At 43.6% G+C, this 57,671-nt stretch carries 50 protein-coding genes and 2 tRNA genes (1 of these 52 running past the window's edge); 22 read left to right on the top strand and 30 right to left on the bottom strand.

Annotated elements, in window-relative coordinates; translation table 11 throughout:
* The 3 genes from EQO05_RS06600 to EQO05_RS06590 form a co-directional block, all read right to left on the bottom strand.
* Positions 1-1,547, bottom strand: the 5' portion of a protein-coding gene (locus EQO05_RS06600) for a radical SAM protein (protein ID WP_128504962.1). 163 nt of this gene lie to the left of the window's left edge; 1,547 of the gene's 1,710 nt are visible here — the first part of the coding sequence; its start codon is at positions 1,545-1,547; its stop codon lies beyond the left edge, outside the window.
* A gap of 205 nt (positions 1,548-1,752) precedes the next feature.
* Positions 1,753-1,825, bottom strand: a tRNA-His gene (locus EQO05_RS06595).
* A gap of 187 nt (positions 1,826-2,012) precedes the next feature.
* On the bottom strand, positions 2,013-2,795 hold the full coding sequence (locus EQO05_RS06590) for a sulfide-dependent adenosine diphosphate thiazole synthase (RefSeq protein ID WP_128504893.1): 783 nt from the start codon (positions 2,793-2,795) through the stop codon (positions 2,013-2,015).
* Positions 2,796-3,381: 586 nt separating this feature from the next.
* On the opposite strand from EQO05_RS06590, the gene EQO05_RS06585 reads away from it, so the two are divergent.
* Positions 3,382-3,603, top strand: a complete 222-nt coding sequence (locus EQO05_RS06585) for a hypothetical protein (RefSeq protein ID WP_128504891.1) — start codon at positions 3,382-3,384, stop codon at positions 3,601-3,603.
* A gap of 14 nt (positions 3,604-3,617) precedes the next feature.
* On the opposite strand, the gene EQO05_RS06580 is transcribed toward EQO05_RS06585, so the two are convergent.
* A complete protein-coding gene (locus EQO05_RS06580; RefSeq protein WP_128504889.1) occupies positions 3,618-3,878 on the bottom strand; it encodes a hypothetical protein in 261 nt (86 codons plus the stop codon).
* A 163-nt stretch (positions 3,879-4,041) separates the two neighbouring features.
* Positions 4,042-4,581: an META domain-containing protein gene (locus EQO05_RS06575; protein ID WP_128504887.1), complete on the bottom strand. Its 540-nt coding sequence runs from the start codon at positions 4,579-4,581 to the stop codon at positions 4,042-4,044.
* Between the two features lie 253 nt (positions 4,582-4,834).
* Between EQO05_RS06575 and EQO05_RS06570 the strand changes: the two genes are divergently transcribed.
* The 4 genes from EQO05_RS06570 to EQO05_RS06560 all read left to right on the top strand — a co-directional run bounded on the left by EQO05_RS06570 (position 4,835) and on the right by EQO05_RS06560 (position 6,413).
* Positions 4,835-5,044 (top strand): molybdopterin-binding protein, encoded by a 210-nt coding sequence (locus EQO05_RS06570; RefSeq protein WP_128504885.1) that lies wholly within the window; start codon positions 4,835-4,837, stop codon positions 5,042-5,044.
* A gap of 260 nt (positions 5,045-5,304) precedes the next feature.
* Entirely contained in the window at positions 5,305-5,445 is a 141-nt protein-coding gene (locus EQO05_RS15465) for a hypothetical protein (protein ID WP_164888482.1), read from the top strand.
* A 21-nt stretch (positions 5,446-5,466) separates the two neighbouring features.
* The gene (locus tag EQO05_RS06565) at positions 5,467-6,027 is read left to right on the top strand and encodes a TIR domain-containing protein (RefSeq protein ID WP_128504883.1); all 561 of its coding nucleotides are present in this window, start codon (positions 5,467-5,469) and stop codon (positions 6,025-6,027) included.
* A gap of 32 nt (positions 6,028-6,059) precedes the next feature.
* Complete coding sequence (locus EQO05_RS06560; protein ID WP_128504881.1) at positions 6,060-6,413, top strand: hypothetical protein; 354 nt, start codon at positions 6,060-6,062, stop codon at positions 6,411-6,413.
* A gap of 350 nt (positions 6,414-6,763) precedes the next feature.
* On the opposite strand, the gene EQO05_RS06555 is transcribed toward EQO05_RS06560, so the two are convergent.
* The 5 genes from EQO05_RS06555 to EQO05_RS16210 all read right to left on the bottom strand — a co-directional run bounded on the left by EQO05_RS06555 (position 6,764) and on the right by EQO05_RS16210 (position 9,194).
* Positions 6,764-6,958: a CxxC-x17-CxxC domain-containing protein gene (locus EQO05_RS06555; RefSeq protein ID WP_128504880.1), complete on the bottom strand. Its 195-nt coding sequence runs from the start codon at positions 6,956-6,958 to the stop codon at positions 6,764-6,766.
* 764 nt (positions 6,959-7,722) lie between these two features.
* Entirely contained in the window at positions 7,723-8,166 is a 444-nt protein-coding gene (locus EQO05_RS15940) for a DUF2795 domain-containing protein (RefSeq protein WP_240664403.1), read from the bottom strand.
* Positions 8,167-8,197: 31 nt separating this feature from the next.
* Positions 8,198-8,386: a DUF2795 domain-containing protein gene (locus EQO05_RS06540; RefSeq protein WP_128504878.1), complete on the bottom strand. Its 189-nt coding sequence runs from the start codon at positions 8,384-8,386 to the stop codon at positions 8,198-8,200.
* A gap of 17 nt (positions 8,387-8,403) precedes the next feature.
* The gene (locus tag EQO05_RS06535) at positions 8,404-8,592 is read right to left on the bottom strand and encodes a DUF2795 domain-containing protein (RefSeq protein ID WP_128504876.1); all 189 of its coding nucleotides are present in this window, start codon (positions 8,590-8,592) and stop codon (positions 8,404-8,406) included.
* Between the two features lie 416 nt (positions 8,593-9,008).
* Positions 9,009-9,194: a DUF2795 domain-containing protein gene (locus tag EQO05_RS16210; RefSeq protein WP_370273604.1), complete on the bottom strand. Its 186-nt coding sequence runs from the start codon at positions 9,192-9,194 to the stop codon at positions 9,009-9,011.
* 710 nt (positions 9,195-9,904) lie between these two features.
* On the opposite strand from EQO05_RS16210, the gene EQO05_RS06525 reads away from it, so the two are divergent.
* Positions 9,905-10,936 carry a calcium/sodium antiporter gene (locus EQO05_RS06525; protein ID WP_128504874.1) on the top strand — a complete coding sequence of 344 codons (1,032 nt, stop codon included), beginning with the start codon at positions 9,905-9,907 and terminating at the stop codon, positions 10,934-10,936.
* A 377-nt stretch (positions 10,937-11,313) separates the two neighbouring features.
* Here the strand turns inward: EQO05_RS06525 and EQO05_RS06520 are convergent, their stop codons facing one another.
* Positions 11,314-11,991, bottom strand: coding sequence for a diacylglycerol/polyprenol kinase family protein (locus EQO05_RS06520; protein WP_128504872.1), 678 nt, complete (start codon positions 11,989-11,991; stop codon positions 11,314-11,316).
* A gap of 337 nt (positions 11,992-12,328) precedes the next feature.
* Here EQO05_RS06520 and EQO05_RS06515 point away from each other — a divergent pair, with 337 nt between their 5' ends.
* From EQO05_RS06515 to EQO05_RS06490, 6 genes are all read left to right on the top strand, one after another.
* Positions 12,329-12,700, top strand: coding sequence for a VOC family protein (locus EQO05_RS06515; protein ID WP_128504870.1), 372 nt, complete (start codon positions 12,329-12,331; stop codon positions 12,698-12,700).
* A gap of 1,056 nt (positions 12,701-13,756) precedes the next feature.
* Positions 13,757-16,132 (top strand): hypothetical protein, encoded by a 2,376-nt coding sequence (locus EQO05_RS06510; protein ID WP_128504868.1) that lies wholly within the window; start codon positions 13,757-13,759, stop codon positions 16,130-16,132.
* Complete coding sequence (locus tag EQO05_RS06505; RefSeq protein ID WP_128504866.1) at positions 16,125-17,387, top strand: hypothetical protein; 1,263 nt, start codon at positions 16,125-16,127, stop codon at positions 17,385-17,387. The genes EQO05_RS06510 and EQO05_RS06505 overlap by 8 nt, the downstream gene beginning before the upstream one ends.
* Positions 17,388-17,409: 22 nt before the next feature.
* Complete coding sequence (locus EQO05_RS06500) at positions 17,410-17,703, top strand: hypothetical protein (RefSeq protein ID WP_128504865.1); 294 nt, start codon at positions 17,410-17,412, stop codon at positions 17,701-17,703.
* 3 nt (positions 17,704-17,706) lie between these two features.
* Entirely contained in the window at positions 17,707-18,795 is a 1,089-nt protein-coding gene (locus EQO05_RS06495; RefSeq protein ID WP_128504863.1) for a hypothetical protein, read from the top strand.
* A 16-nt stretch (positions 18,796-18,811) separates the two neighbouring features.
* A complete protein-coding gene (locus EQO05_RS06490; RefSeq protein ID WP_128504861.1) occupies positions 18,812-22,162 on the top strand; it encodes a DUF2272 domain-containing protein in 3,351 nt (1,116 codons plus the stop codon).
* A 193-nt stretch (positions 22,163-22,355) separates the two neighbouring features.
* Here EQO05_RS06490 and EQO05_RS06485 read toward each other — a convergent pair whose 3' ends face one another.
* A complete protein-coding gene (locus EQO05_RS06485; RefSeq protein WP_128504860.1) occupies positions 22,356-23,354 on the bottom strand; it encodes a TIGR03557 family F420-dependent LLM class oxidoreductase in 999 nt (332 codons plus the stop codon).
* A gap of 214 nt (positions 23,355-23,568) precedes the next feature.
* On the opposite strand from EQO05_RS06485, the gene EQO05_RS06480 reads away from it, so the two are divergent.
* Positions 23,569-23,865 carry a hypothetical protein gene (locus tag EQO05_RS06480; RefSeq protein ID WP_128504858.1) on the top strand — a complete coding sequence of 99 codons (297 nt, stop codon included), beginning with the start codon at positions 23,569-23,571 and terminating at the stop codon, positions 23,863-23,865.
* Here EQO05_RS06480 and alaXM read toward each other — a convergent pair.
* On the bottom strand, positions 23,849-24,580 hold the full coding sequence (gene alaXM / locus EQO05_RS06475; RefSeq protein WP_128504856.1) for an alanyl-tRNA editing protein AlaXM: 732 nt from the start codon (positions 24,578-24,580) through the stop codon (positions 23,849-23,851). The genes EQO05_RS06480 and alaXM overlap by 17 nt on opposite strands.
* Before the next feature lie 682 nt (positions 24,581-25,262).
* The gene (locus EQO05_RS06470; RefSeq protein ID WP_128504854.1) at positions 25,263-26,537 is read right to left on the bottom strand and encodes a cell surface protein; all 1,275 of its coding nucleotides are present in this window, start codon (positions 26,535-26,537) and stop codon (positions 25,263-25,265) included.
* Between the two features lie 343 nt (positions 26,538-26,880).
* Here EQO05_RS06470 and EQO05_RS06465 point away from each other — a divergent pair, with 343 nt between their 5' ends.
* Positions 26,881-27,789, top strand: a complete 909-nt coding sequence (locus EQO05_RS06465) for a mechanosensitive ion channel family protein (RefSeq protein ID WP_128504853.1) — start codon at positions 26,881-26,883, stop codon at positions 27,787-27,789.
* A gap of 58 nt (positions 27,790-27,847) precedes the next feature.
* On the opposite strand, the gene EQO05_RS06460 is transcribed toward EQO05_RS06465, so the two are convergent.
* A complete protein-coding gene (locus EQO05_RS06460; RefSeq protein WP_128504851.1) occupies positions 27,848-28,210 on the bottom strand; it encodes an Mth938-like domain-containing protein in 363 nt (120 codons plus the stop codon).
* 539 nt (positions 28,211-28,749) lie between these two features.
* Complete coding sequence (locus EQO05_RS06455; RefSeq protein ID WP_128504849.1) at positions 28,750-29,724, bottom strand: alpha/beta hydrolase; 975 nt, start codon at positions 29,722-29,724, stop codon at positions 28,750-28,752.
* A 345-nt stretch (positions 29,725-30,069) separates the two neighbouring features.
* Between EQO05_RS06455 and EQO05_RS06450 the strand changes: the two genes are divergently transcribed.
* A complete protein-coding gene (locus tag EQO05_RS06450) occupies positions 30,070-30,762 on the top strand; it encodes an AIM24 family protein (RefSeq protein ID WP_128504847.1) in 693 nt (230 codons plus the stop codon).
* A gap of 46 nt (positions 30,763-30,808) precedes the next feature.
* Here EQO05_RS06450 and EQO05_RS06445 read toward each other — a convergent pair whose 3' ends face one another.
* Positions 30,809-31,615: a DUF166 domain-containing protein gene (locus EQO05_RS06445; protein ID WP_128504845.1), complete on the bottom strand. Its 807-nt coding sequence runs from the start codon at positions 31,613-31,615 to the stop codon at positions 30,809-30,811.
* Between the two features lie 898 nt (positions 31,616-32,513).
* Here EQO05_RS06445 and EQO05_RS06440 point away from each other — a divergent pair.
* Complete coding sequence (locus EQO05_RS06440; RefSeq protein ID WP_128504844.1) at positions 32,514-34,094, top strand: S-layer family protein; 1,581 nt, start codon at positions 32,514-32,516, stop codon at positions 34,092-34,094.
* Positions 34,095-34,432: 338 nt separating this feature from the next.
* Here EQO05_RS06440 and EQO05_RS06435 read toward each other — a convergent pair whose 3' ends face one another.
* Positions 34,433-34,819: a 4Fe-4S binding protein gene (locus EQO05_RS06435; RefSeq protein ID WP_128504842.1), complete on the bottom strand. Its 387-nt coding sequence runs from the start codon at positions 34,817-34,819 to the stop codon at positions 34,433-34,435.
* A 2-nt stretch (positions 34,820-34,821) separates the two neighbouring features.
* The gene (locus EQO05_RS06430; protein WP_128504840.1) at positions 34,822-36,324 is read right to left on the bottom strand and encodes an L-aspartate semialdehyde sulfurtransferase; all 1,503 of its coding nucleotides are present in this window, start codon (positions 36,322-36,324) and stop codon (positions 34,822-34,824) included.
* Between the two features lie 339 nt (positions 36,325-36,663).
* On the opposite strand from EQO05_RS06430, the gene EQO05_RS06425 reads away from it, so the two are divergent.
* A complete protein-coding gene (locus EQO05_RS06425; protein WP_128504956.1) occupies positions 36,664-37,107 on the top strand; it encodes an adenylyltransferase/cytidyltransferase family protein in 444 nt (147 codons plus the stop codon).
* An 86-nt stretch (positions 37,108-37,193) separates the two neighbouring features.
* Here EQO05_RS06425 and EQO05_RS06420 read toward each other — a convergent pair whose 3' ends face one another.
* The 10 genes from EQO05_RS06420 to EQO05_RS06375 all read right to left on the bottom strand — a co-directional run bounded on the left by EQO05_RS06420 (position 37,194) and on the right by EQO05_RS06375 (position 48,774).
* Positions 37,194-38,336, bottom strand: coding sequence for a pyridoxal phosphate-dependent aminotransferase (locus EQO05_RS06420; protein WP_128504838.1), 1,143 nt, complete (start codon positions 38,334-38,336; stop codon positions 37,194-37,196).
* Positions 38,337-38,391: 55 nt separating this feature from the next.
* Positions 38,392-38,796, bottom strand: coding sequence for a 6,7-dimethyl-8-ribityllumazine synthase (ribH, locus tag EQO05_RS06415; RefSeq protein ID WP_128504836.1), 405 nt, complete (start codon positions 38,794-38,796; stop codon positions 38,392-38,394).
* Between the two features lie 39 nt (positions 38,797-38,835).
* Positions 38,836-39,300, bottom strand: coding sequence for a riboflavin synthase (gene ribC / locus EQO05_RS06410; RefSeq protein ID WP_128504835.1), 465 nt, complete (start codon positions 39,298-39,300; stop codon positions 38,836-38,838).
* Positions 39,301-39,384: 84 nt separating this feature from the next.
* Complete coding sequence (locus tag EQO05_RS06405) at positions 39,385-40,536, bottom strand: alanine--glyoxylate aminotransferase family protein (protein WP_128504833.1); 1,152 nt, start codon at positions 40,534-40,536, stop codon at positions 39,385-39,387.
* 319 nt (positions 40,537-40,855) lie between these two features.
* A complete protein-coding gene (locus EQO05_RS06400) occupies positions 40,856-41,419 on the bottom strand; it encodes a CBS domain-containing protein (protein ID WP_128504831.1) in 564 nt (187 codons plus the stop codon).
* Between the two features lie 362 nt (positions 41,420-41,781).
* Positions 41,782-44,076 carry a CDC48 family AAA ATPase gene (locus EQO05_RS06395; RefSeq protein ID WP_128504829.1) on the bottom strand — a complete coding sequence of 765 codons (2,295 nt, stop codon included), beginning with the start codon at positions 44,074-44,076 and terminating at the stop codon, positions 41,782-41,784.
* Positions 44,077-44,152: 76 nt separating this feature from the next.
* On the bottom strand, positions 44,153-44,803 hold the full coding sequence (locus EQO05_RS06390) for a flavodoxin family protein (RefSeq protein WP_128504827.1): 651 nt from the start codon (positions 44,801-44,803) through the stop codon (positions 44,153-44,155).
* A 243-nt stretch (positions 44,804-45,046) separates the two neighbouring features.
* A complete protein-coding gene (locus tag EQO05_RS06385) occupies positions 45,047-45,223 on the bottom strand; it encodes a winged helix-turn-helix domain-containing protein (protein WP_230627482.1) in 177 nt (58 codons plus the stop codon).
* 466 nt (positions 45,224-45,689) lie between these two features.
* A tRNA-Val gene (locus EQO05_RS06380) sits at positions 45,690-45,763 on the bottom strand.
* A 1,103-nt stretch (positions 45,764-46,866) separates the two neighbouring features.
* Positions 46,867-48,774 (bottom strand): replication factor C large subunit, encoded by a 1,908-nt coding sequence (locus EQO05_RS06375; RefSeq protein WP_128504825.1) that lies wholly within the window; start codon positions 48,772-48,774, stop codon positions 46,867-46,869.
* Between the two features lie 353 nt (positions 48,775-49,127).
* Here EQO05_RS06375 and mtxX point away from each other — a divergent pair, with 353 nt between their 5' ends.
* From mtxX to mtrH, 3 genes are all read left to right on the top strand, one after another.
* Complete coding sequence (gene mtxX / locus EQO05_RS06370; RefSeq protein ID WP_128504823.1) at positions 49,128-49,985, top strand: methanogenesis marker protein Mmp4/MtxX; 858 nt, start codon at positions 49,128-49,130, stop codon at positions 49,983-49,985.
* Positions 49,982-50,575 (top strand): tetrahydromethanopterin S-methyltransferase subunit A, encoded by a 594-nt coding sequence (locus EQO05_RS06365; RefSeq protein ID WP_128504821.1) that lies wholly within the window; start codon positions 49,982-49,984, stop codon positions 50,573-50,575. The genes mtxX and EQO05_RS06365 overlap by 4 nt, the downstream gene beginning before the upstream one ends.
* Positions 50,576-50,657: 82 nt before the next feature.
* Positions 50,658-51,590 (top strand): tetrahydromethanopterin S-methyltransferase subunit H, encoded by a 933-nt coding sequence (gene mtrH, locus EQO05_RS06360; protein ID WP_128504819.1) that lies wholly within the window; start codon positions 50,658-50,660, stop codon positions 51,588-51,590.
* Between the two features lie 375 nt (positions 51,591-51,965).
* On the opposite strand, the gene ilvD is transcribed toward mtrH, so the two are convergent.
* Positions 51,966-53,627 (bottom strand): dihydroxy-acid dehydratase, encoded by a 1,662-nt coding sequence (ilvD, locus tag EQO05_RS06355; protein WP_128504817.1) that lies wholly within the window; start codon positions 53,625-53,627, stop codon positions 51,966-51,968.
* Positions 53,628-54,894: 1,267 nt separating this feature from the next.
* Here ilvD and EQO05_RS06350 point away from each other — a divergent pair.
* Both EQO05_RS06350 and EQO05_RS06345 read left to right on the top strand, forming a co-directional pair.
* Complete coding sequence (locus tag EQO05_RS06350) at positions 54,895-56,658, top strand: PAS domain-containing protein (protein WP_128504954.1); 1,764 nt, start codon at positions 54,895-54,897, stop codon at positions 56,656-56,658.
* A 204-nt stretch (positions 56,659-56,862) separates the two neighbouring features.
* A complete protein-coding gene (locus EQO05_RS06345; RefSeq protein WP_128504816.1) occupies positions 56,863-57,330 on the top strand; it encodes a flavodoxin domain-containing protein in 468 nt (155 codons plus the stop codon).
* Positions 57,331-57,671 lie beyond the last annotated feature (341 nt).

The raw sequence follows: 57,671 nt of genomic DNA, 5'->3' as shown, positions 1-57,671 counted from the left end.
GGGTAAGGTATGCCTGTAATTGAGCGCATCCCGTGCCCTGTAACCGTTACGTCGGTAAATTTCCGCAAAGGCAAAGGAGCAGGAATACCTATCAACAGAGGGTATGAGCCAAGCTGCCTTCCAAAAGTAAGCCCTTTTTCATGTACCTCGCACATTACGTCCCTGAGTACGGTACCTTCGGGTACGACACGCCGCAGCATCGGAAGGTCGATATTTTTCCGTACCCGTTCCTTGTAGTCCAGAAAGAGCTTTTTGTGCTTTCTTGCAGCATCGTCTTTTCCGTACATTGGGGTTCCGGGAAAAGCCATGACCTGGCGGATATTGATCCTGCGCAGGAGCAAGCCCGAATCGAGCACCTGCTCCAGAAAATCATAATTAAGCTGGAAAGTTTTCCTGGATTCGCCCATGAGCCCATGCACGAAATTAATACCCGGAAGAATTTCCGGAAGTCCGTTTGCTCCTCGAACAGCTCCAAGCCTGTTAACAAGTTTTATCGCCTCAAAAACCTCCTCAGAATTCGCCTTAAGGAAATTTGCCTTGATAACTGCCCTGTCGGCACTTTCCATCCCGAAAGCTGCCACGTCTCCTGCCGTATGATATTTAATTATCGTTTTCAGGATCTGCTCGGACTCTTCAGGATAGGCTGCGAGTGTTATCGGATTTGCGTTGTCCATGTGGAGCACCGACAGTTCCGGAGCTGCGTTCCGGATTCCCCTGTAGAGCTTTTCGATAGCAACCGGATCAGGCTTCGGGACAGGCCCTCCGGTATCCATGCCATGATATGAAAAAAGGTCAGGCTGTCTACCTATCCTGAAATAACGGGCTCCGTGGGAGTAAAGGGAGGATACCTCGGAGATCACATCCTCAATGGGCCGGTAGTCAGAAGCCCCATAAAAAGGTTCTGTACAGAAGGAGCAATGAACTTTTCTGCCGCAGCCCCTGTAGGTCTCAAGCTCGCACATACAGTAAGGAAAATCAGGATGCTGTCGGACCAGAAAAGCTCCTCCGGGCCCCCAGCGTCCTATTTCGGCTGTTGTCCTGAAGCGGTGCTCTACAGTCTCGGGATCTCTGAGTTTCGCACAAGAGATTCCGCTGATACTGTCCTTAAAAAGATCATAAACAAACGCTTCGAGATCCATTCTGGCAAGTGATGCACCTGCGAGACTTATCCCGCCTTCAGTACCTTTTGCAGCCCTTCCGCCTTCATTGCTGAAACCAAGCCTGATAGGACCGCCTATTACTTTTACCCCCTGTGCAATCCGGAAAATTGTCTCGATTTCCCCTGGCGTGATTGGGGAAGCCCGAAGATATTTACCTGGCACGGTCATACCTGCTATAATGATAACAAGGTCCGCTTTTCCTGCAAGCTCCCCTGCTCCGGGCGGGTTTTCTCGCAGGGTGTCAATGGTCAGGTAGTGAATATCTTTTTCGGAAAGCCCGCGTTCCCTGAGAGCACCTGCTATATAACGCGGGTAAGGAGAAAGGTAAGGAGGAACCCCAAGGCAGGCAGGTTCGTCCACATAGCCGTCGATAATGAGTGTTTTCATGTCAATTCTTGTTTCCATTTGCTTGATAAACGAAAGTATAGAGTATAGCCAGATATAAATTACAGGTAGACAAACGGGTTTTAGAAACAGTATAAGGGGTATCCGAAGATATAGGAGAAGTAAAGAAAGTAGAAATCGAAATTGCCACAGGAATAAATGAGCTGTTTAAAGGTTAAGAGATTTAAAATTTAAAAAAAATATATAGGGCCGGGACCGAGAATCGAACTCGGGTCGTAGCCTCCACAGGGCCACAGGATGGACCTCTACCCTACCCCGGCCACAGGGGTCTGGAGCTTCAGTTGAAGCAACCTATAGAAGGAGTTTTTTTATATAAAGTTTTTGCCGGAAAGGGCAGGAAACCCTTCTAGAGGAAAGGAAGGTTCCTATTTTCCCTGCCCAGGCGCAGATACCGGGCCGGCTAAGAGAACTAACCGGGTCAGTATCAGAGTTTATTAAGGGTCAGTATCAGAGTTTATTAAGCTTTTCAAGGGCAATTTTTGCAGCCTTTTCTCCCGAGAGGAGCATGCCTCCAAAGACCGGTCCCATTCTTGGGGCGCATGTTGCAGCATTTGCAGCCATGCCCGCAACAATCAGGCCCGGATAGATCTCCTTGGTTGCATCGACAGCAAGGCGCTCGCCAACCTCGGACCACATGGGCTTTTCTCCAAGCGAGCCAAGTTCTCCGATCTTTGCATTGGGAATCTTCCTGAGAATGGTATTGCAGACAACCGCATCATGCCCTGTGCCGTCAATTACGAGTTTTGTGCGGATCATGAGAGGGTCTACATGCAGGCGCTGCGCCGTAACAGGTCCCCAATTAATAACGATTCCGGTAACCCTGTCGTTTTCCCGGATCATTACATCCTCAAAACTTACAAGGTTGAAGACCTCAGCCCCGGCTGAAGTAGCACCTGAAATCAGCTTCCCGACGGACTCTACGGAGTTTGCCACATAGTACCCGGGCTGGTACTCCCTGTACCTGATCCCGAAGTCGTCAAGGATGCGGCAGGCTTCCTCCTGCACAACTATTCGCGGAAACATCATTCCGCCAGCCCACATGCCGCCTCCTAGCGACAATTTCTGTTCGTAAATAGCAACTTTTGCCCCTGCCTCGGCAAGATACTTCGCAGCTACAAGGTTCGCAGGCCCTCCTCCTACGAGTGCTACATCTATATCCGTATAATCAAGGAAAGTTCTGGAATACTCATCAAAAATTGCCCGTGTGATTATAACTTCGTCAAGTTCCATTTTAATCTCTCATAAAGCTTATAGGGTTAAAAGTCCGGAAAATCAGCCCGGTTTCTTAAGGAATAATCAGGGAATTGTAAAGCCTGATCTGCCGGGAAGAATCACATTTTCATTATGGGCATTGCTTTTAAAGTTGTTGGAATAAGTGGGGGAAGGATCGAGAAATAAGAAATAACTCTGAAATCTTCGAATTCAGGGTTCTGAGAAGAGCTACTCAATAATAAACCCATTAGTAACAGATTTACTGGTGGCAGATCTACTGACGACGACTATTTTATTCCCTGAGGCTTCCAAAAAAAGCAATATTAAAAATGGTATCTCCCTCCCATATTAAGGAAATGAACCTGTGAACCTAAATCCTCTTGAGCGCAAGCGTGGCATTGCTTGATCAAAATCGTTGTCCTGCGATCGTTGTGCCGCGACCGTTGCGCCGGTCGATCACGCTCTGGTTACACTGGTCTAGATAAAGCATGAGTTTTTGATCAAACTTTTTTTGAAAAAGTTTGCGTTGCACCGGTTTATCACGCTCCGATTACACCGGTTTAGATAAATCATGCGTTTTTGATCAAACTTTTTTTGAAAAAGTTTGCGTTGCACCGGTTGTCACCCGCAAGAGGGGGTTTTCGCTCAAGCCTTTTTTGAAAAGGCTTGCGGTCAAGGATTTTTTGAAAAAGTTTTCGCTCAAGCCTTTTTTGAAAAGGCTTGCGGTCAAGGATTTTTTGAAAAGGCTTGCGGTCAAGGATTTTTTGAAAAGGCTTGCGGTCAAGGATTTTTTGAAAAGGCTTGTGGTGAAAAAGAGAGAATTTAGTATTCAATAATGGATTACATCGTACCACTGGTAAGTGAGTTAATCACTTTAAGAATCAAAACTCCGGCAGTTGCATAAATCATCAAAAGATACCAGGGTAGAATATTATTTTTCTCATCATCTTTAAGGAACATGTAAAACGCAAGAACCAGTAAAGGCGAATATCTCGATGCAAAATCGAGCTGGACATGAATCAGGTTCTCTGGTACGGTTGCAAGTATTAGCGTGCAGGCTACAGCTACTACAGATAATTTTATATCATCGTCCAGGGACATTAATTTAAATGACCTTCTATATCGTATAATCTTTTGTTTTTATACAAATAATTTTATTAATTTAGATTAAAAATTAATCCCTGAAAATTAACGGGAAACGTTTTTAACAGTAGAAGTAAGCTCATAGTTCTTCATATGCAGGAAAGGCAAGGCCAGTTTCAGGTTAAATTTTCTGCTCAGTCTGCCCCCCGCTAATAAAGAACATCCTCTGACCTGCGTTTTCGGAATAGAGTATAAGCTGTTCATTCTCAAGAGTTGCTGAATTTACATCGCTTAAAAGCGACAGGTATTCGCTGTCCATAGATTCAGGCCCGCACGCAACGAGTGTCATTACAGGTGGATCGAAAGTGAGATTGTTTCCATCCAGGGCATAATTCCCGCTGCCGCCGTTGCAGTCGGCTTTGATATAATATGTGTTATCAGGGAAGAAGGCAAGCGTATAATTCTCAGGATCAGGCACTGCAGTTTTGTTTTCAGGGCTGCCGGAATGCTGGAAACCTATCCATTGCCATTCGATATTTGTTAGATTACCTGCAGAAACCCCGCCGGAATCTACTGGCTGCTCGGCGGGCTCTGAAGAACTTTCTCCCTGCTCGGTACAACCTGACGAAAATAAAATTACGCTTATGACTATGGCAATATAAAATAAAAAGATCAGCTTGATGGGCTTATCCCTTATTATGACTTCTATTTTAGTTTTCATTATATCCCTCCCATACTGGCTCTTTATCTGATGTTTTTGATCGATGTTTCTGATATAATTTTTCAATCCAATGCGTTTTTTGATATATCCATTATTTAAACTTCAGTTTGAACCGCAGTAAGTGAAATTAATGAATGCGGAATAAAATCTGGAATTTATAATGCCTTATCTAAGTTCAGAAAGCCTGATTCCTATGTTTCTATAGCCGACAAGGCTAACCTTATTGATAACAAACAAGTACACGGGGGACAGAATGAAAATAAGCGCACGCAACGTGCTGAAAGGCAAAGTAAAAAAAATAACACACGGCTCGGTAAACTCCGAAGTAATAATTGAGCTTCCGGGTGGTATGGAAATTACTTCCATTATCACAAAAAGCTCGGCCGAAAATCTGGATTTGAAAGAAGGGTTTGAAGTATACGCGGTAATTAAAGCCACGAGCGTAATGCTGGCTTCAGACTGACCTATAGGGTTTCAATATGCAGAATCGCAAACCTTCGGGCTCTTACAATAAAAGCAGGTTATACTATCTCAGATAATGGATTGTTACTACCTTAGGTCAGGTTCCTGGGTTTTTCCTGATAAAAAGAATTAACAGTAGAAATTCTTAACAGAGCAATTTAGAGAGCCGGATTAACTTTGAGAAGCCGGATAATGTCTTGAAATTCAGATCAACCTGAGAATTACCTTAAAATTTAATTAATTAACAAAGGGGGAATCGTTTTGCCAGAAGAAAACAAAGAAACATCTTTCCAGCCTGAACCTATACCTGAACCTGAGCCTCAACCTGTTGTTCCGCCTGAGCCTATACCCGAACCGGAACCAGAACCGGAGCATCACCCAAAATCAAAGAGAACGAAGTAACCGCAATAGAGTATAGTAAATATGATTACAAAAGTTTACATAGCTCATTGCGAGCAGGACGAGTTACTTGCTCAGGAACTTGTCAGGGCTCTCTGGGCTGTGGAGTTGGAGAGCTTTTCGGCGCTGTACAGGAAGGCTCGAATTCTTTCCCTTGGCGATAGGATACGTTTTGGTATTCGTCAGTCAGATTGTTTTATTCCGATCCTCACACAGGAAGGTATGAGGTCGCCGGAAGTGAATCAGGAAATCGGCCTTGCAGTCGGAGCTGACCAGCTAGTAATTCCGCTTATAGAGGCAGGAGTGGAATTGCCTGTCCTGATACATCACCTCCAGCCCATTGTTTTCTCGCCCGAGGCTTACGAAGATGCCCTGGGGAAATTGATACAGAATCTGAGGCAGCTTACCAGGCTTGACTGGCTGAAGATAAAGTGTCCCTATTGCGGGGAAGAATTGACTCAGTACATCTCACCCGAGGAAGAAGTAGAGAGAGCGCTTCTAGCAGGAACACACCTCGTGACAAGATGCAGTTACTGTCAGAGAAATATTCAACTGGACCCGAGAACTTTCAGGCCTGTGCTCTGACCACGGATTGAAACGGAGAAGAGGTTGAATTGATGGAAAGGAAAGTAACAAACGAAATAAAAGATGAGCCAGGAGAGCCAATGGTAGCCCGATCAAAAATGGGTGACGCGGTGGTAAGTGAGCTGGAAGTCAAAGGAATAGAGAGTCTGACGCCCACGGAAAAGAAGCATCTGCTTCTGCAACTCGCCCGCGACAGGGTCAGGGATAGTTCTGCAGGTCCGTGGGAAATCATTGATATATTCAGAGAGGAATGGAGAGCCGTTAAGGATACGTTAGCCCAACCCGTAGAAATCGAGTTAAGAGATACAGGAAAAGACACACTCTTCAGAGTATTGCTGGATATAACGCAATTAGAAAGACAACTCGAGACACAGGAACAGGAATAATACTTCTTAACTTTCTAACCTAACAGCTAAGTTTAAGGCTGCCTATTTTTTAAATTATTTTTAGTTATGCCGGATTTCTACTATCTGGATTTCCACTGTTCTGAATCCTACTATATCGGATTTCTACCATCCTGAATCCTGCCATATTTTCAGAGTGGTATAAGAAAAGCGGTGGCATAAGAAAAAGAAAAATAATAAGGCAAAAAGAGGAAGGAAAAACTGAGGAAAAAACTGAAGAAAAAACTGAAGAAAAAACTGAAGAAAAAACTGAGGAAAAAATAGAACCTGTAACCTCAGGAATTAATAAAATTATCAATCAGAATGAAACCAGCCACTGAATGTCGAAAATATTAGTACCTTTTAGGTTTGCGTTTCGCATAACACTCCCTGCAATAGACCGGCCTGTCAGGGTCCGGTTTGAAAGGCACCTCTGTTTCTTCGCCACAATCTGAGCATTTTGCCTTATGCATTGTTTGCGGCCCTCTACCATAACCTCGTTCTCCGCTGGAACCCCGATCCCTGTTCTGGGAACCTCTCCTTTCCATTATGATTTCCCCTATATTAGTTTCTGTTAAAGTTCCTACAAGAAAATTATCAAATAATTCAAAAAGAGCCTCGTTTATGGAGACTTATTGCCTGGGGATCTCGATGAACTACTTGAATTAATAATATCTGGTATGATGGTATTTATTTTTACTGCATTAAGCCCTGTCAAGCTTTAGCAATTCCTTGCCTTTGGACTCGAGTGCTTTGCAATTTATTCCAGCTGGTTCTGCGAATGTCTTCACATCAACATAATATTTGTTGCATTGAATCCCAGATAATAATCGGGCTTCCAGAAAACAATGTTAAGAAACATTTACAAAAACTTAGGATGAGATTAACTTCGTAATCTTTGTAATAAATCTTTTTATCCTGGGAATTCAGAATTCAAATGTATAGAAATAGTCCGGAATTCCATCCGGATATCGGCTTCTGGAAAAAGAAAGGAGTTTGTGAATCTCCCGATTTTCATTTCAAATGGGGAACAACTGCTTCTCTCTAATTAGCTTACTTTAATGGACTCACTTTCCCTAACAAAATTAAAGGAATTTAAGAAAATTATAAGTATCTCCCCAACATCTCTTTAGATATTTATCAATGTCCTTTATCCATCATTTGATAGAACCTGGATATCCTGAGAGATTATAAAGGATTTTCATTTTCTATCTATGTTCCCCATTTGATGTACACTGTTTTCACTTAGAGTTTATTTTTATTAGCTCTCCATTCTTTCTCTGCTTTCCTACCTTCCTTTACCTTCTCTGCCTTATCTCTCCTCGATGTGTCCTGTCTCCCCTCTGAACTCTTTGCTGACGTCTGCAGCATTCTCATATTCCCTGTCAGGGATATCCTCGAGAATCTCTATTACTTCTTTAGGGGCTTTGTTATCTCTGGCTTTCTTAATAATTTCCTTCTTCCCTGCAGGATAATCCATACCCTTTAAAGCTTTCTGAGTTTCAATAGGAGGGCTTCCAGCACCTCTGTGGCTTATCCCCTCTCCTTCTTCCCGGCCACTTCTTCCTTTATCTCCTTTGAACTCCTTGCTGACATCTGCAGCGTTCGTGTACTCTTTTTCCGGGATATCCTGAAGATCCTCCAATACTTCGTTGCTGGCTTTATGCTTTTTAGCATGTTGAATAAGCTGTTCCTTGTTTGCAGGATAATCCATATCTTTTAAAGCTTTTTGAACTTCAATAGGACTTGTGTGCATAATTTCCCCCCGTTTCTGTTATATTCTTCAATTACATTCCTTTGAATTCTTTGCTGACATCTGCAGCGTTCTCGTATTGCTTATCCGGAAGCTCCTCAAGCACTTGCATTACTTTCTTGTTGGCTTCATGCTTCTTAGCATGCTGAATAAGCTGTTCCTTGCTTGCAGGATAATCCATATCCTTTAAAGCTTTCTGGACTTCAATAGGACTTGTTTCCATAAATTTTCCCCCTTGTGTTATCTTCCCTGGAATTCCTTACTGACGTCTGCAGCATTGGTATACTCCTTGTCCGGAAGATCTTCGAGAACCTCGATTACCTCACTGCTGGCGGAATGTTTTTTAGCGTGCTCAATGAGCTGCTTTTTACTTACGGGATAATCTATATCTTTTAAAGCCTTCTGAACTTCAATCGGGCTTGTTTGCATAAGTTTCCCCCCATTTTTTGCTTATTTATTTTCTGATTTCCTGTTTACATCGGAGGCGCTGGTGTACACATTATCTGGAAGGCTTTAATGTCATCCAGTACATAATCGCTTGCACCATGCTGCCTGGCATGCTAAACAAGATCTGTTCTCTTCTGGATATTCTGTTTCTTTCAAAACCTTCTGAATAGAAACCAGACTCGTTTGTATAATCCATCCCCTTATAAGGCAATCTTCTCGTTTGCTTAATGGCAGGAATTACTACATGCTTCCTGTCCGAAGGGATGTTGTGATGTTTTATTCTCCATTCCGCACCGTACCTTCTGGCATATTCAATAAAAGTCTCATCGGCAGATCATCCTTTTACTCAGATAACCACCTGGAGACTGCGCAATTAATTCAAATGCTGGTTAGAAAATTCAGTGCTCTTTTGGTTTTGGCGGTCTGGCACGTTCACTTTCCAGACGTTCAATTTCCCTGGTAACGTCATCAGGGGTATTATACTCGAGTTCAGGTATTCCCCTGAGAAGGTCCAGAAAATCACTGCTTGCCTGCTTACCTTCGGCAAACTTTACAAGGTCGTCTCTGCTTACAGGATAACCTATTCCCCTGCCGGTTATAAATTCTTCAACCTGACGTGGATTCCTCTTTATAAGTTCACCTCCGTGAATTCAGGTAGTATTGCCTTTCCCAAATTAGTTGCCCACCCACCATTGAGTAATATGTAAAATATAATATAAAAAAGAATTCAACTCAAACGTTTGGTAGAAGATGATTATTTAGGTCCGGCAGCATTTCGTTTTTTTTTGAAATTAAAGACTGAACATACCTGTAAACCAGGGTATTTGGTTAGCGTTTATTGGAAAGTGTACCCTTGGAGATAGCCCGGTTTAAATCAGGAGAATCAAAGAGAAAAGCCCCGACCACGCAGGCTAAAGCTATCGAAATTTTACTTCATCAGGAAATAAATTAGCAACATATCTAGAAAAACTTTCTTGAAAGCTACCGAGACTCATTACCAACAGTTAAAAATGAATTAGTGTGTATTCCGATTTGCAGTATATAATATAAAACTAACGCTAAGCCTTTCAGAAAGCATGCATATCAGATTTTAGTATCTGCCAGATATCGAGGTTATTTGCTTCTTATACGATAATTGGGCAAAGTATTCATCTGCTACTGAAAGGGCTTCAAAAGCCGGGAGAATTGAAAATATTTTTCCTTCTTTTAACTGAAAACCTTTAATACGAGATTCCCTAGATAAGAGTCCGATCACTAAAAATAAACTCAGAAAAAATAAACCAGATGTAATTTTATGATTGCAGAAAATCTTCTAATCTTAATACTTGGCCTCGTTCTCCTTGTCAAGGGTTCGGATTACTTTGTAAAATCAGCTTCAACGATTGCAGAGAAGCTGGGGGTTTCCGAATTCGTAATAGGTCTGACCCTCGTGGCAGTCGGAACATCGATCCCGGAACTTGCTTCGTCAATTGCTGCTTCTCTCCAGCAGGCAAGCGGTATAGTAGTAGGGAATGTCGTTGGGTCAAATATCGTAAACATAGGGTTCATTGTAGGGCTGGCTGCAGTTATCTCTCCAATGAAAACCGAGATTGAGATGCTCAGGAGAGACGGTTACATCATGCTTTTTGCAGCTGTGCTCTTCTTTGCCTTTGCCCTGAACAGAGAACTCTCGATACTGGAATCAGCTTTTTTCATACTTATCTTTATAGCCTATGTATTCTTCCTGTTTGAGGAAGCCGAGAAATACGAAGGAAAGCTTCATTTTAAGGAATTTGTAATATACTTCTTTAAGTTCGAATACATAGTCAGCGCAAGGCAAAAGCTCAACTGCATAAGGAATGGAAAAACCGAAACTGAGAACTGCGAGCCAAGGGAGGGTTTCGCGAAAGATATCCTTATCCTGATAATAAGTTGTGCGGCAATTATAATCGGGGCAAATTTTTTTGTGGGCAGGTCAATCTTCTTTGCAGAACTGCTAGGTGTCCCTGAAACCATAATAGGTACAACTCTAGTAGCGGTCGGCACTTCCCTTCCTGAGCTTGTTGTCACACTTTCTGCAGCAAAGCAGGGTTTCGGGAGTATAGCCCTTGGCAATATTATAGGCTCGAACATCGCAAACGTATTCTTGATTCTCGGACTTTCGGGGTTGATCTATCCTGTAGCTATCGAGCAGATAAGTCTATTCTTCACGACTCCGGCCATGATTTTGATAAGCGTAATACTGCTCGTGTTTATAAGCACAGGCTGGGAAATAAAAAGGTGGGAAGGAGCAGCTTTGATAGCCTTTTACGCAGCTTTTCTCCTGGTGCTGCTCAGAATAGGTTGAAGAAAGACAAAACGAAAAGTTCCGGAAAGCAGGCAAGAGTTAAAACCTCTGCCTGTTTTACAGAAAATTTAACCTTTTTTGCTGTTTTCTCTGATAAGGCACCTGAACCTTCCCGTTTTCCGAAGGTGTTCAAGGCTACAAATAAACCCACGTTAGAAGTACCGTGGGAAAAAGCAATTCTGAAAATCCAGCAAAGCCGCTACTGCTCTCCTGCCAATTAAAGTAAACTCAACAATAACTGTATAAGGATTAGCAGGATGATTATTCCTATAATTAATCTTAGAATCCCCGCTGCCACTTTGTAGACCCCTCCTTTATAGATAAATAGAATATAATTTTCATATAATTTAAATTTACAGTATGCCTGGGAAAATCCCTCAGGTGTAGAATAAACCGACAATAAACATGAGTAAACCTGAAAATACAGGAATTAAAAAATTGTCATTAAAGAAGAACCTTGATATTATTTGCGAGTTCAATTCCCGGATTGTCTGCAAACCTATAACGCTTTCCAATAGCATTCCACCTGCAGCCCCGATAAAAGCCTGAACAGGAGTTACAAAAAATAAGGCTGCCAAAAAGGCTGCTATTATACCTGAGCCAGTTCCTTCTACGGTTTTTTTCCCCGAATATGGAAGCCTATGCCTGCCTACCAGTACGCCTGCAATGGTTGCTATCGAGTCCCCGAAGGCAACTATCGCAATCGAAGCATAAACAATTTCCTCAGGGAATAGTATAAAGGAAAGAATTGCTCCGCAAAGAAGTAAAATAGTCCCTTTAAGCGGTATAGTCTGCTTCGAAGCCCTTCCCCACTTACACAGGAATGTGGATAATTGAAGCGGAAGCTTATCGAAGATAATGGCTATTGAGATTATTACATGGAAGGCAAGCAGAAACAGCAGGAGAGTCAGGGCCATATCCCCGGCTGCCCGGATTAAAAGAATTAGAATTATACCGGTGGACAGGTGTATTAACTGGCGCTCAACCTCGCCTTTAAGAATGGCTTTTTTATCAAGGTAATCGCACTTTAAGTCCTGAGTGTAATTATTTGCCATGAAACCACTGTTTATTGACCCTACGCACGTGTCTGAACCCAATCGGTTAACCGGTGTTGAAAAATCTGAAACTAAGGCTGAAGCGTAAGCTTTATTCTCTGGAATTTCGCTTAATAAAATAAACATGTCATGAAATATATAAATATATACAGGATAAATTTACAGGATTTTATCAGGCACGGGATCAGGGCATTTTACCTGAGCTTATCGGGAAGAAGATATTGAGCCTCTATGATGAAACATATCTTCTCCCGGATTTCATTCGGGACAACCTGTTAAGGTATTTGACCACCCAAAGACTATATCCTTCAAAATCCAGTAATGATAGGGGATATGAATGCCAACAATAGTTCACTTTGATATTCCGGCAGATAATACTGAGAGAGCAAAGAACTTTTATTCCAGTCTGTTTGGCTGGAAGTATGAAAAGCCCTTCGAAACCATGGAATACTACCTGGTAAGCACTGAAGACCTTGAAGGTAAACCCGGGCTGGGAGGAGGTCTTGGAGAGAGAGGAACTCCAGATCAGAGAACGATGAATTATATAGGTGTTAGCTCAGTGGATGAGTACCTGCCGAAGATTGAGAAACTCGGAGGAAAGGTGCTCATGTCAAAAACTGCTGTTCCAGGAATGGGATATCTTGCAATCTGTCTGGATACTGAAAATAATACCTTTGGAATCTGGGAAGAGAACGAGGGAGCTCAGTAATTTAACCTGGCTTCCTCCTTTTTAAGACCAAAACCGACTTTTGTAACTATTTGACCGGGAAAAATATAAACATCTACTTTATTAAATCGCGATGGAATGTTTCAATGAGAACAGATTTTCTTTAGAGAACAGATTTTCTTTAGAGAACAGATTTTCTTTAGAGAACAGATTTTCTTTAGAGAACAGATTTTCTTTAACTGCTTTCCATTAATATCACTGTCAATTAATCATATATTCTTCTTCCGTCAGTTAATGATCAGACTCATAATTAACCAGAAACGATATCGTTAAACTTATTTTGAATAGACTGTATAGTCAAATTTCCCTTCAGAACCTGAAGATGGCAGTAAAAGGTATTTTTCTTTAGGCTTTTTTCGTATAGTAAAAGCGCTATTCGCGGCTAAACTCAGTTTTTCGAGATTCACTGGAATTATAGGTTTGCATAAAAAGTAAAAAGCTCACATGCAATTCCATAATGAGGTAAATTTAAAACGGTGGGAGTGATAACGCGCTTAAAAATTGGAAACCCAGGTTCTAAATATATATTCTGTAGCAATTTTATAGTATTATTGCATTTAATTGAGTATTTTATCTTAGACTGGTGAACAATCGGGGATATGGGTCAATTCACTGAATCGCTGCAGGGGCTAATATTTAAAGCAGTGCTTAGTGCGAACATAGGCGCATTAGATAATCTCGCAAATCGCTTTACCTAATTTTGTGATCGCGGATGGTATGGTCGAGTGGAATTTATTGGTGATATGTAAGGCTCTGACGACTCGATACCAGAAACCTCTATACTCTGTGAGTTGCTGTTTTTTGCGGGAGAAAAATGCGACCAGTGAGATTCGCGCAGAAGTAGCGAGCACTGGAGAATGATCCTCCGGCATTATTTAAGTTTACTGGCTAACGGCGTTGCTCAACTGCAGATCAATATCAAGCTAGCCAACTGAGAAATAGTGAATCGGCAGTCATAAGACTTACGGGCATTTTACTCTAACGTTTAAAGAGTTTACCGGCATGAGCCTGAGAGAGTTTGTGGATGGAGGTAATAGTATGAAGAATCAAGCACCATTCCTGAACGTAAGTAGTTTTGCTATGGAGGAGGTAAGCCGAGAAATTCTTGAGACTTCAACCCCTCCAGGAAGTCCATTCCTATCGATTTACGAATCCGAGGAAGCCGGTGGTTTAATCGATCCGGAAACTGAAGAATATGTTCAATTTCTCAATGAGCTTTATGACGAGGAATTCAATGAAACTCTGTACGGTCTGGCAAGCGAGGCTGCTGCCCTTTATGAAGTCCGCTTCACACATGAATATAGAGATCCCGGGATCGTCGGTTATGAAGCCGAAAGGTTTCTCAATCAGCACTTTGCCCCACTCGTTGCGGAAGCTGAGGCTATGCTTGGGAGTCTGGCTACGGAATTAAGCCAGAGGGATCCTAAAAGCCTCTCAGAATACGAGATTGGTGAGATTGTTGATCGGTATAAGCCTTCCATTGAACCCATTCCCAATTTTGAAGATTTCCTGAGAAAACTTAAAAAGACGTTCAGGAAAGTAGCCGGCAAAGCTGTTAATCTTGCAAAAAAAGGAATCAGCGCTGTAGCCATGGCAGGTCTTAACAAACTTATTCCGCTTGTTAAACCGCTACTTAAGAGAGTCATTGAAAGTGCTATTGGAAAGTTGCCCTCTCAACTCCAGCCCATAGCTAAGAAACTGGCCGAGCGTCTGCCCTTTTTGAAGGAATTTGAAGAAGACAATTATTCCACAGGCAATTCTCCCCTGTCAGAAAGCGCAGGGCTCTCCGAGATTTCACAGATTCAGTACGAGTTCGACCGGCACATTGCAGATGTCCTGTTCGCACATACTGAGATTGAGCAGGATCTGGAAGTCTCCCAGGTACTGACTGAACAGCAGGCTCCTGAGATTTATCCCCTGGCTGAACTGGATAACGCCAGAGACCATTTTATTGAGAGTCTACAACAAATGAAGGAGGGGGAAGATCCCACTCCGCATATTGAAAATTTTATTCCGGCCATTCTTCCGGCTTTAAGGATTGGAATAAGACTAATGGGCCGCAAAAAGGTCGTCAATTTCCTTGCAAAATTCCTGGGCAGGCTTATCCAGAAATTCGTCGGTCCGCAGCATACCCAGGCACTTTCACAGGCAATTGTAGACGCCGGTCTGCGTCTCATCCAGCTGGAAGCGACATTTGAAGACGAATCGCATGCCGCTTCTTCGGCTGTGGCTGCTACCGTTGAAGAAACAGTGCGTCGCGTAGCCACACTCCCGGATTACATTCTTGAGAACCAGGAACTTCTCGAAGGCTTTGCACTCGAAGCCTTTGAACAGGCTGCAACTGCAAACCTCCCACAGGTCCTCTCTGAGGAAATTTATCGTAAACGTCCTGATCTCGGAGAAGCCAGGAATCTCCGGGGAGCCTGGATTATGATGCCTCGCGGGCGACAAAAAAGATACAAGAAATTCAGTCGTAAAATTCCGACAAGGATTACACCACATAAAGTTTCGGCTGTCGAAACCTTTGAAGGTATTCCTCTGGAAGAGTTTCTGGAAGAGAAACTCGGAATAGAGCCAGGAGAAGAAGTAGAAGCAATTGTTCATCTTTATGAGAGCATTCCAGGTACACGCCTGACAGATATCTCCAGATTGGAAGAAAATAATCCAGGCTTGAGTACTCAGGATGGATATGAACAACTTCACCCACTAACAACGAATGCCTCAGGGATTTTGCTGGGAGAACCTCAACTGGGCAGAGATACTGATTCCAGATACCTCGTTGACCCTTATACTACTGAGGTTGGACAGCGGTTTTACTATTTAGAAATTCCTGGAAAACGCCCTCTAATGGCTTCAGCGATGCCTGGCCGGGCTAAAGTACGCAGTGCAACAAAGAGCAGAGTCATATTCGATTTTCCTAAGAACGAAATAAAGTTCCTCCTTTTCCTGAGTGAGATCCGCGCTCAAGAAATTGCCGTGAAACTCCGGCAGCATACGCACGTTGGCGTAGTTATGGCCAATTTGCAGAAACCTATTGAACGTGGGCTGCGCAGGGCACTCACGGATTCTTCCGGAAAATTGAAGATAATTCATGAAGCCGTAACACCGGATCAATGGGTAAATGCCCTGCAAAGATTACCATCCCTGGTCCCTCAAGTCCTCCTGGGGCGGCTGAATGAATGGATTCTTAAAGGGCTTTCAGATTATTTGAAGCAACATTCAGGGGAGTTCATTCAGGCTGCCGCAGATACCGCCGATGGTGTAACACTCTTAATTACCGTTGAAAATCCACCAGGGCTCCCACAGCTTCGCCAGGTCCTGAAAGGCAGAGGCATCTCTCTTCCAAGCCTGAAAATGTCAGGTAGTACACCTGATGTGAAGATAAAGGTAACACCGGGGTACGCGCATGAGTGATCCGGGTACTGCGACAAGAACTCAACTCACCCGTCAGGTGGCTCACTGGACTGCCGCTGCAATGCGGCTTCATGATCTGGACGATCTGGCATCACCTTCTGCCTGGAACAGTCTCGAACACTATCTCGGTTTGTCAATTCGACAGCACCTTACCATGGCAGTAGAGAGATTGAAACGCGAAGCCACCTTTTTGCAGACTGCTCTTAACTCAGCTTCCTCTATAGCCGATCTGTCGATTGTAAGGCAGCAATTACTGACTTTTCGCAAACGGTATCTGCGCGTTGAGACGACACTGGACTTTTACGCCGATGCGATTAATACCCGCACAAGTACGATAATGATGGGACTCATGAGAGCCTGTGATACCCTGTCGCACCGGAGTATGACCCAAATTCTCGACCAGCTGGGGAAGCCGGCTCCGATAACACTTACCTATCTTGACAAAGGATTAGGAGCTTCAATTTTAAAAGCCGGCCTGCGACTCTGGGACGAGACCAGTGTAAATCCTGTAGCAGCCATAAAAATAACCCGGCACAATCTGCATCGACCCACAGCACTGATTCATGAGGCAGGTCATCAAGTAGCGCATATTACAGGCTGGAGCGAAGAGCTTTCCTCTGCTCTTGAAGCCGATCTGGCTTATGCGCCAGCAGGAGTTGCAGACGCATGGGCGAGCTGGGCGCCGGAAATAGCTGCAGATGCTTTCGGTTTTGTACACACCGGCTATGCAAGTGTAGCCTCTTTGTACGATGTAGTGGACGGCGGAGAGTCCGTTGTTTTTCGATATCTTCCAGGAGACCCGCACCCCATAAGCTACCTTCGAGTGCTGCTCGGCGCGGAAATGTGCCGGCAGTTCTATGGTGCAGGTCCCTGGGATGACCTTGCCCTTTCCTGGACGCAACAATATTCCCTGCAGAGGGCACCACAGGCATCTGGATATTTACTGAGGGAATCAGTGCCTCTGCTCACGAATGTTGTCAATATTACGCTACGCAAGCCTATGCGATCTTTCGGTGGACGGTCTCTTATTGCACTTATTAATCCCGAGCGTGTCAAACCGGAAACTCTTCTGGCATTGGAGCAACAGCTTGGTGCTGCCCTGTATACTTCAATGCACTGGATCTGGACTGAGGCATTGCGCCTGTTAGCTCTTACCGGCTTACGAAAAGCAACATTGGCTAACCGTACAACAGAAACGATAAAGTTACAGGAAGAATGGATGCTAAGACTTGGCGGCGCTTTGCAGGCCGCTTAAACTTTTTAAGGGGGATATAGTAATGCCAGAACCGACACCAGAAGAAACTCAGGCTATTGAACTGTTCAGGTCGATACGGAATATACTGCGAGTACCGTTCAGGAAAGATTTGCAGGATACGGATGGTCAATTTCCCGGTGATAATCAATGGAAACTGCCGGAACCAGATAAAAAAGCTCTTGAGGATCTACCGGGACCCTGTAATGTGACTCCTCCTGGTTTAGCCAGGTTTCAATTTCAGGAAAATCAGGTTAATGAGACTTCAACCAAAGAGACTTCAGAAGACTCTTCATCAAAAGAGACAGGAGGGGAGTGAAATATGTTCAGACGATATGCAGGCGGTATCCCTGAGGGTGCAAATAAGCTATTTCTGGAGCACCCATCTGTGCTAGCAGCATTGTTAGAAGTGACCTGGCAATACAGAATTCACTTTCCCAAGCAATCATTGGGAGATCCGTTTCATAGAAGTAATATCCCTCAGTTGCCTGATTTCTGGCTTAATCAATTGCGATCCATTGTCGAGAACGAAACTCGCAAGCCCGTTATCGACCCACCTTCAGGAGGTCGGAGACCGGTTCTCTGGGACCATTTAATTTATGCGTACATGATAGAGAACACCCGCATATACGAAATCTTCAGGCGTGTTCTATATGAATACCTGCATGGTGAAAAGCTCGGCGTCCCGACACCTGCAGCTCAACACTGGCTGCGTAATACAGAAGAACTCTTTTACCGTGATCCACTACCATTTTCCATTATCTCGGTTACCAGCAATATCCGCTCGGACATGCGCGCTTCAAGGCGGAACGCTTACCAGCGAATGTTCGGCATGGATCTTAACCATGGTACCGACGATAACCAGCCCTATCCCTATGTCAAAGCCGAAGCTTACAATAATGAATTCGTTCCCGTATTTGAAGAGTTTCTTCGTGAGGTCTGGGTCGCAATAGTAAATGTCAAGAACGAAACCGGGGTTAACCCGACTGACAGAGGTAAGGTCGAAACTCTCGTAGAGAGCTTGCAAAGTATGCTTATGACGCGCAGGGTGAATGGCAATCTTTCGCGTGAAGAATTTGCATTCGTATCAATGATGTCCTGGTTCCATCTTACAGTGGAATTTAATTCTCCAATAATTGAGTCTCTCAGAGCGGAAGCATCCAGTCCGGAACAGCGGCTCTTTAAAGTTGCTCAACGCGTTGGCTTGCCGGCTCATGGCCTATCGAAGAGTTATTTTGATATCGCGGACCCTATCTCTCGGATTCTCATCCAGATTGAAATAAGTGGTACCGGAATTGTACCCGGTCTTCTGGTTGCCGGCCCGCTCCAGAACACCGTGAATACAATAATTACCCACTGGTCCACTATCACAGGACGCGATATAAAGGCAAGGAAAGTTGCAACAACATGAGACGGGATGATCAGACATGGCCTCGCAAGAAGAAAACGGCCGCAGTTTGCGTCCCTATCGATCCGGGAATCTCGTTTCTCCTTTCACTGAGGAAGGTCTCTTCTTAAGGGAGACAGGTACAGGGTGGGAATTTCATTTAGCAGCATTGGAAACCGAGAACCCTTTCAGGCACGCCTTCGAGCAGGATAGATCAACTGTAATTGAACCGGAGGAATCGGAAGAGGAATTCGAAGAGGAATACGCTGAAGAAGAATGGGCTGATGAAGTCAATTTCCCGGCGGACGAAAGTGAAATTTACAGAGAGGAAGAACTGCCGGATCTGGAATATGGTATCGAAGAATTCTATAACTCAGACGTGGGCTCATATGCTGAAACAGGCAACGAAATCATTCCCGAAGAAATGACATATCTGGAAGAAGAGACGGTTATCCCGGAGAGGGCCTGGATGGAACCGGAAGAGGAAAAACCCGATTATTCTCTGGAAGAAGCCGTATATAAAGAAGAAGGGCTCTTTCCCGAAGGAGGAGAAGCCTTATATGAAGAGGAAGGGCTTCTTCCCGAAGAAGAGCCGTTTTTCGACGAGGAAATCTTTATTGAGCCCGATAGAGAAGAGATTAATTGGCCGGGCTTCGAGGCTGAAAAGGGTCCTGAAATACCTGCTGGCAGACTGGAACTGACCAGAGTATCTCTTCTGAAGCATCATCGTGGTTCTGGTCCAGATCTGATTCTTACATGGAACAATATGTTAGTGCAGCCTGAAAGTGTAGATGTGGTTATCCATTTGCATGGATATTCACTCCAGGCTGGTAAGCTGCTGCATCTATCCCGTGATATTATGCCGCGCAGCGGCCTTAACTGGTCTGACCCTGAAGGACGTGACCTTACTCCCGGACGGTCAAGACCAACTCTGGCACTTTTGCCCAGGGGGCATTTCTTCGGGGGGAAAAGCGGTAGAGGTTACAATTTTCCAGTGTTAATCAGTGGAAAAGGACTGCAACAGTTAATCAATTTCGGACTCGATCAATTTGCCCGGCATACAGGTGTTGCGAGCATTAAGCTCCGGCGTCTCATTATCACAGCCCATTCGGGTGGTGGTGCAGCCATGTTGAAAATTCTGCGTCACAGCAATCCTGACGAAGTCCACGTATTTGACGGGCTCTATCAGAACCCAGCCGACTTGATCCGATGGGCAAAAGCCCGTATTGACCGTGATCAGAAAGCACTTGCTACTGGAACGGAATCACCGGAGCATTATATGCCCGACCGCGGAGGTGCGCTGCGCGTGCAGTTTCGGCATGGAACCGCGACACAGCGATATAGCCTGATGCTCCACAGCGCTCTTGTTGCAGCTATCCCCCCGAAATCCGAGCTTTCTCGCTGGTACCGGGTCGAGCAGACTTCTCTTTCTCATCTTCGCATTCCGAGGGCGTATGGCTGGCGGCTCCTTGCCGACGCAAGCGCAGAACTTCCAAATACTTCCACACCTTCCAGGTCAGCCCGCGAAGTAACTTACCCGGATGAAGAAAATCTGTACCGGACTCCGGATCAGGAGATATCTTCTTCCTCGGCTTTGCGACAACGCATTGTTGAAGTCGCGAAGAGAGAATGGGAAAACTGGAAAAGAGGCACTCGTAGTGAAACCGAACAGGATATGAAAGTATTTTTACGTAAGTACTGGATGAATTATCATCCCAGAGGGCTTAGCCAGACTAATGCAGACGGGAAAATAGCCAGCAGGAGCCCGTGGAGTGCAGCATTCATTTCTTATGTCATGCGTGAGGCTGGTGCTGGGGACGCATTTGCTTATGCTGCATTGCATACCAGTTATATAGCCGCCGCGAAAAAAGCCGCTCTGGCGCAGGAGCCTTTCAAGTTCAGGGCGTATGAAATTTCAGCGGTCAGACCTGAGATAGGAGACCTGGTATGTCGTGATCGAGCCTCCAGAATCGGGGCCTCCTGTGCTGGCACGACTTTTGCCAATGTGGATAAGGGCGGAATTTCTCACAGTGATATTGTTGTCGAAGTACACCAGAAATACGCCGTCATCCTGGGTGGGAATACGGCTCAGACATACCCAAACCGGGGAAAAACCGGAGATACCGTCGGTCAGAGAAAACTCAAATTAAACGAGCAAGGATATGTGATTCCAGACCAGGGCAAGTGCAGATACTTTGCTATAGTTAAACCACCAGGCCATGTTGGTCAACTGCCAGGCATTTCTGCACCTTCAGCAACCATTAAGCCAGCAGCTGAGCTGGTCAGGTTCGCGCAAAGAGTGCTCAATGCCACAGAGGGAGAGCGGCTTGATGTAGATGGGAAACTGGGACCTCTCACCCGGGGTGGAATCGAGCGTTTCCGCAAACGTTACGACCTCGGTGCGGGAGGCGTGCTCGATGACAAAACCCAGCTCGCCCTTGCACAACGGGCGCTTGAGGAAATTGCACAACAGTCGGTCTTTGCACAGCCAGGTGAATTCGATGCGAAAACCGAGCAGGCGCTGAAATCTTTTAAGTCAAGCAGAGGGTTGGGCTGGAATGCAACGCTTGACGCGGCTACACGGTCGGCTCTAGCCGAGGCAATTGTGCGGCGCTTAGCTCCGGCGTCACCGATATCCGGTCACCCCAGGAGTGCAGCCGTGAGTGGAACTCCGGTGAATGCCAATGTAATCGCTGCAGTTGAGCGGTATCGCCCGATTGTGGAGGCGGCGGCAGCTAAATACGGTGTGGATTCGGCGCTTATCCGGGGCGTTATTGCAGCCGAATCGGGAGGCAATAAAAATCTCGTTGCGAAGAGCGGATATACTGGCCTGATGCAGTCGGATAAGGGTGAAATATACAAGCAGCCTGCGGTGTCCATTGACTCAGGTACGAAGAAGCTCCGTGACTTCCGCGCTATAATGGAGAGCGTACTGAGAGAGCGCGGGAAGCGATATAACCAGCTCCCGGAGACTGAACAGCTTCGCCTGCTTGCCCTGGCTTATAATGCAGGACCGGTAACCGTGGCTAAGGCGCTTCAGTATGCCGCAGAGGCAGGAAACCCCGAACGCTGGCTCGACGCTGAGCATTACAAGCGAGCGTTACTGTTCACAGGGGCATACAGCCTTAAGCAGGCCGAAGCGTCATGCCTCAGGAATGTGAGCCCTCCGGAAAAAGACTCACGTATACGCGAGGCTGTGCGTGTTTGGAATCAATGGCGCCTGGGAACAAAGAAGATGAACTGGCGGAAACTGGACGACCCCCCAATCTGGTCGAAAATTTCAGCGAGTCTGCCGTCATTCGTTGTATGTGCCATTGATTTCAAGCATCGCAACAGTCCGAAATACGCTGAGAAAATTCTAGCCTATAGGAACCGATTTCAATCGCTCTAATGCGCCTTCATACTGTGATCCGTAATAACTCGCAGATACGTGAATTATCTGAGAGAGTTAGCGCTACCCAGATGTGAGTGCTGTTCCATACACTTCCTCCCGAAAGGCAGATGGATTTTATTATACCCGGAAACTTTAAGAAAGGGATACGATGCCGTTTTTCTCATAAATAATGAAAAGACGGAGAAGAGGTTTATTCCGTCCCTCTTATGGCCGGTAAAACATCTTTTCCGTATGCTTTGAGGAAAGCTATCTGGTCTGAGGCTGCCGAGTGAAGGTAAATGTGTGTAAAGCCCAGATCAATATATTTTTTTACAAAATTAATATGGTCTTCAGGATTTTCCGAAATGCAGGTTTGCTTTCGTATCGTATCCGGACCCACAACTTCCCCATTCTGAGCAGACATCTCCGGAGTGTAGATTTTATTCACGAAAAGAGCAGGTATAAGCGCTCCAGCCCAGTACTTCATGAAATTTTCAATGGATGCCTCAAGATCTACGCCATACTCAACAAAAAGCTCTACTGCTTTTGGCAAGTTTTCCGGGCTTTTACCTGAATCTCTAGCTCCTTTTTCAAACTCGGAAAGGATCTGCTCATACATCTGGGTTTCCGGTTTCCCTCCGACTGTTAGAAGGCCGTCCCCGTAGTAACCTGCAACGTAAGCACTCTCGGGTACGAGAGAGGAAATATAGATCGGAATGTCATTTTCAGGCAGCGTATATAGCTTTGCGCTCTTTGTTCTGTAGTAACATCCATCAAAACTGACCTTCTGCCCTGTCCAGAGCTCACGGATAAGTCCGATTGCCTCTATCATCCGTATCTGACGCTCATCATATTCCGGCCATTCGAGGGTTACTGAATACTCGTTTAAAGCTTCTCCTGTTCCAACTGCAAGATATGTCCGTCCCCCTGCGAGCGAAGACACGGTTGCAGCAGCCTGAGCAATAATAGCAGGGTTATAGCGCAGAATAGGGCAGGTCAGGCCTGTTCCCAGTTCTATGCTCTGAGTACTCGCAGCTGCCGCACCAAGCCAGCTCCAGATAAAGCAGGCCTGTCCGTCCTCACTCCAGGGGTGGAAATGATCACTGGCATCGATACTTTCAAAGCCTGCCTTTTCAGCAGTTATGACCTGCTGCAGCATCTCCGAAGGAGTGAACTGTTCAGGTGCGATTTTATATCCCAATTTAAGCAATTTTACCCCCCACTTATTTGGTTATAATTCAAGAATTATAAATTATATTAGATAATCGTATTCAGACTCAAAAAATCCTCTTTTCAGTCCAATGCCCTTCCTCATGGGATCCGATTATCTTGAGAGCTGAACCCTTGAAGAAGAAAGAAAATAGGGAAACGAAGTAAGAAAATAAAGAAAGGAGAACATTAAAAAAGGTGATAAAGAGAAAAGAATGAGAAAGAAGAGAAAGGGAGAAAAAAGGGAGAAAAAAGGAGAGAAAAAGGAGAGAAAAAGGAGAAAAAGGGAGAAGAGAAAGGGAGAAAAAAGGAGAGAAAAAGGGAGAAGGAAAGGGAGAAGAGAAAGGGAGAAGAGAAAGGGAGAAAAAAGGAGAGAAAAAGGAGAAAAAGGGAGAAGGAAAGGGAGAAAAAGGGAGAAAAAATGGAGAAGAAAAGGAGAAAAAAGGAGAGAAAAAGTAAGGAAAAAAAGCTTAAGAATGCAGCCTGGTCCGGGATTTAATCTACAAGTGTAAAGTACATTCTTCTATTGCTTTTCCCTTTATTTTGAAGTTTTGTTATCTTTATGCCATTTATTTCCCCGGTGTTTTTTACGTGGGTTCCCCCGCAGGCTTCGATTGTAATTCCTTCGATTTCGACCATTCGGACCTCTTTTATTTCATCAGAGAAGCCTTTCGCCAGTGTAGTTAACCGTGAGAGTTTCTCTTCGGCTTCTTCACGACTTACAATAAAGAAGTTAACAGGATTCCTGCGGGCTATAAAGTCGTTGGCAATTTTCTCGTATTCAGCAAATTTGTCCCTGTCAAAAGCCTCAAGGCTGAAATCCACCCTGCTCTGGTCAAGACCAAGCTGGTTTCCGGTTATCTGGGCTCCCGCCTCTTTCTCAATCACATTTGCGATTACGTGAGTCGCCGTATGCATGCGCATATGCCTGTAGCGGCGATCCCAGTCTATGAATCCTTTTACCTTGTCTCCCGGTTTTAACCCGTTCGAGACATTTTCACCGGCTACCTCATGACTGATATCTCCATTAAACTTACCCACATACAGAACATTAAATTCAGCCCCGTCGGACTCACGGACTAACTTTCCGGTATCACCTGGCTGACCCCCGCTCTCAGGATAAAAAGCAGTACGGTCAAGGACAACAAATTTATCATCCGTCACCCTTTCGACAGTTGCTTCGAACTCTTTCAGGTAACAATCAAGGAAGTAAAGCGCCTCTGTCATTGTCAAACCTCTTTTTTAACCTCATCAACAGTAGATAAAAATGTCAGAATAATAAACTAACCGCGACCGTTGTGCCGCGACCGTTGCGCCGGTCGATCACGCTCCGGTTACACCGTTTTAGATAAGCATGAGTTTTCGCTCAAGCCTTTTTGTAAAAGGCTTGCGTTTCGCTGGTCGATCACGCTCCGGTTACACCGGTCTAGATAAAGCATGAGTTTTTGATAAAACTTTTTTTGAAAAAGTTTTCGCTCAAGCCTTTTTGTAAAAGGCTTGCGTTTCGCTGGTCGATCACGCTCCGGTTACACCGGTCTAGATAAAGCATGAGTTTTTGATAAAACTTTTTTTGAAAAAGTTTTCGCTCAAGCCTTTTTGTAAAAGGCTTGCGTTTCGCTGGTCGATCACGCTCCGGTTACACCGGTCTAGATAAAGCATGAGTTTTTGATAAAACTTTTTTTGAAAAAGTTTTCGCTCAAGCCTTTTTGTAAAAGGCTTGCGTTTCGCCGGTCGATCACGCTCCGGTTACACCGGTCTAGATGAAGCATGAGTTTTTGATAAAACTTTTTTTGAAAAAGTTTTCGCTCAAGCCTTTTTGTAAAAGGCTTGCGGTCAAGGATTTTTTGAAAAGGCTTGCGGTCAAGGATTTTTTGAAAAGGCTTGCGGTCAAGCCATTTTTGTAAAAGGCTTACTGGAAGTTTATTTTTACATTGCTGTCGATTAAATTGATATCGGTAAGAAGCTTTTCCTTTCTGTGTTCAAATTCTTCCTTTAAAGCGGCAAGCTTCTTTTCGGAATCTTCAACGTCTTCTTCAAGCAAGTGGGCTCTGCTCAGAAGTTCTGCTTCCTTATGTTCGAGTTCGGCCAGTTTTCCAGTGTCTGAACTTTCGATTTCCGCTTTTTTCGCCTCAAATTCCTGTAAAGCTTCAAGATACTCCTTTTTTCGTTCGGGAAAAGCTGAAATTGCAGTTTTTACCTGCAAGAGGGCTTTTTCTTTTTTCTGAGCCTGCATATCCAGAGCGTTATCCTCAAGTATCTTTTGAAGCTCCGGGAAAAAAGAGGGATCGACTTTTACGGGGTTTTCAAGGCAAATATCAAGCTGATTCTTTACTTCCGGCTTCAGGGTATACCTGCTGCTTTCATGAAGTTTTTTAATCCTTGAGAGATGGCCAGATAGTGGAAGGATAAGAGAACTCAAGCCTGCCTCGGCTTTCCTGAGTTTCTCCCTTGCCGCAGAAAATTCTGCCTGCAGGTTCTGTAGACTCTGCCAGGCAGCTCCTTTTCTGAAATCCTCGAGAGCCTTGCCGGCTTCGGAAGCTTCAGTTCTCAAAGTCTGGACTCTTCGGATTCTGGATTCCATTTCCAGCTCTTCGTCTGCTATTGAAGCTGAGAGCTCGTTTATTTCTTTAATATCCGACCTAGCTGTTTCCAGGTAGTCCATTTCCTTTTTATTTACCAGAATTACCTCCCTTAGCGCTTTAAAAACTCCACCCAGACTGGCAAGACTTTCACTAACTTCTTTTGATTCTTCAGGAAAAACGACTCTGGTATACCTGAAACTTCGGTTCATATGCTCCAGGCAGGACTCAAGACTCTGCGTAGCTGCTCCATAGAAGTTTTCGAGAGCCCTGAAATCCCTGTTTTCCTGTACCCTGATTTTATCTATCAACAGTGTGACCTGTTTTGTCACATTTTCCCTGTTACTTTTCGCTCGCTTCACAGCCCTGATATCAAAGTCTCCCTCAACTCTGGCTTCCGCAAGCTTTGAGTTACTTTCCTCGAGTTCCGAAAGCGAGGCCTCAAATTCACTCAAAAGGCCGGACATGTCCTTTTCTACTCGGGAAGATATCTTTTGAGACCTGGCATCCAGCCATGCAGGCAGATCTTCAAAATTGATTTCCTTGAGACCGGTCTCCTCACTGGAATCTTCTCTTTTTCCGAAGAGTTTCTTAATCCACTTCAATCTTGACCTTTCCTGAATTTGATAAAATTAATTGCATTATTTAAATCATCTGGAATTATTTCTGTAATCATGTATATTTTTAAAACTCCTTCTATGAAAAGATTTACTCCGTAAAAGACTTTCCGGATTACAAAGGCAGATGAAAGAGAGTTAGTTCTAAAGATACTTATAAAAGAAACTAAATGTATTTTATACAGACAGTAAATCCTATCAGTATAATCCTGAACCTTACTTTATAAGTTTACTCTTTATAAGTCCTACTCTTTACAGGATCGACTGGACAGCGGCATAAGAATCGTTTTTGAACTTTTCCGCACAGAGATAAGAAGCGAAGAGGATAAAAATGAGCTATGTGATAATGGAACAGATAATTCCGTATACCGGGATAACGGTATCAAGGCTGATTTTCGCAATTATAGTGCTTATCGTGGGATTCTTTTTATCAAAATATCTTATTCGTATTTTCAGAAATGGAATACGGAAAACAAAGATTCCGGACCTTACCGTCCAGTTTCTCACCCATTTATTAACTGTCCTCCTTTATGCGATTGTTATTCTTGCTTTCTTGAAGAGCCTGAATTTCGACGTTGATAGTTATATAGTAGGAATTTCTGCAGTAATAGGCCTGGTTCTCGGCCTGGGCATGCAGGACACCTTCACGAACCTGACTGCTGGAGTATGTGTTGCAGCAATCAGGCCTATCGACATGGGAGAGACTGTGACCGTAAACGGACAGACTGGAAAAGTAAGGGCCGTAGGGATTATGTCGACCGAGCTCCTGACCCCTGACAATCAGCTCATAACAATCCCTAACAAGCTTGTCTGGGGAAATTCCATTGTTAATATGACTCGGATGCCCACGAGAAGAGTTTCTGTAGATGTAGGAATAAGTTACTCCTCAGCCATTGAAAAGGCCATAGAAATAGCACTCAATCTTATGAAAAAACACCCTCTTGTTCTCCAGGACCCCGAGCCTGCAGTAGTAACTACCGAACTTGCTAATTCCTCGATAAATTTGCAGCTAAGAGCGTGGTCAAAGACCGGGGACTTTCTAGCTGTAAAGAATAGTCTTACCGCCGGCATATTTGAGGCATATAACAGAGAGGGAATTGAAATTCCGTTCCCCCAGATGGATATAAATATAAAAGAAACTAAACCGAAAGAAATTAAACGGGGAGAAAGCGGTAAATGTGCAATAGAAAAAGATATAACGGCACAGGTAGAAAGGCACGACATGGAGGAGCTATATTGACAGGGCTGACCTACCAGGTGCTAACCTGACTCTACCTGACTACCCATTCATCCAGTAATTAGCAAGTTATATGGAACATTGCAGTAACTCTGCCTTCAAGTCCGTTCCAGCGCTCAATTGCCCAGGGAGTTGGAAAAAGTTCCACGCCGCATTTCTTTCTCCTGAAAAAATCTTCAGCTTCCTCCGAAAGCTTCACAAAACCTGTCTGTCCGGTCCCTATAATGATTTTTTCTGTTCCTTCCTCATAGATGTACTTTGCTTCCTCAAGCGAGATCTTGTGAGAGGTTCCGTACAATTCCTTTGACAGTTTTTTCTCTCTTTTTTCAACCATCCCATTGAGGCGAATGAGTATATCATATTCATAGGTATTTCCATCTACGGTAATCGAACCAAAACTGGTAGAATCAATTTTCGGTTTCATGCTTTACCTCTTAAATTAAAACTGAGAATGAGATTGCATATTGTACAATTGTCCCACATACCTGATATATACGTATGCCCTGTATAACTGACTCAAGCATTTACCGCATGTATCATGTGTCTGGATTGCATATGACTGGACTGTGATATGCTCAAACTATTGATGCTCAAACTATTGATGCTAAACTTTGATGCTCAGACTCTCATGCTCAGGCTCTCTGGCACAATCTAACCTGATAAAGGATCAACCAGAAGTAGTAATATTCACAAATATTTGGACATAAAGGCGCGATTAATCTCATGGTATATAGAATTGCATGACAAAACAATAGATCTTTAAAGACGCGGCAAATGACAAAAATGCAGCAGTTAATAATTTTTAAATCCGAGGAATAACTGTGGGTAACCGATAATATCGGCAGAGAAATCATAAATACTCTCTGGGGTAAAAAATAATTAAAAGTAAATAAAAATGAATTAAAAATAAATTAAGAATAAATAAAAATAAATTAAGAATAAATTAACCAAACCGCTGCTTTATCACGATCTGCCAAAAATGCTCTTAAGGGTTTCATTGACCATGCCGACTGCACTGCAAGTAGCAGGTGTACCCGCGAGTGGGTTCAGCATCACGAAATCGTGTATAGTTCCCAGGTATCGAACGGCTGTAACATTGACGCCTGCCTGCATCAGTTTATGGGCATAAGCTTCACCCTCATCGCGAAGAACATCATTCTCGTCAGTAATTATAAGAGCCGGTGGCTGTCCCTTGAGTTGCTCCACCGAAGCCTGCAACGGGGATGCTGTCGGCTGCTTACGTGTTTCCTCGTCAGGCAAATAGTTATCCCAGAACCACTTCATGGCTTCACGGGTTAGCCAGATCCCGGTTGCAAACTGCTGATATGAAGGGGTATCGAAGTTCGCATCCGTAACAGGATAGAACATTACCTGATAGGCAATTTTCGGGCCTCCTCTCTCCTTTGCCAGCAGGAGGACAGCAGCTGCCATGTTTGCGCCTACGCTGTCTCCAGCCAGAATTAACTTTGAGCTGTCCAGGTTATGATCTTTCCCATTCTCTGCAAAGTATTTTGTCGCTGCATATGCCTCTTCAATCGGTACAGGATACTGCGCTTCCGGAGATGGCGTGAAATTGACGAATACAACCGCAACACTGGCTCCGACGGCAATTTCCCGGATTAATCGGTCATGTGTATTTTTGTCCCCGAGCACCCAGCCGCCGCCATGAAAATACATCACAGCAGGCAGGATCTCTCTATTTCCTTCTGGCCTGACTATTCTGATCGAAACCTGTCCGTTAGGACCGGCTGGAATGTCAAGGTCTTCAATGTCTGCGGGTAATTTTGCTACCTCACCCTTCTGCAAATTTGAAAGGACTTTACGGGCGTCTTTCGGGGAAAGCTCATAGATTGGTGTTCCACCCTGCTTGTTTACATTTTCTACAAATGCTCTGGTTGCTGGTTCGAGTAAGTTAATGGTCTGGTCGGTCCGATTCATACCGAAACCCTCCTGGCTTGCTTTTAACCCTTACATAGTCGCCGGCGCTAACAGATAACGTAAAAATGGTACCGGTTACCAATTAACATATAATTGGTATTATATATTTGACCCAATAGATATGAACCTGCTGGAAAAATGAGCACAAAAACCGGATATTAAAGCTGTCATCTATCCTGTTTTCAAGCCATAGAAACTCTGAGAACCCCGGTTTTCAATTCGATAAGACCTTTGAAATTTACAAATAGTTTATATTCCTGTATAAACAATTGGACTCTTAAAAAATATAAATGAATTATAGCGTAAAAAGAGATAAGGAATTAAAAGATAAAAAGAGGAGAGAAATTGGGACGATATTCGATAGAGGATTTTATTCAAAGCACAGGAGAAAAGGATCTGAACCAGGGAATTTTTGAGTTAGAGCGTGAACGCTTGCTTGAAGTTAACCTTGAAGGAATGGTCTGGACAAAAAGAGGTTCGATGGTTGCGTACACAGGGGATATAGTGTTTACACGGGAAGGACTTTTCGAACATGGGATAGGTACACTTGTGAAAAAATCACTTACCGGAGAGGGCGCCAGCCTAACAAAAGCCGAAGGTAAAGGAAAACTTTACCTAGCCGACAAAGGAAAAAAAGTCTCAGTCCTGAAACTTGAAAACGACTCAATTTTCATAAATGGCAACGATCTCCTTGCCTTTGAGACCTCGCTAAAATGGGATATAAAACTGTTGAAAAGAGTTGCAGGAATGATGACAGGAGGGCTTTTCAACATAAAACTGGAAGGAACCGGCATGGTTGCCATTACAACCCATCAGGACCCGCTAACTCTCAGAGTAAGCGCAGGTCACCCGGTCTTTACCGATCCCAATGCTACAGTTGCCTGGTCAGGAAATCTGGAACCTGAGATAAAAACTGATATTTCCCTGAAAACCCTGGTTGGAAGAAGCAGCGGAGAGTCAGTCCAGATGGCTTTCAAAGGAGAGGGATTTGTAGTAGTGCAGCCTTATGAGGAGGTTTATTTCCAGGCACAAGCCTGAAAATAACACCTTTGTGGAATTTTTCTTTGAAAACGAAATCAGGAGTTTAGAGGCCGGAGCTTGAAGCCTCGTTACCGCTTGATACCGAGATTCTTGATTTTTCTCTTTTTTCACATTCCATTGCATCTTCTGCGGCTTCCCTTATAGTATATCCCGCCTTGTGAAGAATAGTGTCCCCCAACTGGGGGTCTTTGTCCATACTCGCAATGCAGGGATAGGAGTGGTGGGCTCCTGAGATGGTTTCTTTATAGTCTGAAATGTCAGTCCAGCCGAGTTTCTTTGCCACAAACCAGGTGGAACCACAGGGAGCATCCCTGAGAACGCCTGCGCCTATGAACATCTTCCCGTCTGGACTCATCTCGATCCTGAGCACAGGTCTTCCGAAACCAAGGTCAACGAATGCATCTATAACGGGTTTTCCGGTTTTCTCAAGCGCACAGAAAGGTCTTGGTCCCTCAAACTCAACTCCAATGGCTTCAAGCTCTTTTCTGAGCTGCTCAAGGACACCTGCAGGAGTTTTCTTTGAATCTTCAGCAGGCGCAATTACAGCTTTTGCCTTTGTCTTCTTCACAACGCCCGGAAGGGCCATAAGCAGGTCGGGATGGATGCCAATGGCAAGTATAAGATCACATTCCGGAAGCTTTTGAGGCATGTACTGATCGGGCTCTTCTATAAATGTGGGCAGGTCTTCTGGAAATTCATGAATGCCTACGATCAGGTTCGCATATGACTTTCTGACCTGCCTGCAGTGGTTGCAGAGTTCTCCGCAGGACACGCAGAAATTCCCAGGGTTGATCAGGTTCTGGATAACTTTTCTTCCAAGTTCGCCTGAATAGAGTACAAGGATCTTCATAAATTACTCCTATTTTTAAAACTGTAAGGGTTATTTTATAATTTCAGTGCCTTTTTGAGAAAGTGAAATTCGGATTACTTCGCCCCCAAAATAGAAAAAATAGGGACATCGACCCGCACAGGATTTTTAGAATTTATCTGAAAACTGTTTAATTTAGTTAGTATAGTACCTCTTTTACTGAATGTTTTTTTAATTATACTTTATAATTATTTGTTTCTATGTATAAATAATTAGAGTTTCAAGATAGAAATCAGTATCCATAACGAAACCTTGACTATTCTTCAAGCTCACTAAGCTGTTAAAACTAGATGCTAAAGATTCAAAGAATAAGCTAGAAAATTGAGCAAAAAAAAGTATCAAAAATTTGAATAGAGATATCGTAAAAAGATTTATATCTCAGGTTGGAAAGCTATAATCTTCCTGTTTTATAAGCTTCTGGTGATCTTAATTACTAATATTGTAACTTCTTACAGTTTATGTGGATTCTGTATTGGTTCTGTATCCTTATATTCTGGTCCAAAAGGTTCAGGAATATAAACATATCTGATTCTTTTTTCACAACTTGTTACATAAATAAATAATCCTGGAATTTAAATCCCAGCCGGATTTTGATATAAAAATTAATCTTTAATCCTTAATAAATGAGGATTAAACAGAAAGAATCAATTTGTGTTACCCTATTATGAATATTAAAACTATAGTAATATTAATTTAAGCCCTAGATAACTTTTTATTTACAGAATTTTTTAAATATATTATAACGTTTCTTTTTATAGATTTGTTTGATTATCTATTTGTATGGAATAATAAAGGATCTTGCGCTACTTACAGGGCATAATCTGAAATACGACTATTTAAGGGTATATTGAATTAAGTAAAATTTGGAGAGTATGGATAAATGGGGAAACAGACATTTGATATAATAAAGAGGATACGATACCTTCTAATTTCAATCTTTTTTGTAGCACTGGTGACCGTTGCAGCAGCCGATAGCGATACGGGAAACAGCAGTAACATATGGAATGACAGTTATTCGGAACAGGAAACCGAAACTATACCCAATGCAGGTGAAGACCAGGCGAACACCTTTAACAATGTCATATTTAACAATGTAACCTTTAACAATGGTCCTAGTTCAGAGAACATCTTTAACAATGTAACTTTTAATAATGTAACCTTCAATAATGCGCTAAATCTCGATAATAATGTCAACAACGGCTTAAACTCAGAAAACGTTTCTAAAAATAGCTTGAACCCGAGAAACTCTGTGAACATTAGGAAGAGTACCAGGAATACTGCAAGTAGCGGGCAGAACTCAGGCAACACGCCCGGTAATGAATCAAACTCAGAGAGCAACTCAAACAATGGGTCAAATGGAGAGTACACATTCAATAACGGAACGAACGCGGGAAGCACATTCAACAACGGGACGAATCCAGGAAGCACGTTCAATAATGGGTCAAGTACAGAATATACGTTCAACAATGGGTCAAACCCTGGAAGTACATTCAATAACGGAACGAATCCAGGGAGCACATTTAATATAGGGCAGTATGCGGGGAGTACATTTAACATAGGGCAGTATGCAGGAGCCACTATTAACCTAGGACAGAACGCTGGCAGCACGGTTAATACCGGACAGAATTCTGGAAATACAGATAATACCGGGTATAACTCAGGCAATACAGTTAATAACGGGCATAACTCGGGTAGCACGATTAACACAGGGCAAAGTTCAGGCAATACAGTAAATAGTGGACAGAACTCAGGCAACACAGTTAATACAGGGCAGAATTCGGGAAATACAGTTAATACCGGAGGGTCGGGGAATACTGTTAATGCGGGACAGAATTCGGGAAATACAGTTAATACCGGAGGGTCGGGGAATACTGTTAATGTGGGACAGAACTCGGGCAATAATATTAATGCCGGACAGAATTCAGGAAATACCATTAACGCCGGAGAGTCGGGAAACACCGTGAATAATGGGCAAAATTCCGGTAACACAATTAACATCGGAGAGTCAGGTAATACGGCTAATACCGGTCAGAACTCCGGAAATACGGTAAATAATGGAGATAATTCAGGTAGTACCATTAACATTGGAGATAACTCGGACAATACGGTGAATAACGGAGATGTTTCAGGCAATACAGTTAATATAGGGCAAAACTCAGGTAATACGATAAACAATGGAGATAATTCAGATAATACAATAAATAATGGGGATAGTTCGGGTAGTACAATAAATAATGGGGATAGTTCGGGTAGTACAATAAATAATGGAGATAGTTCGGGTAGTACAATAAATAATGGAGATAATTCAGATAATACAGTAAATAATGGAGACAATTCGGGCAGTACAATAAATAATGTGGATAATTCGAGCAGTACAATAAATAATGTGGATAATTCAGGGGACACTGGTGATAGTGAGTCGAATTCAGAGGACGTAGATAATAGTAAGCTGGGAGAATAACGAGAAAATTCATTTCTTATCTATGCCTGTTGTTAAAAGGACTTACGCAGTTTAACTGAAAAAAACTCCGCTCTGAAATTCAGTAACTTCTAGATTTCGTACAAGCCATGTAAATTACTGGATTTTGGAGCAGAATTACTAAAAACTGGCATAAACACGAAATAAAACTGAAAATTTAGAAGAAGAATTAAAAATTGTTTACATTATTGATTTTGCCTTTAACTGACTTGAACATAAAATTCCTGTCAAATGAATCTTTTTTCTCTTTCTGAAAAATAGAAAAGGGATTTGATAATCTATACATATAAAATAAACGTTGTAGCTTATCTCATCTCTCTTTATTCTCCCAGTTTCAAAGCGCCATGCGGGCACATTTTGATACATACGCCGCACTGGATACATTTCTTTTCATCTACCAGAATACTCCAGGAACCGTCAAAGGAATATACATTCATTGGGCAGACTGAGATACAGGCTCCGCACTCGATACATTCTTCTTCATCCCTGTGAATGGGCCGGTCCAGAATGGAAACTATCGCCCCTCTGGATTCCAGGGCTCTTTTAATTTTATCGAATCTGAAATCACTCACGTCCGCAATTAATTCCCCGTAGGTTGAGTCGATATTTGCAACCATTATATTGATCAGGATTCCGGTTTCGACTATGGATTCGGAAATTATAGGGTTATGGATTCTTTCGGTGGGAATAGTGATCTTGATTTTCATGCTCAGTACCTCCTTGCAAGGAGCTTGCTTATGTTATCGCTTGTTATTATTCCGAGGACCCGCCTCTGGGTATCGATCACCGGCATTGCAGACACCCCATACCGGTCCAACCGCCTGGCCGCAAGATCCACAGGTTCGTTCGGAGCGCAGGTAAGGACCTTTCTCGTCATAACGCTTTCCACCGAATCAAAACAATTCTCTGCAACAGCCTTGGAAATATCCCAGGCAGTCAGGATCCCGACCAGTTCGCCAGTATCAGAAATCACAGCCAGGTGGTTAAAAGAATTTTCCCAGATCTTCTTAGCCGCGTCCTGAACCGTTTGATCTTTTTTGATTGTCACAAAAAAGCTGGACATCACATCTTTTACGAGAGGTACGGCATGAGTCTGCTTCATAGGTCTGGCAAACCCTTTAGCGGACAAGCTTTCCACAGGCATGCTGACAAAGAATTTTCCGTGCTTAACCCACTCTTTTAGCTCATTTGCAATTTTTCTCGCATTCTTGAAACTGGAAAGGGAAGAAGTAGGCACATCTTTATCATTAATATGCACCGAGCCTGACCTGAGTTCGGCATAATTTACCTCTTTGATAACCGGCTTGTCCCGGCTTCCCACAGCATAATCCTGAATGCTGGTTGTGATATCTTCATCACGTACTGCAGTTGCGGCAGCAAGTTTTTCATTGAGGATAGGAATAGGGATTCCGATACCCATATAGAGGGTAGTTCCGTATCCTGCAAAGGAGGCAGCCCTCAAATAATCAGGGCTCATCTCCTTCAGGTTACCTTTAAGCATGAGAGTCCCGAAACCTGAAGAGGGAGAATGTTGAGTCCCGCTGCCTATAACATAACCCTGGGCTCCCCCTATGAAAATTCTTGTTCCCATGCCTATAGTCTCATAGTTCGGATCGTTTGAAAGAGGAGAAAGTACGCCTGCCCCGGAATAGGTTACATTTCCGAAATTTGGCAGGAGCTCGCCCATGTAAGTGTTCAGAATCCTTTTGGAACTGTTAGTTGCTGCTCCATATTTCTGGTAGGCATTCCTGGGGTTTATAAGAACAGCTTCGTTAAGGTCTTCAATGTTAATTGTCGTATCAAGCACTTTCCTTGGATAACAGTCTGTTCCATAAGAAGTCGCATGGACATTGATCTCTTTGCCCCTGAGGAGATCTTCAATAACTTGAGCTCCTCCATACTGGATTCCCCGTGTTTCAGATATCTGGGCGGCACCCAGGTAAGCATCTACGGCTGCTAATCCGCTATATGCTTCTACATTGTTAAACCAGAGTTTCTGAATTTTAATAGGGGGCTCGGAATGCCCGAGGTTGAGCATTAAACCGGATGAACACATAGCTCCGAATGTGCCTGTGGTAACTACATCCACTTCCCTTGCAGCCCCTTCCGCGCCAAGTTCCTCAACAATTGTGACCATTTCCTCGGCTGTCACAACATTGACGCTTCCATCTTCAATTTTTCTATTAATCTCATGAATCGATTTTTTAATCATTGGGGGTCTCCTCTTCTTATAAATTTATCTAGATAGTAATATTTATTAGAATTATATATTACTTGTGATAATCCAGAGGGTAACAGCTCTGCCAGAAAAAGCAAAAAGCTGTATCTGAATTTGATTTTCTTCAGATTTCCAATTTTATGTTCTGAGTTTGATAAACAATAATCATATTTACGAGCCATATATATTACTTGCGAGAATTTGAAATTCTCTCATTAAATAAGCCGGCTATAAATAGATCATAATAGTTCAACAGTATACAGTTTGAATAATCTGAACTTCATTCCTGGTTCCAGGCAGGATTATTTTCAGTTAGTTTCTTATGCTTACAGGATATACCCGAGGCCAGGTGATCCGTTGACGCGTATACTTGCTACCGGGACTTTTGACCTTCTTCACCCCGGACATGTTTATTTTCTGACCCAGGCAAGAGCTCTGGGAGATGAGCTTTTCGTTATTGTTGCGAGAGATTCGAACGTAACTCACAAGCCAAAACCGATCGTACCCGAGGAGCAGCGGCTGGAGATGGTAAATGCACTCGGGATGGTTGATAAGGCGCTTCTTGGCAGCGAAAAAGATATGTTTGAACCCCTGAAACAAATCAGGCCGGATACCATCGCCCTGGGTTATGACCAGCGCTTTGACAGCAAGCTTCTGGAAAAAGAACTTACTAAAAGAGGACTTCCCGCAAATGTGGTAAGGATCCCACTTTCGAAGGAATGTCCACTCTGCAGTACAGGTGCAATCATAAAAGAGGTGCTTAAAAGGTATGGGTAAACTGCCCTTACCATTAAGCCCGGTTCAATCAATACCTGTTAATCTTTACTCTCTCCTTTGAAAGGAGAAAAGTTACTGTATTCAATTTATGAAAATACCGTTTCAAGTCTCTCAAGGGCTTCCCTGATTCTATCAATTGACGTTGCGTATGAGACCCTGATGAAGTCTTCGCCAGATGAACCAAAAGCGATTCCAGGCGTAACTGCCACCTGAGCTTCTTTCAAAAGTCTTTCTGCAACCTCAGTCCCATTTCCATACTCGCTGACATTAGCAAAAGCATAGAAAGCTCCCTCAGGCTTTTTGCATTCAAGTCCCATTTTGTTAAGGCCGTCGATAAGGACATCGCGCCTTACTTTGAAACGATCAACCATTGCTTTAACGCTATCCTGAGGGCCCTGAAGAGCCTCTAGCCCACCATATTGAACAAATGTGGTTGCACTGCTCACTGAATGAGACTGGATTTTAAGTAGAAGTTTTAGAATCTCAGGAGGAGCAGTCAGGTAGCCAAGTCTCCAGCCTGTCATGGCATATGCCTTGGAAAAGCCGTTTACGGTGATGGTTCTCTCCTGCATCCCATCAAAGCTGCCAATACTGATGTGCTCTCTGTCATAGATGATTTTCTCATAAATTTCATCAGAGACCACTGTAAGGTCATGGTCAATTGCAAGGTCGGCAATGCATTGTAAAGTCTTCTTTCCAAAGACCCCACCTGTTGGGTTTCCCGGACTATTTACAACAATGAGCTTGGTTTTGTCAGTTATATAATCTTGAAAATTGTCAGGAATGAAACCTTTTTCAGGCACTGTTGGAATCCAGACCGTTTCCGCCCCTGCAAAACGTATACATGCGTCATAAGTTACCCATGCCGGGTCAAACAGAAGAGCCTGGTCCCCGTCATCAAGGACACCCATCATTATCTCAAAAATTCCCTGTTTTGCGCCCGGGGTGACAAGCACGCCTGTCTCGGTTACATCGAGATTGTTTTCCGTCCTCAGTTTTTCGGCAATGGCTGCCCTTAGCTCCGGGATACCTCCAGAAGGGGCATAGTGGGTTTTTCCCTCATACATGGCCTTTGCCGCAGCATCGCAGATATTTTTCGGGGTGTTGAAATCAGGTTCACCAAGGCTGAAGTTGATGACGTCTGTACCCTCTTTAATCATTCTGGTTGCAATGTTGGAGATCCTTATCGTTGCGGATTCTTCTACACGCTTGAGCCTTGCGGATGTCATAGGGATGGTCCTGGTTTTTTACATTTTGCTAGCTTATTTAGGATAGTATAGAAATTCACAGCCGCCGCACCAGCTTTACCGCAGCTTCAACTGCCCGCTTTGCATAGTCCACACGTTCATGAGCCGCCATGCGAGTCATGCCCGGGCCAGGAATTCCGAGAGTTACAGGCTTATTAAACTCAAGAGAAAGATCCATAATCTTTCTTGCAGCATGCTGCATAACCACCTGGTCATGATCAGTCTCACCTTCAATTACAGATCCTACAGTAACCACGGCATCGATGTCGTCCCTCTGGCAAAGCTTCTTGATTGCAAGGGGCATGTCAAAGACCCCAGGAACAAGAATTGTCTCTTTAACTGTTGCCCCCAGGAACTCCGCGTGTTCTCTTCCTAGCAGTTCCATCTGATAGGTCAGATCCCTGTTAAATTCAGCTACAACAAATCCTAGGCTGATAGTCATCTAATAAGGTCTCCAGTCTTTGTTTTTACTTAAAATGCTTCACATTTTCAATGGGCCCGCATCTTCAAAACCCTGTCTCTGACCGGTACCGGCCTCTCGAATTAGTTTGTCAGGCTTGAAGAGCAGCTTTATTACGTTTATGGCGTGCTCACGGGTTCTTCTATCCATAAGGAAAGCGAGTTCCTTCTCATCCGTTCCCTCGTTTTCATGGACAAAGACCTCTATAATATGGGTATTGGTCATGAGCTGGGCCATAATAAGACCCTGGGAAGCTTCATGAGCACATATTTTATCCTGTTCTTTGGCTCCGGGCATGCCGAGAGCCATAACGATATCGCACCTTTCTTCTTCGATAAGTTTCTTGGCTGCGACAGGAAGGTCCTTTATCCCGGGCACGGTTACTCTCTTTATTTTCACAGATACGTTTTTCTGTATCTCGTCAATTGCCGCACGCCCCATATTATAGCGTGCGAATGTTGTATCTGCAATTCCTATTGTGGGCATGTGAATCCGATCGGAATTTCAAGATTAAATCTTTTTCCGGGTTTTCCTGAAAAGGCTGGTAAATCTATGATTTTTTTATCCCATTCAGGCTCTGTCAATAACCCTGGTTGCAGCTTCTGTACCTGCTCCCAGGCTGTCAACGTAACCACGTTTGTTCAGTACGATCTCCAGTTGCTGGATGGTTGAGAGTACGTCCCTTGCGGTGACATTTCCCATGCATCCTATTCTGAAAATCTTGCTTTTAAGACGTTCCTGCCCACCTGCAATAATTACGCCTCGCTTCTTCATATCGTTCTTTATATCCTCACTATCAATGCCTGCAGGAGCTTTCATAGCAGAGATGGTATTGGAGTAGTGGCTGTATTCATTAAGCTGAGGGAACATTTCAATGTTAAGAGCGGCAGTTGCCGCTCTTACGGCTTCGGAAAGGATTCTGTGCCTCTTGATTCTTGCCTCCATACCTTCCTCTTTTACGATATGCAGAGCTTCCTGAAGTGCGTAGAAGAGAGGAATTGCAGGAGTATAAGGTGTTTCCGGCCTGGGTTTGTCCCCACTCTTTTTATATGCCAGGAGATCGTTGTAGTAGGGTTTTTTTGTTACGTCTTTCATAGCCTCAAAAGCTCTTTCACTTACAGAAACGACTGAAAGTCCGGGAGGAGCTGCAAGGCACTTCTGTGAACCTACAACTGCAATGTCAACTCCCCATTCATCGACTCTAACATTGTCTCCCCCAACGGAGGTCACGCCGTCCATAATAAAAAGGGCATCATGCTTTTTGGCAAGTTTGCCAATTTCTACTGCCGGGTTAAGTATGCCTGCAGACGTCTCGTTATGGACGAGTGTGATGGCTTTGGCTCCTTCTTCGAGTTTTTCCTTAACAATTTCAAGGTCAATCGGAAGACCCCATTCGAATACAGCAGGAACGACATCTGCGTAAAGAGCTGCAATATCTTTGAAGCGCTCTCCGAACTTACCGTTTTCTATTGCAATAATTTTGTCCCCGTTTCCGGCTACAGATCCTACAGCAGCTTCCATTCCTGCCGTTCCCGAGCCACTGAGCAAAAAGATATCGTTCTTTGTCTGGAAAACGCTGGAAAGGATTTCCCTGCAATCGGTATAAATTCCGGCAAATTCCGCACTCCGGTGGTTGATCATCGGTTTTGACATTGCTCTAAGGACTCTGGGTGCAACAGGTACGGGACCAGGCATCATGAGAAGAGTATCTTCCAGATCCATATGTATTATGCTCCGCATTTTCAAAGATTTAATCGATTTTGTTTTTTATTTGTTTAAGCAGGTTTGTGTTAATTCTGTAATTTAATAATCCTGCAGGTTTAAAGTAACTCAAAGTTATATCAGCATTACACAGTATGCCCGAAAGGCCCTGCAGTATCATCCTGAAGAGTTTTAACAGGATTAATTAAATTAAGTTATTTTGGAAAGGTTGAGCTTTAAATTCCATTTAGAGTTCAGGTTTAATTGAATTCTAGTATATAATTGATGTGCTTTCCATGCGTATTCCGGAATACCGCCCTGCAAGAAGAACGGATTCCTATCACTGCCCCTGGAGGAGCTTCATAACGTCGTGTTTTGTTACGACGCCAATAACCGTTCCTTTTTCTACCACCAGCACAGCAGGATTTCCTTCCAGGATATGTGAAACGACTGAAATTGAAATACCTGGTGATACTGCAGGGAAGGACTCCCCCATTATCTCAGAAACTTTCAACTGGGAAATTGATTTTTTCTTACTTTCAGACATTAATTTTACTATCATATCTTCCGAAACACTTCCAACCGGTATGTCCCTATCAAGCACAGGAACCTGTGAGAAACCATGACCATGCATAAGGTTTACTACTTCTTCCACGGAATCATCCGGAGAAACATGAATCACAGGGGAATGCATCAGATCTCTTATAATAATCTGCTGTTCCTTTTCAACTTCCTCAAAAGCATCAAGAATTTTCCGGACAGTCGAAAGCCGGGGGTCTACATCTCCCGATTCAATACGAGCTATAAGGGGCTGGCTAACTCCTGCCCTCTTAGCCAGGTCGCTCTGGGTAAGCCCGAGTTCATTCCTTTTTTTTTTAAGATCTTCGGGTGTTGGAAGCTGCATATATATTACCGATAGTAATTATGATATTTAATATCATTGGTTAACATAATTCTTAAAGTTTAAATATAGAAGAATATTTAATCCACATAATCGTCTTCAGAGAGACTTTACAGTACAGAACGGTAAAAAAGTAGAGAATTTGAAAACCGGTCAACCTTAAAGCTTAGCGAATACAAAAACAATATTTAAAAAATAGATAAGATTGCAAAAGAAAAAATTTATAAATAAACGAAAAAGTAAGCTGATAAAGAGGTAAGAAAAAAATAACTTAATAGTTATACAGGTAGAAATAAGTTAACAGATAAGAAGGAAAAAAGAAGGAAAAGATAAAACCGTATCCTTCCGTTCTCACCCCGTTCTAATCAAATGTAAGAGGGGTTCTCGATCTCCTTTGATTTTCTTGTCCTGAGTTCGCCTTTTATAGCTTCGTAATATTTCATCGTATCCGGAGTAACTGAAGGACCGGTTTCTGCAATCGCTTTAAGGAAATGCCTCTGCCTGACACTTTTTGCGTGAAGGTCCTCACGCAGGGCAAGCCTCCCAGCCTTCTTGCACAAGGCTGCAATGTCTGCACCTGTATATTGATCTGTCATGGAAACGAGTTTCTCAATGTCCACATCTTCTGCAAGTGCCATTTTCCCGGTGTGGACTTTAAAAATTTCCCTGCGAGCTCCTTCATCAGGGATCGGAACAAGAATCAGCTCATCAAAACGCCCTGGCCGGATAAGCGCAGGATCGATGACGTCAGGGCGATTGGTTGCGCCAATTACTACTACAGCCCTGAGTTCTTCAAGTCCGTCCATTTCGGAAAGCAATTGATTAAGAATTCTAGCCGTAACCTGAGGCTCCCCTGTGGAAGCCCCACGAATGGGAGCAAGTGAGTCAAGTTCATCCAGAAAGATAATCGAGGGAGCTACCTGCCTTGCCCGTGTGAAAACCTCAGCAATCCTTTTTTCGGATTCCCCGTACCATTTGGAGAGCAGATCGCTTCCCTTGGCTGTGATAAAGTTCGCATCCGATTCATGGGCTATTGCCTTTGCAAGCAGCGTCTTTCCCGTACCTGGAGGTCCGTATAGCAGGACACCCTTAGGGGCTTCAACTCCTATATCCCTGTAAGATTCCGGACTCTTAAGGGGCCATTCCACTACCTCTTTCAGTAGCCTTTTTACTTCTTCCAGACCTCCGACATCATCCCAGCTGACCGTGGGCACTTCGATGAGGATCTCCCTTATTGCCGAGGGCTGGACGTCCTTAAGAGCATTTTCGAAATCTTCCCTTATTACCTGAAGGGAATCCAGGATCTCAGCCGGAATCTCAGGTTCGTTGAGATTAATTTTCGGCAGAACCCGTCTCAGAGAGCTCATAGCGGCTTCCCTGCACAGGGCAGCGATGTCAGCTCCTACGAACCCGTACGTGATTTGAGCAAAATCCATAAGGTTTACATCGTCTGCAAGAGGCATTCCCCTTGTATGGATCTGGAAAATTTCCAGCCTTCCGTCTGTATCCGGGACCCTTAGTTCAATTTCCCGGTCAAACCTGCCCGGGCGGCGGAGTGCTACATCCAGGGCTTCAGGACGGTTGGTTGACCCTATAACGATTACATTCTTGCGAGCTTTAAGTCCGTCCATCAGGGAGAGAAGTTGAGCGACTACCCTTCTTTCGACTTCTCCGGTTACCTCGGCTCTCTTGGGAGCAATTGAATCAATTTCGTCGAGGAAAATAATCGCAGGAGCATTATTCTCTGCATCCTCGAAGATTTCCCTGATAGCCCTTTCGGATTCCCCATAGTATTTGGACATAATTTCCGGGCCGTTGATAGAAATGAAATAGGCATCAGATTCATTGGCAACTGCCTTCGCAAGCATTGTCTTGCCCGTTCCGGGCGGGCCGTGGAGCAATACTCCTTTAGGGGCATCGATCCCGAGCCTGTCAAAGAGTTCCGGATGCTTCAAAGGCAGCTCTATCATTTCCCTGACTTTGCCGATAGCTTCCTTAACCCCACCAAGGTCTTCATACATAACAGAAGGAATATTCTGCTCAGGGGTTACTTCCGTCGCTTCAGGCAGAAGCTCTACCTGCGTTAAGTCTGTAATCTTTACTATTCCTGACGGAGAGGTAGAAACTACCTGCAGTTTTATTTCTCCAAGCCCGAATGATGGCCCGAAACCCTGGCCAAAAAAATCCTGGAAGAAATCTTCGAACATTACTCCTTTTCCCAAAGCCTCCCTTTCCCTCGATTTTCTTAAGCTCGTAGTTGAAATAAAGTCGCCCTTTGAAACCGTCCGGTTCATGAATACGGCTTTAAGGGTTTCACTAGGAGCGTAGATTTGCATACCTTTGGATACCGGTGCGAGAGTTACACTCTTTGCTTCTTTCCACTCGGCTTTTCGAATCTCAACATGTTCTCCTATGCTGGTTTTTGCATTGGTGCGGATAAGCCCATCCATACGTATAATATCAAGCCCCGAATCACTCGGATACGGACGCCCTATCAGGGCTGAAGTCGATTTCCCCCCTTTGATCTCCACAACATCAAAGGGCTTGAGGCCCAGTTTTTCCCGGAAGCTTTCGTCTATCCGGACAATGCCCTTTCCAACATCCCGTTGATCAGCTTCCGCAACTTTCAATTTTACTGTTGTTTTATCCCTATCAGTCAAACTAATACCCCCCATCTCATCAGTAAAAGTGTTCAGGACTTCTGTAAAAAATAAGCAGCTTTCAGGCTGGTCAGCATCAATCGCTTACCTTCTTCGCCTCCTCATCAAGATTCTTTAAGTTTGTAGGGATAGGGTTTTTTCTGAGTAAATTTGCAAAATATACCAGATTGTGTGCCATATATCTGGCTGTACGATTTGTATAGAGATGCCTGTCTCCTCCAGCTTCTATGTAACTTGGACCCGGTCCTGCATCACCAACCCAGTAACAGTCTGCATTTGGAGGAACGGTGCAGCCCAGATGGGTAAGGTTAAAGAGTAAGGTTGAACAGACATCATGCGCCCCATCCTCATTGCCGGTAACGATAACTCCTGCGGCCTTCCCATAAAGTGGGTACTGACCGGTTTCGGGATCTGCTTCCATGTAAGTCCCATCCAGCCTTTCAATTACCATCTTCGCCACAGAGGATAGGACTCCAAACCAGATGGGAGTTGCTATAACAAGGATATCACAGGCTTTTATCTTTGTAAGGATTAAGGGCCATTCATCTTCTCCCCCTTCATCTGAGGAAACCCCGAAAGCTACGTTATGATCCACAACCCTTATCACTTCGCTTTCAACGCCAAGCTCATTAAAGATAGCTGCCGCCTTGTCAATAAGAGCACGAGTGTTCGATACCCGAGGCGATTTTTTCAGCGTGCAGTTCAAAAAAAGTACCTTCATCGCCATAGTATATATGTTTCCAAACTGCTTTTATTTATACGGAGGCGCATTATAATTCAGAAATTCTGGTTCTGAATTACTCGCCAGGCGCTTTTCGTCACCGGATTCTCGGCTGCCATTTGCAATGAGAAAGCCAGCAGAAAGAATGGAAGTTGAGAAAAGACGATAAAACCTAATGAAACTGGAAATCCGGAAAAAAGAAAAAGATGGGAAAAGTTAACAAAAAATTAAATAGAGGTTAAAAATTGCTTAGAGTTTGAGTTCTTTAGCCATTTCCTGAAAGACTTTTCCTTTATCAGTGGTGATGAAAAGTCCATTTTCATGCCTGATAAGCTCTTTTTCTTTCAACATTTCAAGGTATTTCTGGGCAATATTAAAGTTTAGATTAACTTCATATACAATATGAGTCTTCTTCGCCCCGTTCATAGCTACTCTTAAAATATCTACTGCAATATCAGTCCTGCTCCTTCTCTTAATACTGACTCCTCCCCCACGGTAGATTTTGAAATAATCTTTGCAAGAAGCTACGCTTTAAAAATATTAAAGCATATCTTTTTGTAGGTAACAAAGATTCTAAATCTTTATCGTTTCCCTTTCTATATAACAATATCAGTGTCATATATAATGTCAAGTTATAAAGGGAAAAAATTTTAACGGATAAATTCACGCCTGCGGCTAGAAGAAGAAGTAAATTGCCAGAGAAAAAATCAGAAACAGCTCCCGCTTAGACTTATTGAAACAAACTCTAGTGTTAACGAAGAAGATACATTAAAAATATAAAAAAGAAAAACTGAAAAGATGCGCAAAAGTATTTATATTCAGCTACACTGTCAAAAAATATGGAAAATATAATAACTAATTTTACCAGAAACGGTATAATGGAAGAGTATTATGGGCCCGCTGAGATTCGAACTCAGGATCCCCGCCGTGTAAAGGCGATGTCATGACCGACTAGACCACGAGCCCATTTTGCTTACATTTGCAGGATCGCTCTAAGTGCAAGACCAAAATGTCACTAGTTATATATATCTCTTTTGTTAGGAAAGGACTTCAGAGCTTATCTGAGAGACATTTACTGCATTAAATTAAACTCTTAACCCTTTGATAAAACTCCTGCTACAATAAATGAAACTGTCATAACGCTAAATGAGAAATTCTTACCACAATAAATCAGACTCTTACTGTAGCAGAACCTTTACCACATCAGACAAAATTTATACCACCCGGGATGAGAGACCTATCTATCCAACTAAAATGCCAGTACATAAAAAGAATCTCATATGTTATCCTCACAGCCTGCTCCTGCTCTATCAGGAAGATAAGGGCTGAGACAAAACCTGCCTGTTTTCAGGAGCTTGAGATTTTCTATTAACTGGCATGTCTAAAACTATTCTGAATGGAGAAAACCGTTAAGCAAAATATATTTATATCAGACCAGCATGTTGTAATTTATGAGCGGGTCTCTCTTTTGATAACCCCAACCCCCCAACACCCCAATTCATACTCCCAACCCGCTCATTCTGTTCTAATCGAAATCGAAACTCTTATGTAGGTATTAATTCTGCCCATAAATTACCGAATTAAAAAATCAGAATGTAGAGTTTCCGGCTAGAGAAATGAACCTGAATTTATAAACCCGGAATTATAAAATAAAAAATATATTACGAAAAACTATTTATAATATGAATAGATATTCATGTCGAGTGAGCGGGTCTCTTTTCCATAGTATAACCCCAAACCCATATCCCCCAACTATTTCCCCCAACTATTCCCCAAACTCTCCAACCCGCTCACAAAATTTTCTCTTCCCGTTTTACCAGTCTCCCGAAGATCGGAAAGCTTTTTGTAAATTGTGTTAGCAGAGCTTCTTTCTTGCCGGTTCTTGTAAATTATGTTAGCAGAGCTTCTTTTTTGCCGGTTCTTCAAAGTCTGAGAAACATCTCATGATAAGGGTAGGCTTGGAAAGAAGACTGATTCAATAGATTCAACTCCGTACAATGGGTGGAAAAAAATAAAAGGAAACTGACAAAATAAAACATGGAACGAGAAAAATAAAAAAACGAGGAGAATTAAAAATCGAAAAGTGTTTTTTGCGTTTTCGACTCGGCTTTTTTTGGAGTTTCTCTGGACTCTACCCCGGGATTTTCAGGCTTATTACGGGTATTTTTGATAGCAGGCTTGCAGTTCAAAGGTTCCTGCAGTGGAGGTTCGGGAGAGATAGTACTTCCTATCGGTTCATGAGCAAAAAAGGCTTCCCCCTCAAAGGATTCAGGGCGGAGGGAGACATCCTTAAGATTAAGATTATCAGGTTCAGAAGGGCTGGACATAAGGCTGTCATCTGTAAATCCGATCCCGTCAATCTCTGCTTCGTATTGCTCCGGAATAATAGCATCGGAAGTAAAACTACCAGGTGTGAGGGTATCAGTAAGATCCTGAGATATAATGGTACCGGAGTCATTGCTTCTCGATTTTTTTATTTCCCCGGAGATCTCCGGGGAAAGCTCGAAACCAAAGTTAAGGGTTTTTTGCCTTTCCTGAGAGGGCCCGGAATCGGTAGTCCCAGGTTCCTCAGAAGATTTCCCGGCTTTTTCATCAGGAGCTTTAACTGTGCAGCCAGAAAGCAACTCTTTATTATCACCCGAGGAAACCGGAGTTCTGAAAAACTCCGTCTCATCAGATTCTTGTTTTCCTTCAAGGAGGAGTTCCTGCGCCCTGTCGTAAATTTTCTGTAATTTTTTGCTGGGTTTTGTACTTCCCGAGAGATATATCAATTCCTCAAGTTCAAGCCCCAGACCCGCAGTTATTTCAACTGCAGATTCTTCCTCCTTTAACATACGAGAGTAAAGTTCCAGTAGGTTATTTCTGGAATAGCGCATTGACTCAAAGCTGTGTTCTCCAACTTTAGAAGCTATATTATCCCTGAGATCTCTTTTCGAACGTATCTGCCCCATCCGTTTCCACAGCGAAGGCGACTGATACTTGATAAAACCAGGATAAGGTTTTGTCTTAGAAATTGCAGCGCCGCAAACCATTAGCATGCTGGCATACCTCCACATGCCGTAGTTCTGGCGTTTCTTTACGCGTCCAAGGTAGAGGTCAGCCTTTGAGAGATAACCAAAGCCGGTTCTTATATCTCCCAGATCCCTATCCTTAGAGGCATACTGGACAGGCAGATTTTCATCGATCCAGTGTACAAGATCTTCAGGGCTCTCATCAAGTCCCCGAGCAGCTTCCAGGGCTTTTTTACAATCCGTGCTTTTAAAGATTCTCTGCATTGCCTTGAAGATATTTTCCTTAACATCCCTGCCTGAAGTGCTGATATCTTCGGCTTCCAGCACTTTCCTCCCGCTTGCCGCAGCCTGAAGGTCATTAATTGCACTTCTGAGATCGCCTCCTGCGTTTTCAGCGATCTGCTGGATTGCATCAAGGCTACACGAAATTTCCTCACTCTCACATACCTTCTTCAAAGCAGGAACCATAGAGCGGCTCTGTACGGACCCGAACTTTATTTCCAGACAGAGATTCCGGATAGTGGGAGTCAGTCCATAAACATCATTCGCAATCAACACTATGGGTTGAAGCGTGCTCTTAATAATCCCTGCAATAGCCCGCATTCCGCCCCTATCTGCTGTCCCGTGAAGGTTGTCCGCTTCGTCCAGAATGATCAGGCGTTTTCCTCCAAAGAATGTATTCATCGAAGCTGCCGATCCCGCAACCTTCTCGATAACACCTGCAGTTCTCTGGTCGCTTGCATTAAGTTCGATTACTTCCCAGCCCAGGTCACGGGCAAGAGCGTGAGCAGTAGAAGTCTTTCCTACGCCTGCAGGTCCCTGGAGGATTACAGCCCTCCTCTCTGGAATGCCTGAAAGCCATTCCTCAGCCCAGGTTCGCAAATCCTGCACCGCCTTCTTATTCCCCACGATCTCCTTCAGGGTCTGGGGGCGGTATTTTTCAGCCCATTCAATTGCCAGCGTCATCTTAAACCATACCAATAAAAAAAGAACTTATTCTTAATTCTATACATTTTAATCTTTTCACCATATAGAAAATCTTTACTCCTGCCATCTTCTGATACCGATTTTTAAACGATAACACTAAAACTACACTTCCATATGTATTAAAGCCTTTTTGCTCTAATAAAAATAGAAACTTCTAGTTCCCATTAGTCCGCTTGAGCGAACGAAGTAAGCGAAACGGACAGTGCACTGCTTAGTTTTAGAGCACATTTCGGGCCGTCCTCCCGAGACGGGACTCGGGGGACAAAATTAATTAATGATCGTGTTTTACTTCTGTGAACTACTTAAAATCTTACACAACAGTTCGGATGGATATGGAAAAGAATAATATGGACGCTCTCCTTGAGGCTATCGAAATGAGGGCCAGAGCAAACAGGGCTAGAGTAGCTATGGGAATAAGGGACCCGAATCCTAAAATGCTCGAGAGCGCCTGGAAAGCCCAGGAAATGGGATATGCACAGGTCGTCCTGGTAGGGATAAAGAAAGAAATAGAGGAGATCGGTACAGAACTTGAGATAGTGGACACGGACAATCCCGAAAAAACTCTTGCAGAACTTATGATTTCAAGAAAAGTTGATGCAGTTATCAGAGGCACGGCAAAGGCGTCAGGAGCTCTTGCCCATCTCAAAGAGGCGCTCGGAAAGAAAAGAATCTGCCGGCTTGCCCTGCTTCTCACAGTCGACGGGGTACCTTTCTTTCTCGCCCCTGTAGGAATCGATGAGGGAAATACCATTGGAGATAAGCTCAGGATGATAACGCTTGGGGCCGAACATATAAGGAGATTCGGGATAGAGCCTGCTGTCGGCGTGCTTTCCGGAGGCAGGATCGGAGACGTGGGAAGGAATAGACGTGTAGACAGGACGCTTGCAGATGGGGAATTCGTGGCAAGGAGAGCTGTGGAACTCGGGATTAATGCCAAGCATCATACAATTCTTATTGAGGATGCCATAAAAGAATCGAACTTTATCGTTGCCCCCGATGGAATTTCGGGAAACCTGATTTTCAGAACAATTGCTTTCCTGGGTGGAGGCGACGGGCTCGGAGCTCCGGTGCTGATGGACGATTACGTTTTTGTAGACACATCAAGAGTAGGCGGACATTTTACGAAAGCCATAATGCTCGCAAGTGCACTGTCTCACCTGAACAAGGAAAGAAAAAAGGTGATTCTTTGATAACCATTGCAGAGACATGGCCGGTAGTAAGAGGCGACTATACGGTAGGAAATCCCAAATCCCGAATTGCGGTCGTAACTCTTGCAAGCCAGATAAATCCTTCACCTGAAGCAGCTATATGGGGAAGTTCAAAAACCGAAAATCTAGGAGTAGAAAAAATAATCGTAAATATTATCTCAAATTCCAATATACGGTATGTTCTTGTCTGCGGGACGGAATCAAGAGGCCATCTAGCAGGCCACTCCCTGCTTGCAATTCACGCAAACGGGATTGATGAGAAGGGCAGGATTATTGGCTCTGAGGGAGCAATTCCCTTCATAGAAAATATATCCAGAGAGGCAGTTAAACGCTTCCAGCAACAGGTAGTGCTTTTTGACAGAATAGGATTGACTGACCCTGATGAAATAATGAAAATCGTGAGAAGATATAAGTATCGAGGGGAGGCTTATCCGGATGAGCCTGTAGTAACTGTTTCCCATAAGAAAAGGCAAGCTACTTTCGCGGTCCCTCTCTCAGGCGATATAATAATCTCCGAAGAACTGGTTATGGACGCAGCTTCAGGAACAGTCTGCCAGCCAAAAGATTTCTAGTTTCCAGCCAGGAAACTTAAATCAAGTGTATAGAACGAGGCTTTGAAACAAAATACTAGCCTGTAGATTTGAGGGTGTAAAAATGTTTAAGTTCCAGAAAGAACAGCAGATCGTTAATGTTGCAGGAGTGAAAATAGGCGGACAGCCGGGAGAGCTTCCGACCGTGCTTGCAGGAACTATTTTTTATGATAAGCATGAGATCGTAAAAGATGCCTCCCGGGGGCTGTTTGATCGGGCTGCTGCCGAAAAGCTGATAAATCTGCAGGAAGCAAGTGCGGAGGAAACAGGAAATCCGCATATTGTCCATATTTTCGGGACTACATCTGAAAGCATCACCCGTTATATTGATTTTGTATCTGAGATTTCAGAAGCTCCCTTTCTTATTGACTCTCCCGAAGGAACCGTACGTTCCCATGCCGCAGAATATGTCAGTGAAATAGGGCTTGCAGACAAAGCAATCTACAATTCCATAAATATGAGCATAAATGCTTCCGAAATCGAAGCTCTCACCCTATCCGACATTGACAGCTCGATTATCCTTGGCTTCAATGCGATGGACTCATCCCTCCTGGGCAGAATGGAACTGCTTGAAAATGGGGCAGGTATTCTCGAAGAAGGATTACTTTCAATTGCAGAGAGATGCGGAATAGTTAACAAGCTTATAGACCCGAGCATTACACCTATGGGGAATGGGGCAGGCGTAGCCCTGAGGATGACGATTACCGCAAAAGCAAAATGGGGATATCCAACTGGCTCAGGAATCCATAACGCTCCCTCAGCCTGGAACTGGCTGAACCAGAAGAGAGAAAAAGACCCTATCCTTTACAAGATTTGCGATGTCGGCTCAACCTGCTTACAGCAGGCGGCAGCCGGAGATTTCATTCTTTATGGACCTATAGAGTATGCACCATACGTATTTCCCATGGCTGCCATGAGTGATATAATGATCTCCGAAGCTGTAGCTGACCTCGATATAGAGCCAGCTGCCCGGCATCCTGTAAATTTACTTATATAATAGTTTACCTGCAAAGTTATAACTCTGCAGCCTGAATATGTAGAATTTTCACAATCTTTATTCAAAAAGGGCTTGATCGCAAGCCTTTTCAAAAAATCCTTGATCGCAAGCCTTTTCAAAAAAGGCTTGAGCGAAAACCTTTTGAGAAAAGGTTTTATCGCAAACTTTTTTTGAAAAAGTTTGATCAAAAACTCATGCTTTATCGAAACCGGTGTAACCGGGGCGGGCTCAAGCGACGCCACGCTTGCGGGCCAACGGTTTGCAGGAAGTTGACTGATTGCAATAAGCCTTTTACTTCCAGAGTTTCTACCGTTATAAAAAAGAGGAGGGATGAAACCCTCCTGAAACAAAGGTATTTAAACCACTATCAGGAGCTCAGTCTACTATTCCGCCTGTGTTTGCGGAATGAACGGAACGCTGATATCTGGCAAGATAGCCTGTAACTTCTTTTTTCGGAGGTACGAAAACTGCCTTCCGCTGCTCAAGCTCTTCTTCTGAGATTTTCAGGTTCAGGACTCTTTCAGGAATATTGATTTCTACCATATCCCCGGTCTTTACCAGGGCAATTGGCCCTCCTTCACTAGCCTCGGGAGAGATGTGTCCTATACATGGCCCGCGGGTCCCGCCTGAGAAGCGCCCGTCAGTTATCAAAGCTACCGATTCCAGCAAGCCCATGCCTCCGATTGCGGCTGTAGCTGCAAGCATTTCCCGCATACCAGGGCCACCTTTAGGGCCTTCGTAGCGGATGACCACAATGTCTCCGGGTTTTACATTGCCTGCAAGGATACTTTCCATAGCGTCCTCTTCACAGTCATAAACCCTCGCAGGTCCTGTATGTACGTGCATTTTCGGATCAACGGCTGCCTGTTTCACAACCGAGCCGTCAGGGGCAAGGCTGCCTTTAAGGACCGCTATTCCACCTTCGGCATGGATAGGCGTTTCGAGAGTTGCAATTATCTCCCTGTTGAGTTTCGGGTTAACAATCTCAAGCTCGCTCAGATTTTCCCCGATAGTTTTGCCATTCACTGTGAGCTGATCCAGATAAAGTTTGGAGGAAAGCCTCTGCATGACCGCCTGAACCCCGCCTGCCCTGTCAAAATGCAGCATGAAATTCGGGCCGCCAGGACGTAGTGAAATCAGATGGGGCGTTGTCCTGCTGAGTTCATCAAATTTCTCAAGAGGGAGATTCAGCCCGAATTCATGGGCAAGGGCAGGAAGGTGCAGGGTTGTATTGGTGCTTCCACCTATTGCCATATCAACCATTATGGCATTTTCCAGGGATTTAAAATTGACAAGCTTTCTGGGAGTCAGGTTCTCCCGGACCATCTCAACTATCCGCTCTCCGGATTCCTTGGCAATGCGGGCCTTTTTAGCATCCACGGCATGTGCAGTTGCACAGCCCGGAAGGCTCAGCCCCAGGGCTTCGGTCATGCAGGCCATAGTGTTTGCGGTAAACATCCCTGCACATGACCCGGCTCCTGCACAGGAAAGGTTTTCAAGCCTTTTAAGGTCAGTTTCCGAGAGTTTACCTGCCCTGTAAGCTCCCACCCCTTCGAAAACCGAGATAAGGTCTGTATATTGGTCATCTACATAACCCGGAAGCATAGGCCCTCCGGTTACAACGATTGCAGGGATATCAAGTCTGCCTGCTGCCATAAGGTGTCCTGGCACGATTTTGTCGCAGGAAGGGATCAGGACAATACCGTCAAACTGGTGGGCTTTAACCATAAGCTCTATTGTGTCCTCGATAACCTCTCTGCTGGGTAGAGAATACCTCATACCCTCATGTCCCATTGCAATTCCGTCGCAGACCCCTATAGTATGGAACTCAAAAGGAACCCCCCCGGCGTTCCTGATTCCGGCTTTCACAGCCTCTGCAAGTTTATTCAGATGGATATGGCCGGGAATTATATCGTTCCAGGAATTTACAACTGCGATGAATGGCTTCCTCATTTCGGAATCTGTGACCCCTGTAGCTTTCAGAAGTGAACGGTTGGGAGCACGTTCCGGTCCTTCTTTGATAATAGCGCTTCTCATTGCAAATCTCCTTAAAATTTCATAATGAAGTTAATTATAGTGTATAGGTAGGAAAAAACCTCATAGTATAAACAGGTTGGGGAAGAAAAAGCTACAAAAAAGGAAAGAGAAGATACTGGAAAGTTCGAGAAAAATGATAGGAAAACCGGTTGAAAGATAGTTAGTATAGCTTTGCAACCCGGCAAGGACAGAAAGCTGGCCTGGAAGACCGGGTAAAGAATTTGGCAGTTGAAAAACTTGAAGAGAAAGCCTGAAGAGAAGAACCTGATTTAGAACAAGACAGGCCAGGACCGGATAAAAAACCGTTTTTAAACCATGAAAACTTCAACTTTTTGCACAAAAAGGTAACGTAATATAATAGTATACAAATATTTATATAATCAATCCGAGTCTTGAATCAATAGCATGGTGAACGGGCCTGCTCTGGACCACATCTACAAGATCACACCCGAAAAAACGAATTAAATAGAAAATTAACCATGACAGGATTATACCCGTTCACAATATATTCTATTTACTTCACTTGAATACTATTTGATGATTTTTTACTAAGTAATTTTGGAATTACCGGTATCTCGCCAGAACGGAAGCATTATTCCTGAATAAAACAGATTACTTTTGCTTATGCTGAGGTCCAGAATTGTGGCGAATGTATAAAATTAATTCCTCAAAGGGTGAGAGATAATCTTATAAGCGAACCCAGAAGTTGTTTGTAAAAATTAATCCTCCTGATAGGAAAAAGAAATCTCCATCCAGATCATGAGACTGGAAATTGAGCTTATTCTGAGAAATAAATCTTAAAATCGATCAAAATAAATAAACAAGCAAAGTAGCTAAACAGGGTCTCCGTAATACCCTTCTTAAGTTTCTTCATGGAGGTTTTATGGTATCTCAGAGTTTTTGCCATTTCTGGATTTTGTCATTTTTTGCAGTTAATATTACTGGTATATGGAATTACTGTATCGTCTCTAGAAGTCCATTTTAGCTTCATGCTAGTCAATGAAAGATCTCCTTTTAATATACTTGCTTATTTAGTGTCAAATAACTTACGGGGTTCATTATAGATATTCGAAGTTTGAAACTTATCCAGCGATACGTCTGCGATGTATTATCGGTTATTGGCATAGATAAGAACAGGGGAATACATACAATAATTAAAGAAACTGATGCCTGATCGAAATATAATTATATAAATGAAATACAGATGAGAAAGCAAGAACACAGGAACAGGGGAGATATTAAAGATTCCTGTACAGGTGGTTGTAGAATGGATGAGGGTTCTGAGGATAAGGGAGCTTTAAATGTGGACTTCCAGACCGCAGGCAATAAAAACAACTTGAGAGGAGAAGCTCTCCAGGCAACTCTGGAGAAAGAAGAAACTCTGAAAATGATGATAAATAACAGCCATGTAGTGCTTTTTCTCTGGAAAAATGAAGATAAATGGCCTGTAGAATTTGTCTCCGAAAATGTGGGGAAATTCGGGTATACGGCAGAGGATTTCACTTCTGGCAGGGTGATGTATAAAGATATAATATACCCCGATGATCTCAGGAAGGTTGAACAGGAATTTGAGAAAAGAGCAAAAGGCAGAACTTCTGCATTCGGTGTGGAGTACAGGATTGTTACGAAAGCAGGCGATGTGCGATGGATAAACGACAGAACCTTCATCCAGAGAGGTACGGCCGGAAAGGCGACCCACTTTCAGGGAGTGGTGCTCGATATCACCAAGCGGAAGAAAAGCGAAGAAGAGTTGCAAAAGACTCTTAAGATGCAACAGGTGCTGACTGCAGCAATTAATAATAGCCCTGCAGTTATCTTTCTGTGGAAAAATGAGAAGTACTGGCCTGCAATTTTTGTTTCGGATAATGTAATACAGTTCGGGTATACGGTTGATGATTTTCTATCACAGACAGTTAAGTATGGAAAAATTATTCATCCTGATGACCTGAAAAGAGTAGAAGAAGAACTGGACAGGAGCATCCAGAAAGGAGAGGTAAGTTTCAATTCGGAATACAGGATTTTTACAAAGGCCGGAGACATGCTATGGGTAAACGAAAGAACCTTTATCCAGAGAGAAAGGGATGGCAAAGTAACCCGCTTTCAGGGAATAGTACTGGATATAACCCGTAGAAAGAAAGTTGAGAAAGCACTGAGAAAATCACTTGAAACGCAGAGAATGCTGAAGACAATAATTAACAAAAGTCCTGCAGTAGCTTTTCGATGGAAAAATACGGAAAACTGGCCTGTAGATTTTGTTTCTGAAAACGTAACTCAGTTCGGGTACACAGTAGAAGATTTCCTTTCAGGGAATATACTTTATGGGAATATAATCCATAGAGAGGATATACAGGCAGTTATCGAAAGCCTGGCACGTTCGGTAAGGGAAGGATACGATTCTTTTGAAATGGAATATAGAATTTTTACAGGGGACGGCAATATACGCTGGGTTGAAGAACGAACGTTTATCCAGCGAGACATTAAAGGCGGAGTTACTCATCTTCAGGGGATAGTTATAGACGTCACAGAGAGAAAAGAGGCGCAGAAAATGCTTGATATCCAGAGGGAGCTGGGAGTATCCCTCAGTACTACCTGGAATCTTCAAACTATGCTTAACCAGATCCTTGATGCCTGCCTGGATATAGAAGAGATAGATGCCGCAGGCATATATTTGAAGGACGAGCTCCTGGACCAGATTAATCTGGTTGCACATCGAGGACTGTCTCCCGAGTTCGTGAAGAGTATTTCTACATATAGGGCAGATTCCCCTGAAGCGCGCCAGATCTGGACTGAAAAGCCGGTTTACAGGATGGATTTTTTCTCAGACAAAATGGCAGATCTGATCAAGAAGGAAAAGATCACTGCAGTAGCCGTGATACCTATAAAACATCGGGGAGAAATTATAGGCAGCCTTAACTTTGCTTCTCATACTACAGACCGAATTCCCCAGAGCGTGCGCAATTTCCTTGAGAGTGTAGCCCTCCAGGTAGTTAATTATATAGCTCCTATCCGGATTGCGGCAGATCTTGGATAAGATTCTTATTTACCTTAAATTAACCCAGTCCGGACGAAATCCTTATTAAAAATAATTTTTATAATTAATATAGGATTGAAAAGTGAGAATATCTAGGGTCTCGCCTTATTCTACCCTGACTATGGAAAGAGTGCAGGCTTATTTTACTCGCTTTTTGTCCGTCACTGTCGTTAATAAAGATCTTATGCAGGATGGGGGATGCAAATGAAAGCAATAGTTGTTTATCTCAGTACTTCGGGGAATACGAAAATTATGGCAGAGGCAATCGCTAGCGGAATCGAATCAAAACATATAGATGTAAAGGCTGTTAGCTTTTATGATGTAAAAATCGAAGATCTTAATGAAGCCGATGCAGTCGCGGTTGGTTCATCCACTTTTTACTACAGGATGCTGCAGCCCATGGAGAAATTCATGAATGAGACTCTCGCTTCCACAAACCCAAAGGGGAAGCTGGGAGCCGCTTTCGGGTCATATGGATGGAGTGGAGAAGCACCTATATTGATAGCCGAAAAAATGCGAGAGATGGGAATGACCGTTATAGATCCCGTGCTCAGGATCCTTCACAAACCTACAGATAAGGATGTGCAGGAATGCAAAAGGCTTGGTGTCGACATCGCTGAAAAGATGAAGCAGAGAAGCAAAGCGCCACAACCACAGGGGGCACCTGGTTAACCATATTCTGAACGTAAGAGGAGCTTAATATCACAGTTTATTTCAAGACACTTAATCACCAAAAAATGGAGGGAGAAAATAACCTAAACCATACGAGCCACCGGAAACAAGGAAAACACCGGAAAACACCGGAAAACATGTCCCCTGTTTATCCAGTCCGTTTTCCCCGACCTTCGGTGGCCCTGATTAACCTCAGATTCCTGATAACAAAAACTAGTAACAAGAAAAGGGATATATGAAAATTCACACCTTCTAGGATCAGCCTTTCTTGAACACGACCGTTGCTCCGGTTTATCACGCCGTTACGTGGGGATTTTCGCTCAAGCCTTTTTTGAAAAGGC

Source organism: Methanosarcina sp. MSH10X1 (assembly GCF_004099695.1).
Taxonomy (GTDB): Archaea; Halobacteriota; Methanosarcinia; order Methanosarcinales; family Methanosarcinaceae; genus Methanosarcina.
The sequence above is the reverse complement of the archived record's forward strand: the minus strand, read 5'-3'. Positions and strand labels throughout refer to the sequence as shown.

Excerpts from the sequence above, each read along its gene's own strand:
- EQO05_RS06590 (WP_128504893.1), bottom strand. The coding sequence starts at position 2,795 with ATGGAACTTGACGAAGTTATAATCACACGGGCAATTTTTGATGAGTAT.
- EQO05_RS06580 (WP_128504889.1), bottom strand. The coding sequence starts at position 3,878 with ATGTCCCTGGACGATGATATAAAATTATCTGTAGTAGCTGTAGCCTGC.
- EQO05_RS06575 (WP_128504887.1), bottom strand. The coding sequence starts at position 4,581 with ATGAAAACTAAAATAGAAGTCATAATAAGGGATAAGCCCATCAAGCTG.
- EQO05_RS06570 (WP_128504885.1), top strand. The coding sequence starts at position 4,835 with ATGAAAATAAGCGCACGCAACGTGCTGAAAGGCAAAGTAAAAAAAATA.
- EQO05_RS06565 (WP_128504883.1), top strand. The coding sequence starts at position 5,467 with ATGATTACAAAAGTTTACATAGCTCATTGCGAGCAGGACGAGTTACTT.
- EQO05_RS06560 (WP_128504881.1), top strand. The coding sequence starts at position 6,060 with ATGGAAAGGAAAGTAACAAACGAAATAAAAGATGAGCCAGGAGAGCCA.
- EQO05_RS06555 (WP_128504880.1), bottom strand. The coding sequence starts at position 6,958 with ATGGAAAGGAGAGGTTCCCAGAACAGGGATCGGGGTTCCAGCGGAGAA.
- EQO05_RS15940 (WP_240664403.1), bottom strand. The coding sequence starts at position 8,166 with ATGCACACAAGTCCTATTGAAGTTCAAAAAGCTTTAAAAGATATGGAT.
- EQO05_RS06540 (WP_128504878.1), bottom strand. The coding sequence starts at position 8,386 with ATGGAAACAAGTCCTATTGAAGTCCAGAAAGCTTTAAAGGATATGGAT.
- EQO05_RS06535 (WP_128504876.1), bottom strand. The coding sequence starts at position 8,592 with ATGCAAACAAGCCCGATTGAAGTTCAGAAGGCTTTAAAAGATATAGAT.
- EQO05_RS06525 (WP_128504874.1), top strand. The coding sequence starts at position 9,905 with ATGATTGCAGAAAATCTTCTAATCTTAATACTTGGCCTCGTTCTCCTT.
- EQO05_RS06520 (WP_128504872.1), bottom strand. The coding sequence starts at position 11,991 with ATGGCAAATAATTACACTCAGGACTTAAAGTGCGATTACCTTGATAAA.
- EQO05_RS06515 (WP_128504870.1), top strand. The coding sequence starts at position 12,329 with ATGCCAACAATAGTTCACTTTGATATTCCGGCAGATAATACTGAGAGA.
- EQO05_RS06510 (WP_128504868.1), top strand. The coding sequence starts at position 13,757 with ATGAAGAATCAAGCACCATTCCTGAACGTAAGTAGTTTTGCTATGGAG.
- EQO05_RS06505 (WP_128504866.1), top strand. The coding sequence starts at position 16,125 with ATGAGTGATCCGGGTACTGCGACAAGAACTCAACTCACCCGTCAGGTG.
- EQO05_RS06500 (WP_128504865.1), top strand. The coding sequence starts at position 17,410 with ATGCCAGAACCGACACCAGAAGAAACTCAGGCTATTGAACTGTTCAGG.
- EQO05_RS06495 (WP_128504863.1), top strand. The coding sequence starts at position 17,707 with ATGTTCAGACGATATGCAGGCGGTATCCCTGAGGGTGCAAATAAGCTA.
- EQO05_RS06490 (WP_128504861.1), top strand. The coding sequence starts at position 18,812 with ATGGCCTCGCAAGAAGAAAACGGCCGCAGTTTGCGTCCCTATCGATCC.
- EQO05_RS06480 (WP_128504858.1), top strand. The coding sequence starts at position 23,569 with ATGAGAAAGAAGAGAAAGGGAGAAAAAAGGGAGAAAAAAGGAGAGAAA.
- alaXM (WP_128504856.1), bottom strand. The coding sequence starts at position 24,580 with ATGACAGAGGCGCTTTACTTCCTTGATTGTTACCTGAAAGAGTTCGAA.
- EQO05_RS06465 (WP_128504853.1), top strand. The coding sequence starts at position 26,881 with ATGAGCTATGTGATAATGGAACAGATAATTCCGTATACCGGGATAACG.
- EQO05_RS06460 (WP_128504851.1), bottom strand. The coding sequence starts at position 28,210 with ATGAAACCGAAAATTGATTCTACCAGTTTTGGTTCGATTACCGTAGAT.
- EQO05_RS06455 (WP_128504849.1), bottom strand. The coding sequence starts at position 29,724 with ATGAATCGGACCGACCAGACCATTAACTTACTCGAACCAGCAACCAGA.
- EQO05_RS06445 (WP_128504845.1), bottom strand. The coding sequence starts at position 31,615 with ATGAAGATCCTTGTACTCTATTCAGGCGAACTTGGAAGAAAAGTTATC.
- EQO05_RS06440 (WP_128504844.1), top strand. The coding sequence starts at position 32,514 with ATGGGGAAACAGACATTTGATATAATAAAGAGGATACGATACCTTCTA.
- EQO05_RS06435 (WP_128504842.1), bottom strand. The coding sequence starts at position 34,819 with ATGAAAATCAAGATCACTATTCCCACCGAAAGAATCCATAACCCTATA.
- EQO05_RS06430 (WP_128504840.1), bottom strand. The coding sequence starts at position 36,324 with ATGATTAAAAAATCGATTCATGAGATTAATAGAAAAATTGAAGATGGA.
- EQO05_RS06420 (WP_128504838.1), bottom strand. The coding sequence starts at position 38,336 with ATGACATCCGCAAGGCTCAAGCGTGTAGAAGAATCCGCAACGATAAGG.
- ribH (WP_128504836.1), bottom strand. The coding sequence starts at position 38,796 with ATGACTATCAGCCTAGGATTTGTTGTAGCTGAATTTAACAGGGATCTG.
- ribC (WP_128504835.1), bottom strand. The coding sequence starts at position 39,300 with ATGCCCACAATAGGAATTGCAGATACAACATTCGCACGCTATAATATG.
- EQO05_RS06405 (WP_128504833.1), bottom strand. The coding sequence starts at position 40,536 with ATGGATCTGGAAGATACTCTTCTCATGATGCCTGGTCCCGTACCTGTT.
- EQO05_RS06400 (WP_128504831.1), bottom strand. The coding sequence starts at position 41,419 with ATGCAGCTTCCAACACCCGAAGATCTTAAAAAAAAAAGGAATGAACTC.
- EQO05_RS06390 (WP_128504827.1), bottom strand. The coding sequence starts at position 44,803 with ATGGCGATGAAGGTACTTTTTTTGAACTGCACGCTGAAAAAATCGCCT.
- EQO05_RS06385 (WP_230627482.1), bottom strand. The coding sequence starts at position 45,223 with ATGAACGGGGCGAAGAAGACTCATATTGTATATGAAGTTAATCTAAAC.
- EQO05_RS06375 (WP_128504825.1), bottom strand. The coding sequence starts at position 48,774 with ATGACGCTGGCAATTGAATGGGCTGAAAAATACCGCCCCCAGACCCTG.
- mtxX (WP_128504823.1), top strand. The coding sequence starts at position 49,128 with ATGGAAAAGAATAATATGGACGCTCTCCTTGAGGCTATCGAAATGAGG.
- mtrH (WP_128504819.1), top strand. The coding sequence starts at position 50,658 with ATGTTTAAGTTCCAGAAAGAACAGCAGATCGTTAATGTTGCAGGAGTG.
- ilvD (WP_128504817.1), bottom strand. The coding sequence starts at position 53,627 with ATGAGAAGCGCTATTATCAAAGAAGGACCGGAACGTGCTCCCAACCGT.
- EQO05_RS06350 (WP_128504954.1), top strand. The coding sequence starts at position 54,895 with ATGGATGAGGGTTCTGAGGATAAGGGAGCTTTAAATGTGGACTTCCAG.
- EQO05_RS06345 (WP_128504816.1), top strand. The coding sequence starts at position 56,863 with ATGAAAGCAATAGTTGTTTATCTCAGTACTTCGGGGAATACGAAAATT.